48 protein-coding genes and 1 pseudogene (1 of these 49 only partly in view) are annotated in these 56468 nt (G+C 70.6%); 21 read left to right on the forward strand and 28 right to left on the reverse strand.

Annotated elements, in window-relative coordinates; genetic code table 11:
• Positions 1-211: 211 nt before the first annotated feature.
• Entirely contained in the window at positions 212-1126 is a 915-nt protein-coding gene (locus A6B37_RS05315) for an EAL domain-containing protein (RefSeq protein WP_102771207.1), read from the forward strand.
• Between the two features lie 150 nt (positions 1127-1276).
• On the forward strand, positions 1277-1444 hold the full coding sequence (locus tag A6B37_RS26030) for a hypothetical protein (protein WP_168202118.1): 168 nt from the start codon (positions 1277-1279) through the stop codon (positions 1442-1444).
• A 78-nt stretch (positions 1445-1522) separates the two neighbouring features.
• On the opposite strand, the gene treY is transcribed toward A6B37_RS26030, so the two are convergent.
• The 8 genes from treY to glgA are packed head-to-tail and all read right to left on the reverse strand — an operon-like array spanning position 1523 to position 20455.
• Positions 1523-4147, reverse strand: coding sequence for a malto-oligosyltrehalose synthase (treY, locus tag A6B37_RS05320; protein ID WP_111825118.1), 2625 nt, complete (start codon positions 4145-4147; stop codon positions 1523-1525).
• The gene (gene malQ / locus A6B37_RS05325; protein ID WP_111825120.1) at positions 4144-6201 is read right to left on the reverse strand and encodes a 4-alpha-glucanotransferase; all 2058 of its coding nucleotides are present in this window, start codon (positions 6199-6201) and stop codon (positions 4144-4146) included. The genes treY and malQ overlap by 4 nt, the downstream gene beginning before the upstream one ends.
• The gene (gene treZ, locus A6B37_RS05330; protein ID WP_111825121.1) at positions 6198-7985 is read right to left on the reverse strand and encodes a malto-oligosyltrehalose trehalohydrolase; all 1788 of its coding nucleotides are present in this window, start codon (positions 7983-7985) and stop codon (positions 6198-6200) included. The genes malQ and treZ overlap by 4 nt, the downstream gene beginning before the upstream one ends.
• Positions 7982-10093: a glycogen debranching protein GlgX gene (glgX, locus tag A6B37_RS05335; RefSeq protein WP_111825123.1), complete on the reverse strand. Its 2112-nt coding sequence runs from the start codon at positions 10091-10093 to the stop codon at positions 7982-7984. The genes treZ and glgX overlap by 4 nt, the downstream gene beginning before the upstream one ends.
• 38 nt (positions 10094-10131) lie before the next feature.
• Positions 10132-12318 carry a 1,4-alpha-glucan branching protein GlgB gene (glgB, locus tag A6B37_RS05340; protein ID WP_111825124.1) on the reverse strand — a complete coding sequence of 729 codons (2187 nt, stop codon included), beginning with the start codon at positions 12316-12318 and terminating at the stop codon, positions 10132-10134.
• A complete protein-coding gene (gene treS / locus A6B37_RS05345) occupies positions 12315-15674 on the reverse strand; it encodes a maltose alpha-D-glucosyltransferase (protein ID WP_111825125.1) in 3360 nt (1119 codons plus the stop codon). Before treS ends, glgB begins: the two co-directional genes overlap by 4 nt.
• Before the next feature lie 14 nt (positions 15675-15688).
• The gene (locus A6B37_RS05350; RefSeq protein ID WP_246842372.1) at positions 15689-18877 is read right to left on the reverse strand and encodes an alpha-1,4-glucan--maltose-1-phosphate maltosyltransferase; all 3189 of its coding nucleotides are present in this window, start codon (positions 18875-18877) and stop codon (positions 15689-15691) included.
• Positions 18878-18889: 12 nt separating this feature from the next.
• The gene (gene glgA, locus A6B37_RS05355) at positions 18890-20455 is read right to left on the reverse strand and encodes a glycogen synthase GlgA (protein WP_111825126.1); all 1566 of its coding nucleotides are present in this window, start codon (positions 20453-20455) and stop codon (positions 18890-18892) included.
• Positions 20456-20649: 194 nt separating this feature from the next.
• Here glgA and A6B37_RS05360 point away from each other — a divergent pair, with 194 nt between their 5' ends.
• From A6B37_RS05360 to A6B37_RS05375, 4 genes are all read left to right on the forward strand, one after another.
• Positions 20650-22422: a thiamine pyrophosphate-requiring protein gene (locus A6B37_RS05360; RefSeq protein WP_111825127.1), complete on the forward strand. Its 1773-nt coding sequence runs from the start codon at positions 20650-20652 to the stop codon at positions 22420-22422.
• Positions 22423-22476: 54 nt separating this feature from the next.
• Positions 22477-22764 (forward strand): hypothetical protein, encoded by a 288-nt coding sequence (locus A6B37_RS05365; RefSeq protein ID WP_246842373.1) that lies wholly within the window; start codon positions 22477-22479, stop codon positions 22762-22764.
• Complete coding sequence (locus A6B37_RS05370; protein ID WP_102771198.1) at positions 22751-23089, forward strand: DUF883 family protein; 339 nt, start codon at positions 22751-22753, stop codon at positions 23087-23089. Before A6B37_RS05365 ends, A6B37_RS05370 begins: the two co-directional genes overlap by 14 nt.
• Before the next feature lie 132 nt (positions 23090-23221).
• Positions 23222-24331 carry a DUF748 domain-containing protein gene (locus A6B37_RS05375; RefSeq protein WP_111825128.1) on the forward strand — a complete coding sequence of 370 codons (1110 nt, stop codon included), beginning with the start codon at positions 23222-23224 and terminating at the stop codon, positions 24329-24331.
• Here the strand turns inward: A6B37_RS05375 and A6B37_RS05380 are convergent.
• The 4 genes from A6B37_RS05380 to A6B37_RS05395 form a co-directional block, all read right to left on the reverse strand.
• Positions 24328-25305 (reverse strand): lysylphosphatidylglycerol synthase domain-containing protein, encoded by a 978-nt coding sequence (locus A6B37_RS05380; RefSeq protein WP_111825129.1) that lies wholly within the window; start codon positions 25303-25305, stop codon positions 24328-24330. The genes A6B37_RS05375 and A6B37_RS05380 overlap by 4 nt on opposite strands.
• Complete coding sequence (clsB, locus tag A6B37_RS05385) at positions 25302-26495, reverse strand: cardiolipin synthase ClsB (RefSeq protein WP_111825130.1); 1194 nt, start codon at positions 26493-26495, stop codon at positions 25302-25304. Before clsB ends, A6B37_RS05380 begins: the two co-directional genes overlap by 4 nt.
• A complete protein-coding gene (locus tag A6B37_RS05390; protein WP_111825132.1) occupies positions 26492-27259 on the reverse strand; it encodes an endonuclease/exonuclease/phosphatase family protein in 768 nt (255 codons plus the stop codon). Before A6B37_RS05390 ends, clsB begins: the two co-directional genes overlap by 4 nt.
• 84 nt (positions 27260-27343) lie before the next feature.
• Positions 27344-28057 (reverse strand): MgtC/SapB family protein, encoded by a 714-nt coding sequence (locus A6B37_RS05395; protein ID WP_111825546.1) that lies wholly within the window; start codon positions 28055-28057, stop codon positions 27344-27346.
• A gap of 370 nt (positions 28058-28427) precedes the next feature.
• Between A6B37_RS05395 and A6B37_RS05400 the strand changes: the two genes are divergently transcribed.
• From A6B37_RS05400 to A6B37_RS05410, 3 genes are all read left to right on the forward strand, one after another.
• A complete protein-coding gene (locus A6B37_RS05400) occupies positions 28428-30002 on the forward strand; it encodes a TerC family protein (protein ID WP_111825134.1) in 1575 nt (524 codons plus the stop codon).
• Between the two features lie 160 nt (positions 30003-30162).
• Positions 30163-31137, forward strand: coding sequence for a transporter (locus tag A6B37_RS05405; RefSeq protein WP_111825136.1), 975 nt, complete (start codon positions 30163-30165; stop codon positions 31135-31137).
• Positions 31138-31214: 77 nt separating this feature from the next.
• Complete coding sequence (locus A6B37_RS05410; RefSeq protein WP_111825137.1) at positions 31215-32825, forward strand: arylsulfatase; 1611 nt, start codon at positions 31215-31217, stop codon at positions 32823-32825.
• An 11-nt stretch (positions 32826-32836) separates the two neighbouring features.
• Here A6B37_RS05410 and A6B37_RS05415 read toward each other — a convergent pair whose 3' ends face one another.
• The 3 genes from A6B37_RS05415 to A6B37_RS05425 form a co-directional block, all read right to left on the reverse strand.
• Positions 32837-33277, reverse strand: a complete 441-nt coding sequence (locus tag A6B37_RS05415) for a hypothetical protein (protein WP_111825138.1) — start codon at positions 33275-33277, stop codon at positions 32837-32839.
• Between the two features lie 154 nt (positions 33278-33431).
• Positions 33432-34055, reverse strand: a complete 624-nt coding sequence (locus A6B37_RS05420; protein WP_111825139.1) for an NAD(P)H-dependent oxidoreductase — start codon at positions 34053-34055, stop codon at positions 33432-33434.
• On the reverse strand, positions 34052-34519 hold the full coding sequence (locus A6B37_RS05425) for a GNAT family N-acetyltransferase (protein ID WP_102771188.1): 468 nt from the start codon (positions 34517-34519) through the stop codon (positions 34052-34054). The genes A6B37_RS05420 and A6B37_RS05425 overlap by 4 nt, the downstream gene beginning before the upstream one ends.
• Positions 34520-34584: 65 nt before the next feature.
• Here A6B37_RS05425 and A6B37_RS05430 point away from each other — a divergent pair, with 65 nt between their 5' ends.
• Complete coding sequence (locus tag A6B37_RS05430; protein ID WP_111825140.1) at positions 34585-35988, forward strand: PLP-dependent aminotransferase family protein; 1404 nt, start codon at positions 34585-34587, stop codon at positions 35986-35988.
• A gap of 1 nt (position 35989) precedes the next feature.
• Here A6B37_RS05430 and A6B37_RS05435 read toward each other — a convergent pair whose 3' ends face one another.
• Positions 35990-36469: a carboxymuconolactone decarboxylase family protein gene (locus tag A6B37_RS05435; RefSeq protein WP_102771186.1), complete on the reverse strand. Its 480-nt coding sequence runs from the start codon at positions 36467-36469 to the stop codon at positions 35990-35992.
• Between the two features lie 199 nt (positions 36470-36668).
• On the opposite strand from A6B37_RS05435, the gene chrA reads away from it, so the two are divergent.
• The gene (chrA, locus tag A6B37_RS05440; RefSeq protein ID WP_111825142.1) at positions 36669-37925 is read left to right on the forward strand and encodes a chromate efflux transporter; all 1257 of its coding nucleotides are present in this window, start codon (positions 36669-36671) and stop codon (positions 37923-37925) included.
• Here chrA and A6B37_RS05445 read toward each other — a convergent pair.
• Together A6B37_RS05445 and A6B37_RS05450 are read right to left on the reverse strand one after the other, a co-directional pair.
• Positions 37850-38701, reverse strand: a complete 852-nt coding sequence (locus A6B37_RS05445; RefSeq protein WP_246842374.1) for an enoyl-CoA hydratase — start codon at positions 38699-38701, stop codon at positions 37850-37852. The genes chrA and A6B37_RS05445 overlap by 76 nt on opposite strands.
• A 66-nt stretch (positions 38702-38767) precedes the next feature.
• Complete coding sequence (locus tag A6B37_RS05450; RefSeq protein ID WP_111825143.1) at positions 38768-39967, reverse strand: multidrug effflux MFS transporter; 1200 nt, start codon at positions 39965-39967, stop codon at positions 38768-38770.
• Between the two features lie 70 nt (positions 39968-40037).
• Between A6B37_RS05450 and A6B37_RS05455 the strand changes: the two genes are divergently transcribed.
• On the forward strand, positions 40038-40379 hold the full coding sequence (locus tag A6B37_RS05455; protein WP_102771184.1) for a SelT/SelW/SelH family protein: 342 nt from the start codon (positions 40038-40040) through the stop codon (positions 40377-40379).
• A 15-nt stretch (positions 40380-40394) separates the two neighbouring features.
• On the opposite strand, the gene A6B37_RS05460 is transcribed toward A6B37_RS05455, so the two are convergent.
• Positions 40395-40907, reverse strand: coding sequence for a GFA family protein (locus A6B37_RS05460; protein WP_102771183.1), 513 nt, complete (start codon positions 40905-40907; stop codon positions 40395-40397).
• A 340-nt stretch (positions 40908-41247) separates the two neighbouring features.
• Here A6B37_RS05460 and A6B37_RS26035 point away from each other — a divergent pair, with 340 nt between their 5' ends.
• Together A6B37_RS26035 and A6B37_RS05465 are read left to right on the forward strand one after the other, a co-directional pair.
• Positions 41248-41400, forward strand: a complete 153-nt coding sequence (locus A6B37_RS26035) for a hypothetical protein (protein WP_168202119.1) — start codon at positions 41248-41250, stop codon at positions 41398-41400.
• A 191-nt stretch (positions 41401-41591) separates the two neighbouring features.
• Positions 41592-42326 carry a transferase gene (locus A6B37_RS05465; protein ID WP_111825144.1) on the forward strand — a complete coding sequence of 245 codons (735 nt, stop codon included), beginning with the start codon at positions 41592-41594 and terminating at the stop codon, positions 42324-42326.
• Positions 42327-42334: 8 nt separating this feature from the next.
• Here the strand turns inward: A6B37_RS05465 and A6B37_RS05470 are convergent, their stop codons facing one another.
• On the reverse strand, positions 42335-43831 hold the full coding sequence (locus A6B37_RS05470) for a sensor domain-containing diguanylate cyclase (protein ID WP_348639085.1): 1497 nt from the start codon (positions 43829-43831) through the stop codon (positions 42335-42337).
• A gap of 96 nt (positions 43832-43927) precedes the next feature.
• The gene (locus tag A6B37_RS05475) at positions 43928-45010 is read right to left on the reverse strand and encodes a site-specific integrase (RefSeq protein ID WP_111825147.1); all 1083 of its coding nucleotides are present in this window, start codon (positions 45008-45010) and stop codon (positions 43928-43930) included.
• A gap of 113 nt (positions 45011-45123) precedes the next feature.
• Between A6B37_RS05475 and A6B37_RS05480 the strand changes: the two genes are divergently transcribed.
• Positions 45124-46146, forward strand: a complete 1023-nt coding sequence (locus tag A6B37_RS05480) for a DNA-binding protein (RefSeq protein ID WP_111825148.1) — start codon at positions 45124-45126, stop codon at positions 46144-46146.
• Between the two features lie 24 nt (positions 46147-46170).
• Here A6B37_RS05480 and A6B37_RS05485 read toward each other — a convergent pair whose 3' ends face one another.
• Positions 46171-46365 carry a hypothetical protein gene (locus A6B37_RS05485; protein WP_102771178.1) on the reverse strand — a complete coding sequence of 65 codons (195 nt, stop codon included), beginning with the start codon at positions 46363-46365 and terminating at the stop codon, positions 46171-46173.
• 204 nt (positions 46366-46569) lie between these two features.
• On the opposite strand from A6B37_RS05485, the gene ydiK reads away from it, so the two are divergent.
• From ydiK to A6B37_RS05510, 5 genes are all read left to right on the forward strand, one after another.
• Positions 46570-47664 carry an AI-2E family transporter YdiK gene (ydiK, locus tag A6B37_RS05490; protein WP_246842375.1) on the forward strand — a complete coding sequence of 365 codons (1095 nt, stop codon included), beginning with the start codon at positions 46570-46572 and terminating at the stop codon, positions 47662-47664.
• A 61-nt stretch (positions 47665-47725) separates the two neighbouring features.
• Entirely contained in the window at positions 47726-48559 is an 834-nt protein-coding gene (locus tag A6B37_RS05495; protein ID WP_102771174.1) for an RNA pseudouridine synthase, read from the forward strand.
• Between the two features lie 202 nt (positions 48560-48761).
• Complete coding sequence (locus A6B37_RS05500; protein ID WP_111825547.1) at positions 48762-49706, forward strand: LD-carboxypeptidase; 945 nt, start codon at positions 48762-48764, stop codon at positions 49704-49706.
• 119 nt (positions 49707-49825) lie between these two features.
• On the forward strand, positions 49826-50170 hold the full coding sequence (locus A6B37_RS05505; protein WP_111825150.1) for a helix-turn-helix domain-containing protein: 345 nt from the start codon (positions 49826-49828) through the stop codon (positions 50168-50170).
• A 15-nt stretch (positions 50171-50185) separates the two neighbouring features.
• Positions 50186-51493 (forward strand): HipA domain-containing protein, encoded by a 1308-nt coding sequence (locus A6B37_RS05510; RefSeq protein WP_111825151.1) that lies wholly within the window; start codon positions 50186-50188, stop codon positions 51491-51493.
• Here A6B37_RS05510 and A6B37_RS05515 read toward each other — a convergent pair.
• Both A6B37_RS05515 and A6B37_RS05520 read right to left on the reverse strand, forming a co-directional pair.
• The gene (locus A6B37_RS05515; RefSeq protein WP_102771171.1) at positions 51490-52329 is read right to left on the reverse strand and encodes a class I SAM-dependent methyltransferase; all 840 of its coding nucleotides are present in this window, start codon (positions 52327-52329) and stop codon (positions 51490-51492) included. The genes A6B37_RS05510 and A6B37_RS05515 overlap by 4 nt on opposite strands.
• Before the next feature lie 51 nt (positions 52330-52380).
• Positions 52381-53745 carry an APC family permease gene (locus A6B37_RS05520; RefSeq protein ID WP_111825153.1) on the reverse strand — a complete coding sequence of 455 codons (1365 nt, stop codon included), beginning with the start codon at positions 53743-53745 and terminating at the stop codon, positions 52381-52383.
• Between the two features lie 391 nt (positions 53746-54136).
• On the opposite strand from A6B37_RS05520, the pseudogene A6B37_RS05525 reads away from it, so the two are divergent.
• Positions 54137-54226 (forward strand): annotated as a pseudogene (locus tag A6B37_RS05525) (nucleotidyltransferase); the annotation flags it as partial.
• Positions 54227-54282: 56 nt separating this feature from the next.
• Here A6B37_RS05525 and A6B37_RS05530 read toward each other — a convergent pair.
• The 4 genes in view from A6B37_RS05530 to A6B37_RS05545 are tightly spaced (at most 28 nt apart) and all read right to left on the reverse strand, a layout consistent with a single transcriptional unit that may run on beyond the window.
• A complete protein-coding gene (locus A6B37_RS05530) occupies positions 54283-55440 on the reverse strand; it encodes an acetyl-CoA acetyltransferase (RefSeq protein WP_111825154.1) in 1158 nt (385 codons plus the stop codon).
• Entirely contained in the window at positions 55440-55838 is a 399-nt protein-coding gene (locus A6B37_RS05535; RefSeq protein WP_168202120.1) for an OB-fold domain-containing protein, read from the reverse strand. Before A6B37_RS05535 ends, A6B37_RS05530 begins: the two co-directional genes overlap by 1 nt.
• Positions 55835-56299 (reverse strand): MaoC family dehydratase, encoded by a 465-nt coding sequence (locus tag A6B37_RS05540; RefSeq protein ID WP_102771168.1) that lies wholly within the window; start codon positions 56297-56299, stop codon positions 55835-55837. The genes A6B37_RS05535 and A6B37_RS05540 overlap by 4 nt, the downstream gene beginning before the upstream one ends.
• Before the next feature lie 28 nt (positions 56300-56327).
• Positions 56328-56468, reverse strand: the 3' end of a protein-coding gene (locus A6B37_RS05545; RefSeq protein ID WP_111825155.1) for a nitronate monooxygenase family protein. 825 nt of this gene lie beyond the right edge of the window; the window shows 141 of its 966 coding nt (coding positions 826-966); the start codon falls outside the window, past its right edge; the stop codon is at positions 56328-56330.

Here is a 56468-nt window from a genome sequence, read left to right on the forward strand (position 1 = left end):
ACCAAAAGTGTCGGCCATCGCGTTAAAGACCGCCGGAGTACATATGGACACACTTCTGTATCTTTGCCGCGTCAAATATGAAAATTTGCCTGGAACAAACATAGGAAATCGCATAAAAAACGCTGTAGCTGGGAATACTCATGTCCAAATGTGCCGCTTTCTGCGCCCGGACAGCGCAGGCTCTGCCCGGTGGCACGCAAGGAGCGTCGGCATGACGTCGAATCACGAGGCTTCCACAGGCTCGGTGGCGAGCGACGACGAGATCGCCGCATTGGTAAATGGCAAGGATGGGCTGCGCGTGCTGCTGCAGCCGCAGGTGGACCTGTTGACGGGCCGTATCGTGTCGGCCGAGGCGCTGGCGCGCTGGCATCATCCGAGACTGGGCATCGTCATGCCCGGCGAATTCATTCCCGCAATCAACCGGCTGGGCCTGGACAGGGCCTTCTTCGAGCGCGTGTCCCTGCGCGCGATCGACATGCTGCTCACCCTCAGGCGGGCCGGCATCGCGGTGCCCCTCGCGGTCAATGCGCCCGCGTCCACGCTGTCGGACGAGCGCGCGGTGGACTTCCTGCTGGGCCGCATCCACGCCGCCGAACTGCCGGCTTCGCTGCTGCGCGTGGAGCTCACCGAAGACCAGCCGATCCGCGAACTCGACGTGCTGCGCGCGGCGCTGCTCAAGCTGGAGAACGCGGGCTGCGAGGTCAGCCTGGATGATTTCGGCACCGGCCACGCGTCGCTGAAACTGCTCTCGGCCATTCCGCTGTCCGAAGTCAAGATCGACCAGTATTTCGTCACCCGCATGCGGCGCAGCGCCGTGGCGTTCGAGGTACTGCGGGCGGCGGCCGAGCTGGCCAACCGGCTGGGCCGGCGGGTGGTCGCCGAAGGGGTGGAGAACGTGGCCGACATCCCCGCGCTGCGCGCCGCGGGCTGCCGCTACGGGCAGGGCTTCGCGCTGGGCCGGCCCATGCCGCTGGACGAACTGATGATGCGTCTGCGCACGCAGCGCGAGCGCGGCGAGGCGCTGGCCGCGCCCATCCCGTACGCCTCGACCTGGCTGGACGCCTATGACGACGCCCGCCAGGACGCGCCGCCGGCGCGTCGCACGCGCCACGTCACCACGCAATAGCGGCGCGCCCGCGCAGAATTTACCGGGCCGGCGCGCGGTCCTTGGCGTTTTTTCCCTCTTGCATGTCGGGTTGCCCGGCCGTCGGCCTTGGGCACGCGGGTTGCTCTGCATAGTCCGGCGGAGTGTGTCCGCTTCATCAGGAGACGTGCAATGTCGACTCAGAACCAGCCCGACCAGCAGAAGCAGCCCCAGAAACAGCAGAGCCAGGAAGACCAGCGGGACCGTCGCCAGCCGGGGCAGCAATCCGGCCAGCAGGCCGACAAGGGCCGCCAGCAGCAAGGCCATGCGCCGGGGCAGCAAAGCAAGATGCCGCGCTGACGCCCCAAGGCCGCGCGCCGCGCCGCAAGGCGCGACGCCGGCGCAGGCCCTGTCCGGGTTGCCGGGCAGGGCCTTTATCTATTCATCGCCAGGCGGCCCCGACAGGCAGAGCGCCACCGGCAGGTCGCGCAGCGCTTCGGCCAGCGGCAGGCTGCCGTCGGCCAGCGGCGCGATGCGCCGGCCGTCCAGCGCGTTGCGCCAGCGGGCGGCAGGCAGGCGCAGCACCGTATCGGCCCAGTAGCCTCGCGCGGCGTCGGCGCGGCCGCGCGCATAGTCCGCCAGCGCCAGCGCGCACAGATGCGGCGCGACGATGAGCGCGTCGCCGTCGGCGTGGCGGCGCAACCAGGCCAGCACCTGGCCGGACCGGGGGCCGTGCACGGGCACCGCCTCGCAATCGGCCCCGGCGTACAGCGCGGGCGTGCGCGCGCGCGCCGCCAGCAGCCGCTGGATCAGCGCCAGCTTGACCGCGCCGCTGCGCCAGGCCGCGTCCGACAGATCTGGGGCCGAAGTCGCACGCGCCTGCGCCAGCAGCGCCTCGCGGCGGGCGTAGTCCACCGGGCGGCGGTTGTCGGGATCGACCAGGCTGAAGTCCCACAGCTCCGTGCCCTGATACAGGTCCGGCACGCCCGGCAGCGTATTGCGCAGCAGGGTCTGGACCAGGCTGTTGACCATGCCGGCGGGCGCCAGTCCGGCGGCGAACGCGGCTATCTCTTCGAGCAATCCGCGGCCCGCGGGATCGGCGCGCAGGAAGTCCAGCAAGCCCTGGGCGGCGTCCTCGTAGGCCGGGTCCGGATCGGTCCAGCTGGTGTGCAGCTTGGCTTCGCGCAACGCCTTGGTCTGCCATTGCCCGATGCGCCCGAACCAGTCCGCCAGCGCCGCGTCGTCCGGCATGTCGTCGCCCGCGCCCCAATCGGCCGGCCACGCGCCCACCAGGGTCTGCACCAGCAGATAGCGGTCGGCCAGCGTCGGCGCGTCGTTCGCCGCGGGCAGCGCCTGTATCCAGCGCAGCGCGGTATCGCGCCAGCGCTGCGGCATTTCGCTCAGCGCGGCCAGGCGGGCGCGCGCGTCTTCGCCGCGCTTGTGGTCGTGCGTGGCGGTGGCCAGCATGGCGCGCGGATGCGCCTGGGCGCGCGCCCGCGTGCGCGCCAGGAACTCGGCCGGCGCCAGCGCAAAGCAGTCGGGCGCGGCGCCGACCTCGTTGCGCGACAGCAGCGGTCCGTAACGGTAGAACAGCGTGTCTTCCAGCGCCTTGGCGGCCAACGGCGGAGTCAGTTGCTGGAAGCGGCGCAAGGCCAGCGCGCGGGCCTCGGGGTCCGGCCCCGGCGAGCCGTCCAGCCACCCGTCCAGCAATTCCAGCAAGGCCGCGTCGGCGCCGCCGGCCGGGGCCGGCAGCAGTTGCGCCGCGCGCGCGAAGGCGGCGCGGCATACGCGGCGGTCGGCCTCGCCGCGCCCGCCGTCTTCGGCATAGCTGCGGTAGACGGGAAATGCCGTCAGCACGGCCGACAGCGCGCGGTCGATGGCCTGCGCGCTCCAGTCGCGGGTGCGCAGGTCCTGGCGGGCGATGCGCGCCAGGCAGCGCGCCAGCGCCAGCCGTTCCGACGGAAAGTGGCGCGCCAGCATGCGGCGGCGCGCGGCTTCCAGCTGCTCGCGCGGGGCGCGCACGTCGCCCGTCAGGGCCTGCCAGAATACGCGCAGCGGCGCTTCGGCGTCCGGGGCGTGCAGCAGCGCGCCGACCTGGTCCATGAAGTCGTAGCCGGTGGTGCCGTCCGTCCGCCAGCGCGGGTCCGGGCTTTCTTCGGGGGCCAGGATTTTTTCCACCACCACATAGGGCTCGCCGGCGCGGGCCAGGCGCTGGCCCAGGCGGCGCAGATAGGCCCCCGGCGCGGCCAGCCCGTCGATGTGGTCGATGCGCAGGCCGTCCAGGATGCCCTCGGCGTATAGCCGCAGCACCATCGCGTGGACCGCCTCGAACACCGCTTCGTCCTCGACGCGCACGCCCACCAGTTCGCTGATTTCGAAAAAGCGGCGCCAGTTGATCTGGTCGGGCGCGGTGCGCCACCACGCCAGCCGGTAATGCTGGCGTTCCAGCAGTTCGTGCAGGCGCCGGCGGCCCGCGTCCCGCGCGGGGTCGTACATGTCCTCCAGCGACGCGCCGGACAGGCCGCGCGGAATCGAGGGCGCGGCCACGGGATACAGCGCGCCGGCGGCCTCCAGCGCGGGCGCGCCGCCGTCCGGATCGTGGCGCAGCCGGATCGCGCCGCGCGCCAGCGCCTCGCCATAGGGCTCGGCCAGCACCGGCAGCAGCACCTTGCCGCGCAGCGCGGCGTCCGGCGGGTCCCAGTCGATGTCGAAACAGCGCGCGTGCGCGCTGGCGGCGCCGTGCGCCAGCACGTCGCGCCACCAGCGGTTGTCCGGGTGGGCGGCCATGTGGTTGGGCACGATGTCGGCGATCAGCCCGAGCCCGCGGCCGCGGGCCGCCTGCGCCAGGCGCCGCAGCGCCGGCTCGCCGCCCAGCTCGGGATTGACGCAGCCGTGGTCGATCACGTCATAGCCGTGGGTGGAGCCGGCGCGCGCGCGGGTGATGGGCGACAGGTACAGGTGGCTGACGCCCAGGTCCGCGTAATAGCCCACGCGCGCGCAGGCGTCGTCCAGCGTGAAGCCGGCGTGCAATTGCAGGCGGATGGTGGCGCGTGGGGCGGTCATGGCGGGCCTCGCTCGCGGCCGGCGCGCAGCGCGTCCAGCCGCAGCCGCGCGCCGGACTCTTCGAAGCAGGCGCGGTTGTCCAGCGGCAGGCGCTGGCGCCAGTTCGGATGCTGGTCTATGGTGCCGGGCAGGTTGGGCTGGTCCAGCGCCCCGGCCAGGTCCTCCATCGGCGCCAGCAGCAGCGGGCAGGGCGCGGAAGACACGAAGCGCAGCAGCGCGGGCACGGGCGGCGCGGCGGGCGCCGTGCGCTCGTCGGCGCCAATGGCCTGCGCCAGCAGCGCGCGGTCGGCGGCGCGTTCGCGGCGCAGCGTGTCGGCGCTTTCTCCCGGGCCGAGCAGGCCGAGGCGGGCGCGCCAGTCTATGTCGTGGCCGGCCCACCAGCCGCGCAGCGTGGGCAGGTCGTGCGTGGTCGTCATGGCCGCGGCGGCCGGCGGCCACGCGCTCGCGGGCAGGAACGGGGCGGATTCGCCGGGCCGGCGCATGAACCACAGCACGTCCATGCCCAGCACCCCGTGCGCGGCCAGCGTGTCGTCGAAGCCCGCGGGCACGGTGCCCAGGTTCTCGCCTATCACCAGCGCGCGGTGCCGCCACGCTTCCAGCGCCGTCAGCGCCAGCAGCGTGCCGAGCGGATAGCGCAGATAGGCGCCGCCGCCGGCCGGCGCGCCATCGGGCACCAGCCACAGCCGGGCCATGCCCAGGATATGGTCGATGCGCACGCCGCCGGCGTGCGCCAGGGTGGCGCGCAGCATGTCGATGAAGGCGGCGTAGCCGGAAGCCGCCAGCGCGCGCGGCGAGAATGCGGTCAGGCCCCAGTTCTGCCCCTGCGGGTTATGGATATCGGGCGGTGCGCCGATGGCCATGCGCGGCATCAGGTCGGCCTGGCGCGACCAGGCGTGGCTGCCGTCCGGGCTGTCGCCCACCGCCAGGTCGGCCACCAGGCCGATCCGCATGCCGGCCTCGCGGCCCGCGGCGTGCGCCTGCGCCAGGCTTTCGGCCGCCAGCCATTGCGCGAAACAATGGAAATCCACCTCCTGGGCATGGAGGCGGGCAAAGCGGCGCACGCAGGGCGACTCGGGGTCGCGCCATTGCGCCGGCCATTGCGGCCAGGACGTATCCTCGCCGCCGCGCGCCGCGTGCAGCGCTTCGAACACCGCGTGGTCCCGCAGCGCCTGGCCCTGCGCGGCGCAGAAGCGCGCGTATTGCTGGCGCAGGTCGGTCGCGGCCACCGCCTGGAACTGGCGGTGCAGGGCGCGCAGCAGGCGCTGGCGCCGCGCGCCCGCGTGGGGCCAGTCTATCCAGGGCGCCGCGCCGTATCCGCCGGGTTCCTCGACCTGGGCGCGGCGCAGCGCCGCGGCGCCCAGCACCGCCACCGGATTGGCGTACAGCGTGTTCAGGAACAAGCGGCTGGACGGCGCGTAGGGGCTGCAACGCGCCGGTTGCGCCGCAAACATGGCGTGCACCGGGCTGATGGCCAGCGCGTCGGCGCCCTGGGCGCCGGCCAGCCGCGCCAGTTCGCGCAGCGCGCCGAAGTCGCCGAAGTCGTCCTCCGGCTGCGGCCCGCCCGGGACCGGCGCGCGCCGCAGGCTGTAGACCTGCGCGCACAGGCCCCAGCTGCGCGGACGGGCCTGTCCGGTCAGCGCCGCCATGCCCGGCGCGCGGCGCGGCGCGACCGCCAGCACCGCGTCCTGTCCCGAAGCAAAGGACAACGCGTGATAGCCCGGCTCGTCGGGCGCGGTCAGCAAGGGGCCGGCCGCGCCCTCGATCAAACGGCCGGACTCGCAGCGGATCTGATACGCGCCGCGCGCGTCGCGCGGCAGTTTCAGCGGATCGCCGGCGCGCGCCGCGAGCAGCGGCGGCAGCCGCGCCGCTTCCTCGTCCAGCCGGTCCGCGCTTTCGCGTATGTCTCGGGCGCTGGCCGCGGGCAGGCCCAGGGCGGCCAATAGCGCCCGCAAGGCGTCGGGCGAGACGCGCTGCGGGCGCTGGCGCGCGTCGGTCCAGTGTTCCGCGATGCCGGCCCTGGCGGCCAGCGCCGACAAAGCGTCGTCCGCGCTCATGCCGGCTCCTCCAGCAGCCACACGGTGGTGTCGCCGCAAAGTTCGCCGTGCGCCAGGCCGTCGCGTCCGCCGGCCTGGGATTCGAACAGCAGCGTGGCGTACAGGTCCGCGCCCGGCAGCAGCGCCTGCGGCAGCGGCAGGCGGCGCGGCCCCAGGTTGGCGTAGACCTCCAGCCGCGCGCCGTCGGCCAGCCGCCAGCGCGCGAACACGCCGTGGCGGCCCACGGCGCTGGCGCCCAGGCTGACCGCGCCGGCCAGCCTGGGCGCGATCAGGCGGGCGCGCAGCTGCAGCAGGGCGGTATAGGTCTCCAGCCATTGCCGCGCGTCGTCGCCGGGTTCGGCGTGGCTGGCCAGCCAGGTCGCGGGGTCGTTCGGGTCGGGCAGGCGCCGCGCCGCGTCGGCCCCCGCAAATTGCGCGAAGCGCGCGAACTCGCGCCGCCGGCCGTCGCGCACGGCCTGCGCCAGCGCCGGATCGGCATGGCTGGTGAAATAAAGAAAAGGCGTGCGCGAGCCGTGTTCCTCGCCCATGAAGATCAAGGGAATCTGCGGCGCCAGCAGCTGCAGCGCGACCGCGGCGCGCAGCCGCGCCGGCTCGTCGACCAGGCTGGTCAGGCGTTCGCCGAAGGCGCGGTTGCCGGTCTGGTCGTGGTTTTGCAGGAACAGCACGAAGGCGGTGGGCGGCAGGTCGGCGCTGGGCTCGCCGCGCGGCTCGCCGCCGCGGTAGGGCGAGGGCTGCCCCTGGTAGAGCCAGCCCTCGGACAGGCAGCGCGCCAGCGCCTCGGCCGGGCGATCGGCGTAGTCGGCGTAGTAGCCCTGGGTTTCGCCGGTCAGCAGATGGTGCAGCACGTGGTGCGCGTCGTCGTTCCATTGGGCGTCATAGTCGCCGCAAAGCAGGCTGGCGCGGTTGTCGTCGTTTTCCAGCACCAGATGCACGCGGCGTTCGGCCGGGACGCGGCGGCGCACCTCGGCCGCCAGCTCGTGCAGCCACCGGTGGCCGACGATGGCGTGCACGGCGTCCAGCCGCAGGCCGTCGAAGCGGTACTCGGTCAGCCAGTACACCGCGTTGTCCTTGAAGAACTGGCTGACCGCCGGCTGGCGGAAGTCGATGGCGTCGCCCCAGGGCGTGTGCGCGTCCTTGCGGAAGAAGGGCGCGGCGTAGCGCGCCAGATAGTTGCCGTCCGGCCCGAAGTGGTTGTAGACCACATCCAGCATCACGCCCATGCCCAGGCCGTGAGCGGTGTCGATCAGCCGCTTCAGCTCCTCGGGCGTGCCGTAGGCGGTGTCGGGCGCATAGGGCAGGACGCCGTCATAGCCCCAATTGCGCGGGCCGGGAAAATCGGCGATGGGCATCAGTTCCAGCAGCGTGACGCCCAGCGCGGCCAGCGCGGGCAGGCGCGCCTCCAGCTGCGCGTAGCCGCCTTCCAGGCCGGCGTGCGTTTCGTAAAGCACGCTCTGTTCCCAGGGCAGGCCGCGCCAGTCCGGGTGGCGCCAGGGATAGCCGTCGGGCGCGACCACGATGCTGTCGCCGTGCACGTCGCCGTCCTGCAGGCGCGAGGCCGGATCGGGCATGACGGTATCGGCGTCCAGCCGGTAGTGGTAGCGCGCGCCGGGCGGGCAATCGACGTCCGCCTGCACGAAGCCGTCGGCGCCCGGGCGCAGCGCGATGGGGGCATGGCCTTCGACCTCCAGCGCCAGGCCCGCCGGCGCGGTCGGGGCCCACAGCCGGAAGCGCGTCACGCCGCTGTCGAGCAGCGTGGCGCCGAAACCGCCGCCGGCCGCCGTCATGATGCGTCTCCGTTCAGCTGCGCGGCCGCCAGCAGCACCACGCTGTGCGCCGCCACCGTGACCGCGGCGTCGGCCAGCGGCGCGGCCGGGGCCAACGTGGCCGAATCCAGTTCGCGTATCCAGGCCGCGGCCGGCGCGGGCAGCGTGAACACCGCGGCCTCGTCGCCCGGGTTGAGCAGCAGCAGGGTGAGGTCGACGCCGCCGTCTTCGCGCGAGGCGGCGCGGCGCAGCGCCAGCACGCGCTCCTGTTCGGCGTCCCACGCCGCCTGGTCCAGCGGCGCGCCGGCGGCGTCGAACCAGGCGATGGCGGCCACGCCCGGGCTGGGCTCGCGGGCGGCGTCGCTGTAGCGGGCGGCGCGCACGCTGGGATGGGCGCGGCGCAGCGCGACCAGGCGCGCGACGTAACGCGTCAGTTCGCGCCCCGCGTCGCTCTGCGCCTGGGTCCAGTCCAGCCACGACACCGCGTTGTCCTGGCAGTACGCATTATTGTTGCCGTCCTGGCTGTTGCCGAATTCGTCGCCGGCCAGCAGCATGGGGGTGCCGTCCGACAGCAACACGCAGGCCAGCATGGCGCGCGCCGCCAGCGCCCGGGTTTCCAGGATGGCGGCGTCCTGGGTCGGGCCTTCCTCGCCCCAGTTGCGGCTGTAGTTCTCGCCGTGCCCGTCGTTGCCGTTCTCGCCGTTGGCCTCGTTATGGCTGTTGTCGTAGGACACGATATCGGCCAGCGTGAAGCCGTCGTGCGAGGCCGCGTAGTTGACCGTGGCCCAGGGCCGGCGGTGGCGGCGGTCGAACAGCTCGCGCGAGCCGCAAAGACGGGCGGCGATCTCGCCGCGCATGCCGTCGTCGCCGCGCCAGTAGCGCCGCACGCCGTCGCGGAACTTGTCGTTCCATTCCGCGAAACCGGGCGGGTGGTTGCCGAGCTGGTAGCCGTCCGGGCCCACGTCCCAGGGTTCGGAAATCAGTTTGAGCCGGGCCAGCGCCGGGTCCTGCAGCACGGCGTCGAAGAATCCGGAGCCGGGATCGTAGCCCGTGCCTTCGCGGCCCAGCGTGACGCCCAGGTCGAAGCGGAATCCGTCCACGCCGTAGGAACTGGCCCAGTAGCGCAGCGAGTCGGTCACCATCTGCAGCACGCGCGGGTGCGACAGGTTGACAGTGTTGCCGCAGCCGGTGTCGTTGATGTAGTAGCGCTCGTCGCCCGGCACCAGGCGGTAGTAGCTGGCGTTGTCCAGCCCGCGCCAGGACAGGGTGGGGCCCATTTCGTTGCCTTCGCAGGTGTGGTTGTAGACCACGTCCAGTATCACCTCGATGCCGGCGGCGTGCAGCCGGCGGATGGCCTGGCGCAGTTCGTTCGGGTTGTGCTGCAGGTAGGCCGGCTCGGGCGCGAAGTAGGACAGCGTGCTGTAGCCCCAGTAGTTGCGCAGCCCGCGTTCGGTCAGGAAGCGGTCCTGCAGGAAGGCGTGCACCGGCAGCAGCTCCACCGCGGTCACGCCCAGCCGCTGCAAGTGCTCGATAAAGCGCGGATCGGCCAGCGCGGCGCAGGTGCCGCGCAGCGGCGGGCGCAGGTCTTCGCGCAGCATGGAGGCGCCGCGCACGTGCACTTCATAGATGATGGTGTCCTGCCACGGCGTGGCCGGCGGGCGGCTGTTGCCCCAGATGAAAGGGGCTTCCTCGGGCACGATGGCCTTGGGCATGGCGGGTGCGCTGTCGCGGCGGTCGATGCTGAGGTCGCCGCGCGCGTGGTTCATGCGGTAGCCGAACAGCGCATCGCTCCACCGCAGCGGGCCGGTCAGCTGGCGCGCGTAGGGGTCGAGCAGCAGCTTGTGCGGATTGAAGCGGTGGCCATTGCGCGGATCGTGCGGCCCATGCGCGCGATAACCGTAGACCAGGCCGGGATGGGCGTCGGGCAGATAGCCGTGCCAGACTTCGTCGGTGCATTCCGGCAGGTCGAAGCGGCGCAGTTCCTTGCGCGCCTTGGCGTCGAACAGGCACAGCTCGATGCGCGTGGCGTTGGCCGAGAACACGGCGAAGTTGACGCCCAGTCCGTCGCTGGTCGCGCCCAGCGGGTAGGGCTGGCCGCCCTGGATGCGGGTCAGTTGCGTGGGGTCCATAGCGGTCGGTCCATAGAAGCAGGGGGGTCCTTGGCCATTCAGCCTTCGTGCAGCAGAAACAGCGTGGACAGCGGCGGCAGCGTCAGCGACAGCGCCTGGGGCTGGCCGTGGGCGGGCGTGTCGCCGGTGCTGGCCCCGCCCAGGTTGCCCTGGCCGCTGCCGCCGTAGTCGGCGGCGTCGGTGTTCAGCGCCTCGGCCCAGCGGCCGGCGCGCGGCACGCCGATGCGGTAGCCGTGGCGGGCCACGGGCGTGAAGTTCGACACCGCCAGCAGGTGGCTGCGGCCGTCGCCGCGCACGAAGGCCACCACGCTGTTGTCAGCGTCGTCCAGCACGGCCCAGGCGAAGCCGGCCGGATCGGCGTCGGTGGCGTGCAGCGCCGGCAGCGCCTGGTACAGGCGGTTCAGGTCGGCCACCAGCCGCTGCACGCCGCGGTGGCCGGGCTGGTCGAGCAGATTCCAGTCCAGCGCGGCGTCGTGGTTCCATTCGGCCGGCTGCGCCAGTTCGCCGCCCATGAAAAGCAGCTTCTTGCCCGGATGCGCCCACATGAAGCCCAGGTAGGCGCGCAGGGTCGCCAGGCGCGCGGTCAGGTCGCCGGGCATCTTGGCCAGCAACGATCCCTTGCCGTGCACCACCTCGTCGTGCGAGAGCGGCAGGATGAAGCGCTCGCTATAGGCGTACACCATGCCGAAGGTGATGTCGTGGTGATGGTGCTTGCGGTGCACCGGGTCGTGCGCCAGGTAGCGCAGCGTGTCGTGCATCCAGCCCATGTTCCATTTGTAGTGAAAGCCCAGCCCGCCCTCGGCCACCGGCGCGGTCACGCCGGGCCAGGCGGTGGACTCCTCGGCCACCATGATGGCGTCGGGATGGTCCTGGCGCACGGCGCCGTTGAGGTCCTGCAGGAACTGCACGGCTTCCAGGTTCTCGCGTCCGCCGTAGCGGTTGGGTATCCACTGGCCCGGCTGGCGGCTGTAGTCGCGATACAGCATGGAGGCCACCGCGTCGACCCGCAAGCCGTCCACGTGGAAGCGCCCCAGCCAGTGCAGCGCGCTGGCGATCATGAAGGCCTTCACCTCGGTGCGGCCGAGGTTGTAGACCAGCGTGTGCCAGTCGGGGTGATAGCCTTCGCGCGGGTCTTCGTACTCGTACAGCGCGGAGCCGTCGAAACGCGCCAGCCCGTGCGCGTCATCGGGGAAGTGCGCCGGCACCCAGTCCAGGATCACGCCGACGCCGGCCTGGTGGCAGCGGTCGACGAAGCGCGCGAAGGCCTCGGGCGGGCCGTGGCGGGCGGTGGGCGCGTACATGCCCAGCGGCTGGTAGCCCCACGAGCCGCCGAAGGGATGCTCCATGACCGGCATCAGCTCGATATGGGTAAAGCCCATGGCGCGGGCGTAGGCGGGCAGCTTGTCGGCCAGCTGGTCCCACAGGCAGGCGCCGCCGGCCGGCGCGGCCCAGGACCCCGCATGCACTTCGTAGATCGACAACGGGGCGCCGGGCGACTGGCGCGCGCCGCGCTGCCGCATCCAGTCCTCGTCGTTCCAGGCGTAGGGCGCGGGGTCGTCCACCACGGAGGCGGTGTCCGGCGGCGCCTCGCTGCGCCGCGCATGGGGGTCGGCCTTCAGCCGCTGAAGGCCGCCGGCGTCGGTGATGGCGTATTTGTAGCGCTCGCCGGGCCGCACGCCGGGAATGAAAATCTCCCAGACGCCGGCGCGGTGGCGCAGGCGCATGCCGTGGCGGCGCGCGTCCCAGCCGTTGAAGTCGCCGACCACCGCCACGCGCCGCGCGTTCGGCGCCCATACCGCGCAGCGCAGGCCGGACACGCCGTCGATGTCGACCAGCCGGGCGCCCAGCGCTTCGCCGGCGGCGTGCCAGCTGCCTTGCGCCAGCGCCTCCAGCGTGGCCTCGTCCAGCAGCAGGCCGAAGGCGTAGGGATCGGCGGTGATCTGCTCGGCGTCCGGCCAGCGGATGGCGAGCCGGTACGAGGCGCCGTCGCCGGGGCGGGCGTGATCCACGCGGCCCGCGTACAGCCCTTGCGCCTGTTCGCGCAGCGGCGTGCGCATGCCGTCGCCGTCCAGCGCTTCGACCGCCAGCGCGCCGGGCGCGTAGACCCGCAGCCAGCCTTGCTGCGGCCCCAGGATGGCGAAGGGGTCCTGGCAGCGGCCGGCGGCCAGCGCGGCCAGTTGCGCGGCGTCCACGGCGCCGGTGTCGGTCGGGGCGTCCTGGCTCATGAGGGTTTTCCTTCGGCGTCGATGGCGGCCGACATCAGTTGGCCGCGCGCCAGTTCGGCCAGCGCGCACAGCGGGATCGAGATCCAGTCCGGGCGGTGGGCGGCTTCGTAGCTGACTTCGTAGGCTGCTTTCTCCAGCTGGGCCAGCGCCAGCAGCGAGTCTTCGCGGTCATCGGACGGTATCAGGTCGGAGGGACGGGCCTCGCGGTATCCCTGCAGGAAGGCTTCGGCCGCGCGCAGGCGGAAGCGCGCCAGCAGCGCGTCGCGCAATTCGGCGGCGGCCGCGGCCGGGTCCCCCGGGGTTTCGCCCGCGCCGGCATTGGCGTCGGCCGCGGGGCCGCCCAGGGCGTCGGCGCGCGCCATCGTCGCCGCCGCGTAGTCGAAGGAGCGCAGCATGCCGGCCACGTCGCGGTAGGGCGAGGCCAGCGCGCGCCGCGCCTTCAGGTTGCTGGCCGGTTCGCCCTCGAAGTCGATCAGGTAGGCGTCGGCCTGCGCCACCAGCACCTGGCCCAGGTGGAAGTCGCCGTGGATGCGCAGGTGCAGGGTGCCGGCCTCGGCCTGCGCCATCGCGGCCACGTGTTCGGCCAGCCGGGCATGGTGCTCGAAGAACCATTCGGCGCAGGCGCGCGACGGCGCTTCGAGCTTGTCGTACTGCGCGCGCAGGTCGCGTTCGGCGCGGTCCAGCAGACGCTGGATCTGGCGCGCGCGGGCCTCGGCGTCGGCCTGACTGCAGCGGCGCGGCCGGAAGGCCGGGTCGTCGCAGGGCTGGGCCAGGACGGCGTGCATCTGCGCCAGGCGCTCGCCGATGGTGGCCGCCATCACGGCAAAGCCTTGCAGGCCCTGCTCGAATTCCCCGGGGTCCTGGCCGACCAGCAGCGCGTTGGCCAGCGTGCGCTTGAGCGTGTCCAGCGTCCAGTTCCAGGCGTCGCCCTCATTGATGACGTAGCGGTGGGCGATGGCCAGCGTATGGATCACGCCGTCGGCGTCCTCGCGCTGCACCTCGCCCAGCAGCGCCGGCACGTTGGCGTAGCCGGCGCGGGTCAGGTAGCGGGTCATCTCGGCCTCGGGCGAGCCGCCGGGCTGCACCGCGCGGATCAGCTTCAGGATCAGTTCGCCGCCGACGATGACCGAGCTGTTCGATTGCTCGGCGGTGAGCCAGCGCAGCTCGGCGTCGTCGGGAATCTCGATATCGGCCAGGCCGGACTCGGGCAGGAATCGGATGACGCCCGGCTTGTCGCCGGGCTTGCCGCCGCTGCGTCCGTCCAGTTCCTTGCCGGCCCGCAGCGCCGCGATCACGGCGCGCACGAAGCCCGGCTGCAGGAAGGCGTCGGCCAGCAGCCCGACCTCGGCGCCGCGGCGCACGCGCGCGATGGCGTACTGGATGAAGGCGCTTTCGTCCCAGGACAGCACGAAGGGCGCCTGCGCGCGCAGGCCGCTGACGCCGTCCTCGGGTTCGACCTCGGCCCAGTAGTACTCGCCCTCGGCCGCGCCGAACGGCGTGGCGTAGGCCAGGCGCGCGCGGGCCGGGGGCTGGCTGGCCGGATACCAGCGCTGGCGCGCCAGGTACTGCGGCAGGATTTCGCGCTCCAGCGTCTCGCGCGAGGCGTCGGTCAATGCCGCGCCGCCGCGCGCGCGCAGCACCAGCGTGATCAGCTCGGGCATCTGGGCCGGCGCCGTGGCGTGCCAGTCCGGCGGGGCGGCGTCCACGCTCAGGTCCATCCAGTAAAAGCCGTAGGGCGGCAGCGTCAGCAGATAGGGCAGTTCTCCGATGGCGGGAAAAGGCGTGCCGCCCAGCATCTCGACCGGCACGCGGCCGGAGAATTCCTGCAGCGGCAGCTCGACCGGCTGGGCCGCGTTGGACAGATTGGCCACGCACAGTATGGTGGTGTCCTGCCATTGCCGCAGATAGGCCAGGATCTTGCGGTTGCCGGCGAAGATGAAGCGCAGCGCGCCGCGGCCGAAGGCATGGCTCTGGCGGCGCTGCGCCAGCAGGCGGCGGGTCCAGTTCAGGAGCGAATGCGGGTCGCGCTGCTGCGCCTCGACGTTGACCGCCTCATAGCCGTAGAGCGGCCCCATCAGCACCGGCAGCGGCAGCCGCTCGGGGTCAGCGCGCGAAAATCCGCCGTTGCGGTCCGGCGACCATTGCATGGGGGTGCGCACGCCGTCGCGGTCGCCCAGGTGCACGTTGTCGCCCATGCCGAGTTCGTCGCCGTAGTACAGCACCGGCGTGCCGGGCATGGACAGCAGCAGACTGTTCATCAGTTCCACGCGCCGCCGGTCGCGTTCCAGCAGCGGGGCCAGCCGGCGCCGGATGCCCAGGTTGATGCGGGCGCGCGGCTCGGCCGCGTAGACGTTCCACAGGTAGTCGCGCTCGCGGCTGGTGACCATCTCCAGCGTCAGTTCGTCGTGGTTGCGCAGGAAGATGGCCCACTGGCAGGTGGCGGGGATATCCGGCGTCTGGCGGATGATGTCGGTGATCGGGAAGCGGTCCTCCTGGGCGATGGCCATGTACATGCGCGGCATCAGCGGAAAATGGAAAGACATGTGGCATTCGTCGCCCGCGCCGAAGTACTCCTGCGCGTCTTCCGGCCACTGGTTGGCCTCGGCCAGCAGCAGGGCGTGCGGATATTCGGCGTCGATCACCGCGCGGATCTGCTTGAGCACGGCGTGGGTCTCGGGCAGGTTCTCGTTGTTGGTGCCTTCGCGCTCGACCAGGTAGGGCACCGCGTCCAGCCGCAGCCCGTCCACGCCCATGTCCAGCCAGTAGCGCATGACGGCCAGCACTTCCTTGAGCACCTGCGGATTGTCGTAGTTCAGGTCCGGCTGGTGCGAATAGAAGCGGTGCCAGAAGTACGCGTTGGCCACCGGGTCCCAGGTCCAGTTGGATTTTTCCGTGTCGCAGAAAATGATGCGCGTGTCGGCGTAGGCCTTGTCGTTGTCGGACCAGACATAGAAGTTGCGGGCCGCGGAGCCGGGCTTGGCGGCGCGGGCGCGCTGGAACCAGGGATGCTGGTCCGAAGTGTGGTTGACCACCAGTTCCGTGATCACGCGCAGCCCGCGGGCGTGGGCCGCGCGGATCAGCTTGCGCACGTCGGCCACGGTGCCGTAGTCGGGATGCACGCCGCGGTAGTCGGCGATGTCGTAGCCGTCGTCGCGCCGCGGCGACGGATAGAAGGGCAGCAGCCAGATGGTGTTCACGCCCAGGTTGGCGATGTAGTCCAGCTTCGATATCAGCCCGGGCAGGTCGCCCACCCCGTCGTCGTTGGAGTCGAAGAAGGACTTGACGTGAAGCTGGTAGATGACCGCGTCCTTGTACCAGAGGCCGTCGTCGTGCTGAGGCGGGGTTTCGCTAGTCATGGCAAGAGTAGCCTTTATCCGTGCAGCGACAGGCGCCACACGCGATAGGGTTGGTCGGGAGTCAGCGTCACGGCGCGGATCTTGCCCTGCCAGGACTCCTGCGTTTCGGCCAGCAGGTCCTCGGCGGCGAGCGCGCCCGCGTCGGGCTGGCCGAACAGCCACAGCGGCGCCTCGACGCGCGCGGCCTGCGGCTGGAACGGGTCCAGGCTGATGGCGGCCAGCACCACGTTGCCGTGGCCCGGCGTGCTCTTGTAGAAGGCCAGCACCCGGTCGTTGCCGCTGTCGGCCAGGGTCAGGCCGCGATGGCTTTGCAGCGCCGGGTTGGAGCGCCGGATCTGGTTCAGGCGCGCGATCTCGGCGCGGATATTGCCCGGCGCGTGCCAGTCGCGCTGGCGCAGCTCGTATTTCTCGGAATCCAGGTATTCCTCTTTGCCGGGCAGGGCCGCGCCCTCGCACAATTCGAATCCGCTGTACACGCCCCACAGCCCGGAACCCAGCGCCGCCAGGGCCGCGCGGATCAGGAAGCCGGGCCGGCCCGAGGTCTGCAGGAAATACGGGTTGATGTCGGGCGTGTTGACGAAGAAATGCGGGCGGAAGAAGTCCGCGGCCGGCGGGCTGGACACTTCCTCGAGGTAGGCCGCCAGTTCCGTCTTTTCGTTGCGCCACGTGAAGTAGGTGTACGACTGGGTGAAGCCGATCTTGGCCAGCCGGTACATCATCTTCGGGCGGGTGAAGGCCTCGGACAGGAAGATCACGTCCGGATACTGCGCGTGCACGTCGGCGATCATCCATTGCCAGAACGGCAGCGGCTTGGTGTGCGGATTGTCGACGCGGAAGATGCGCACGCCGTGGCGCACCCAGAACAGCACCACGTCGCGCAGCGCCCGCCACAGCGCGAGCCGGCGCGCGCGCCGCGGCGGCGCGCCGTAGAACGACACGTTGACGATGTCTTCGTACTTCTTGGGCGGGTTCTCGGCGTAGCGCAGCGTGCCGTCGGGGCGCCAGGAGAACCAGTCCGGGTGCTGCGCCAGCCACGGATGGTCCGGCGAGCACTGGATCGCGAAGTCCAGCGCCAGCTCCATGTCCTGCTCGCGCGCGGCCGCCACCAGCCGCAGGAAATCCTCCAGGCTGCCCAGCTGCGGCTCGATCGCGTCGTGCCCGCCCTGGGGCGCGCCGATGGCGTAGGGGCTGCCGACGTCGCCCGGCTCGGCGCGCAGACTGTTGTTGCGGCCCTTGCGGTTGCGCTGGCCGATGGGGTGGATGGGTGGCATGTACAGCACGTCGAAGCCCATGGCGCGCACGTCCGGCAGGCGCGCGATGACGTCGTCGAAGGTGCCGTGGCGGCCCGGATGGGGCGACTGCGAGCGCGGGAACAGCTCGTACCAGCTGGAAAAACCCGCCTGGCAGCGGTCCACCCAGAGCGGATAGGGCGTGGGGCTGACGGTCTCGAACGGCCGATCGTCCAGCGCCCGCATGGCCCGCGCCAGTCCTTCGTCCAGCAGCACGGCGACCGGATCGGCGGCCAGCGGCTGCGCGCCCAGCTGCTCGATCGCGTCGCGCACCGCGTCGGCGTCGGCCGCGGAACCGGCGCGCGCCAGCGCGTCGCGCAAAAGCTGCATGCCTTCCTGCACCTCCAGCCGCAGGTCCAGGCCGGCCCGGTGCTTCAGTTCCAGGTCATGGCGGAAGGTCTGCCAGGCGTCCAGCCAGGCGCTGATGACGAATTCGTGCGCGCCCACGCGGCGCGGCCGGAACACGGCCTCCCAGCGGTCGTTGGGGCCGCGCGCCAGCGGGGTGGCGCGCCAGCGCGTTTCGTCGGCCGCGCGCCAGCGCAGTTCGGCCGCCAGCTGTTCGTGGCCGTCCATGTAGATGTCGGCATGGACGGCGATGCGCTCGTGCGGAATGCATTTGACCGCGAACGCGCCGTCGTCGACCGCCGGGCTGACCCGTTCGACCGCGATGCGCGGATTGCCGCTGCCGTCGGCGCGCGAACGGTGGCGGCGCGACGGCTCGCGCACCGGCAGCGTCGGCTCCAGCAGGAACAGCGCGCAGTCGCCCGGCGGCAGCATGGCGGCCGGCGCGCTGTCCGGCGCGGCCGCGCCCACGGGCGGCGACAGCGGAACGATGTCGGCCGGCGGCAGCATCGGCGCCAGCGCGTCCCAGTCCAGCAGGGCCTGCGCGTCGGTGGAGGGATTGAGCGCCAATGCCGCCGTGGCGCCTTCGGCCGTGCCGCGCAACAGCACGGTGCAGCGGCCGTCGCGCCCGCCGGCCACGCGCAGCGGCCCTTGCAGGCGGGCGTCCGCGAACCACTGGTTCACGGCCTCCACATCGGGGAGTTCGCGTTCGTCGCGGTCGTCCAGCATCAGGCCGTCGGCGCACAGCGCGGCCGACCAGATGGCGCGCCGCCCGCGCGCCGGCGGCGGGGTGTCTGCGGGGTGGGGCGGCGCGGCGATGACCGGGGCCAGCGCGCGCAGCCGCGCGTCTTCTTCGGCCAGCCATTCGGCCTTGAAGTTCCACCACGGCAGCGAGGAAAACAGCCCGTCGAACTCGGCCTCGCGCAGTCCGGCCAACATCGCCGGAGTGAGGCCCGGCGCCCAGGCCAGCAGCTGCAGACCGGCGTGATGCCGCCGCAGTTGAGCGGCCAGCCTGGCCCAGTCCGCGCCGGCCAAGCGTTGCGGCGCGTGGAAGGCCAGGCCGGTGACGCCGTGGCTGGCCCAGCGTTCCAGCCGTTCGGTCCAGGCCGCGAGGAAGCCGGGCGGCAGCGGACCGTCGCGCAGATAGCGCAGCCGGCGTGCCTGCGCGGGCTGGCGCGGATCGCGCGCGGGGTCGCCCGCCGGCGGCAGATACCAGTCGGGGCCGACGGTGGCGGCCACCGCGTCGTGCGTGGAGCGGTCCAGCACCACATCCACGTACAGCGCCAGGCCGTGGTCCGCCAGCTCGGCGGACACGCGCCGATACCACTCGGTGATGGGAACTTCGGTGCCGTCGAGCAGGGCGCGGTCGGCGTCGCGCGGGGCCTGCGTGCCGCCTTCTTCATCCAGCAGCCAGGGCGCCGGCAGCAGCACGGCGTTGAAGCCGCGCTGGCGCAGGCGCTCGTAAAGCCGCGGGCCGAGCGCGGCCGCGGGCTCCCGCTCGCGCGCGCCGCCGCGGGCGTGATAGAGGCGCAGTGGCGACTGGGTGGCGATGGCGGCGGTCGTGGGCGGCACCTGGCGGTCTCCTTACACGGCCGCCGGCACGGCGCCGCCGGCCGGCTGGCGCACGCCCAGCGCGGCCGCGCCCGCGGCGCGGTCGGCGCGCGCCGGCATGGCTTCCAGGGTTTCGGGTTCGGCCAGCGAGCGGTACAGGCTGGCGTACAGGCCGATGGCCGAGCGCCAGCTGAAGTCGGCGCTCATGGCGTTGCGCTGCATGGTGCGCCAGAGCATGGCGTGCTCGCGCAGGGCCATGGCGCGCGCGATCGCCTCGGACATGGCCGCCGGGCTGTCGCCGTCGAACAGCAGGCCGTTGGCCGAGGCCATCGCCGACAGCGGCGCGCGCGGCCCCGGATCTTCGATGGTGTCGGCCATGCCGCCCACGCGCGAGCCGATGGGCAGCGCGCCGTAGCGCATGGCGTACAGCGGCGTCAGGCCGAAGGGCTCGAAACGGCTCGCGTGCAGCAGGATGTCGGCGCCGGCATGCAGGCGGTGCGCGGCCGCCTCGTCATAACCGATATGGGCCGCACAGCGTCCGGGATAGCGCTGCGCCAGCGCCTGCAGCGCCTGTTCCAGACGGTGGTCGCCCTGGCCCAGGATCGCGACCTGCAGGCCGGGATGGCGTTCCAGCGCCTCGGGCACGGCGGCCGCGGCCACGTCGGCCATCTTCTGTTCGGTCAGGCGGCTGCCCATGGCCATCAGCGTGGTCCCGGCGTCCACGTCCAGGCCGAACTCATGCTGCAGCGCGGCCTTGCAGCGCGCCTTGTTGGACAGGTCGCGCGCCGAATAGCGCAGCGCGCCCAGGTGCGGGTCGCGGGCGGGGTTCCACAGAATGTTGTCGATGCCGTTCGGAATCGGCAGCAGGTCGTCGGCGCGGCGGCGCAGCAGTTCGTCCAGGCCGCAGCCGAAGGCCGGCGTCATGATTTCGCGCGCATAGTTGTGGCTGACCGTGGTCACGCGGTCGGCATAGCGGATGCCGGCCTTCAGGAAATTCAGCTGTCCCCAGGCGCCTATGCTTTCGCCGTTGCGGTAGCGTTCGGGAATGCCCAGTTCGGCCGCGCACTCCATCGGGAAGCGGCCCTGGAACGCCAGGTTGTGGATGGTCATGATGCTGCGGGTCGCGTGCAGGCCCTGCGCATGCAACAGCAATGGCACCAGGCCGGCGTGCCAATCGTGCGCATGCACCAGATTGGGGCGCGCGACGCCGGGCAGGCCGCCGGCCACGCGCGCGGCGGCATGGGCCAGCGCCGCGTAGCGCAGCGCGCTGTCGGCGTATTCGACGCCCTGTTCGTCCAGGTAGATGCCGGCGCGGTCGTACAGCCCGTCGTTCTCCAGCAGCAGGAAATCCAGGCCCGACTGCGGGCAGCGGCCGGCCAGCAGGCGCGCATCGCCGCCCGGCAGGTTGTGCAGCGGCGCCACCACGCGGACGCGCTCCAGGCGGGCGCGCACGCCGCGGTAGGCGGGCAGCAGCACCATGAGCGGCGTGCCTGCCTGGGCCAGCGCGCGGGCCATGCCCGTGATGGCGTCCCCGAGGCCGCCCGTTTTGGCCAGGGGAAATGCCTCGCCGGCCACGATCAGGGTTCTAGTCTTCGCCATGCCTGCTCCCGGTGTATCGGGCCGCGCCGGATAAAAAAGTGCGACGCGGCCGCGGAAAACCTGGACAGCCGCAAGCGCCGTGCCCAAATCGCCGCCGCATTGTTTTCTTTTGTATCCGAGCGCCCCGCGGCAGGAATGGGGCTTGCTGCCGCTGGCGTCGTGTCCACGGACCGCGACCATGACAGGAGCTGGGTATGAAAACTGTGTCGGACTTCGTCCTCGAAAGGCTGTCCCAATGGGGCGTCAGAAGGGTGTTCGGGTATCCCGGCGACGGGATAAACGGCCTGATCGGCGCCTTCGGCCGCACGCAGGAACCGCTGGAGTTCGTCCAGGTCCGGCATGAGGAAAGCGCCGCTTTCATGGCCTGCGCGCATGCCAAGTTCACCGGACAGGTGGGCATGTGCATGGCGACCTCGGGGCCGGGCGCGATCCATCTGCTCAACGGCCTGTACGACGCCAAGCTGGATCACCAGCCCGTGGTGGCGCTGGTGGGGCAGCAGGCCCGCAGCGCGCTGGGCGGCGACTACCAGCAGGAAGTCGATCTGGTCAGCCTGTTCAAGGACGTGGCGCACGACTACGTGCAGATGGCCGCCACCGCCGGGCAGGCGCGCCACGTGATCGACCGCGCCATGCGCATCGCGATGGAGCGGCGCGCGGTGACCTGCGTCATTTTTCCAAACGACGTGCAGGATTTGCCGGCAGTGGAGAGCCCGCCGCGCGAACATGGCGCCGTGTACACCGGCATCGGCGTGACTTCGCATGCCGCGGTGCCGAACGAGGCGGCCTTGCGCAATGCGGCCGAGATCCTCAACCGCGGCGAGCGCGTCGCCATGCTGGTGGGCGCGGGCGCGCTGGACGCGGGCGCCGAGGTCCGCCAGGCCGCCGAGCTGCTGGGCGCGGGCGTGGCCAAGGCCTTGCTGGGCAAGGCCGCGGTGCCCGACGACCTGCCTTACGTGACGGGCAGCATCGGCCTGCTGGGCACCCAGCCGAGCTGGGACATGATGAACGAGTGCGACACGCTGCTGATGGTGGGCACCTCGTTTCCCTACGCCGAGTTCCTGCCCGAGGAAGGGCAGGCGCGCGCGGTGCAGATCGACCGCGACGGCCGCAAGCTGAGCCTGCGCTATCCGGTCGAACTGGGCCTGGTGGGCGACAGCCGGCTGACCCTGCAGGCCCTGATGCCGATGCTGGAACGCAAGACGGCGCGCCGCTGGCGCGAACGCATCGAGAAGCAGGTGGCGCGCTGGCGCGACACGGTGCGCGAGCGCGCCATGGTCGACGCCCGTCCGCTCAATCCCCAGCGCCCGTTCCTGGAGCTGTCGCAGCGCCTGCCCGAGCAGTGCATCGTCACCTGCGACTCGGGCTCGGCGGCGAACTGGTACGCGCGCGACCTGGACCTGCGCGAGGGCATGATGGGCTCGCTGTCGGGCGGGCTGGCCACCATGGGCTGCGGCGTGCCTTACGCGGTGGCGGCCAAGCTGGCCTATCCCGAGCGTCCCGTGGTGGCGCTGGTGGGCGACGGCGCCATGCAGATGCTGGGCATCAACGAACTGATCACCATCTCGCACCGCTGGAAGGACTGGGCCGATCCGCGCCTGATCGTCATGGTGCTGAACAACGGCGACCTGAACCTGGTGACCTGGGAGCAGCGCGTGATGGGCGGCGACCCGCGTTTCGCGGACTCGCAATGGCTGCCGGCGTTTTCCTACGCGGACTACGGCCGGCTGCTGGGCCTGGAAGGCATACGGGTCGAGAACCCGCAGGACGTGGGTCCCGCCTGGGACCGCGCGCTGGCCGCCGCCCGGCCCGTGGTGCTGGAGATGGTGACCGATCCCGAGATGCCGCCCTTGCCGCCGCACATCCCGGCCAAGCAGGTCGCCGCCTACGTGCGCGCGCTGCGCAAGGAAGACGCGGCCGCGGGCGGCGCGGCGCTGCGCGCCACGATCAAGCAGTGGTGGGCGGGCTGACGCCGCGCCCGCCGGCTCCGCATATTGCGTTTGCGCACAGTTCAGGAGGCCATCATGGCAGAACCCAAATCGCCCGGTTCCCCCAACAACACCGAAGGCGGCAAGTCCCCGCCGGACCAGAGCCCGGCCGAGCAGCCGGCGCCCGATCCGGGCGGCCGCAAGACCGACAAGAACGGACGCTGGCCGCCGGACAGCCTGCCCAATCCCATGCCGGGCCTGGACCCGCAGCAGACGCCGGGCATAGACCGGCTGGCGGGCACGCCGCTTGCGGAATGCGTGCGCATCCGCGCCGCACAGGGCGGGCGGCGGAGTTTTTCAAGGAGACCCTATGAGCAAGCATGAAGGATTGCGCGGCATATTCCATCCGGCCGACAGTTCGGCGCGCACGGTGCGCGACCTCATCTCCGGAACGGAGGCGCTGTTGCGCAGCACGGCCAGCTACGGCGGGTCCGAAATCGAAGCGGCCCGCGACCGCCTCAAGCAGCAGCTGGAGGCCGCGCGCGAACAGGCCAGCGGCTGGGAGCGCCTCGCCTGGGACCGGGCCCGCCACGCCTCGCACGCGGCCGACGAGTACGTGCACGAGAACGCGTGGAAAAGCATCGCGGCGGCGGTGCTGGTCGGCGTGCTGGCCGGCGTCTGCATGATGTCCGACCACCGCCGCCGTTGAGCGGGCCTCATCCATTTAACCCATTGATGATCGGCGAGGTATCCAGGAGGATGCACAGGTTGTGCCGGGTGCGGGGCCGCGCGCGAGCGAGACCCCACGGCCCGGTTCCTTTCCTTGTTTCGGGAACGCACGATGAGCACGAACGCAGTCGCGCCGAGCGGCCGGTCACCGTGGGGCAACGCCCTGGCGGTGCTGGTGCTGTTTGCGGCGGTGGCTGCGGTGCTGGCGTTCGCGGCGCTGCGCATCGCGCAGCAGCGCATCGCCAATCTGCTGGGGCCGCGCAGCGAAGTGGCCGACGTGGAGGTGGGATACCGCCAGGTGGTGTTGACCGACGTGATCGTGCGCGGCGCGGCCGGCCAGGCCGACGTGCGGGCGCGCCGCGTGGTGCTGGAGCCGGACTGGCCGGCGCTGCTGCGCCATGAAACCGTGTTCACGCGCGTGTCGGTCGAAGGCTTCGACTTCGCGGTGCTGCGCCAGCCGGACGGCAGCCTACACATCGCGCCGGCCCTGCAGGCGGCGCTGCGCACCGGCGATGCCGGCGACGGCCGCGGGCGGGACCGCCAGCCGATACGGGTGGCCGATCTGCGGCTGCAGGACGGCCGCCTGACTTTCGAAGACGCCGCGATATCGCGCCCGCCGCACCGCATCGCCTTCACCGGCGTGCAGGCGCGGCTGCGCCCGCTGGTCATGCCCGACGACGGCGCGCGCAGCGAAATGGAGTTCAACGGACGGATCGACCAGCAGGGCGGGGCCAATGCCACGGTCAGCGCGCAAGGCTGGCTGGTGGTGGGCGGCACGGACGCCGACATCAAGGTCAGCGTGCGCAACATGGGCGTGCGCCATGCCGCGCCTTACCTGGCCGACAACGGCGCCGGCTCGCTGGCCGCCGGCGCGATGGACCTGGACATGAACACCGTGATCGAACGCCGCCAGTTGCGGGCCGCGGGCACGGTGGCGCTGCGCGGCCTGAAGTTCAGCGGCGAGGGTTCGCTGTTTTCGCTGCCGCGCAAGGCGGTGCTGGCCGCGCTCAAGGACGAGGCCGGCGCGGTGCGCTTCGAGTTCGCGCTGTCGGGCGACCTGGACAGCCCCAGGTTCTCGGTCACGCGCGGCTTCGCCGCCCAGGTGGCGCAAGGCTTCGGGCATGCGATAGGGGTGGGCGCGGAGGGCGCCGCCGAAGGCGTGGCGGGCGCGGTCAAGAGCCTGGGCAACGCCTTGTCGGACCTGCTCGATCCTACTCCCTAGGCCGCCGGCGTGGAGGCGTGCGGCCCGTGTCGCAGCCGCCATTCGGCCAGCCCGAAGGCCAGCAGGGCCAGGCACAGCGGCGCGAAGGCGTAGAGCGCGCGGTACACCAGCGCCGCGCCCAGCACCTCGGGCGCGGGAATCCCCGGCGCCAGCGCCGCGACGAAGATGGCTTCGGTGGTGCCCAGCCCGCCCGGCACCCGGATGAGCACGGCCGCGAAGCTGGTGCACATCAGCACGCCCAGCACCGCCGGATAGCCGACCTTGCCTTGCAGCAGCACGTACATGATGGCGCCCATGATGGCCCACGAGCTTGCCGCCACCAGGCTTTGCGCGACCGCCATGCCCAAGTGCGGCAAGCTGGCATGCTGGCCCATCCAGGTCCAGCTGCGGCGGCGCGCCAGCGCGCAGAAGCCCACGTAGGCGGCGGCCAGCGCCAGCAGCGCCGCGCCCGGCAGGCGCAGCACGTCCGGGCGCAGGCCCCAGCCCTGCGGCAACGGCACCGCGCCCGCCACGAACAGCGCGCCGGCCAGCCAGCCGAAGCCGATCCAGTTGGTCGCGGCCGAGAACAGCGCCACGCGGGTGGCGACCGACTTGCGGCATCCCAGGCGCGCATACAGGCGCAGCCGCGCGCCCAGCCCGCCCAGCAGGACCCCGAGATTGAGGTTCAGCGCATAGCTGGTCATCGCCACGCCCAGCACCTTGGGCCAGGGCAGGGTGTGGCGGGTGTAGCGCTTGGCCAGCAGATCCATGGCGCCGTAGGCCAGGTAGCCGGCGGCCACCAGCGCACAGGCCAGCATGATCGTGCGCCCCGGAATCGCGCGCATCGAAACCCAGACCTGGGGCCAGTCCACGGCGCGGCCGAAATGGATGAGCAGGGCGGCCACGACCGCCAGCACCAGCGCCGGCAGAATCCGCTTCAGGCGCGGCCAGCGATGGCGCAGCGCCCGCGTCAGGGTGGAGCGGAAGACTCTCATGCCGTCTCTCTTTCCGTGGGCAGGGGCAGGGACTGCAGCCTGGGCTTGTGCGCCGGCAGGCTGCCGGCCCAGGCCGGAAAGCGCCGCAGGAAGTGGAACACCACCACGCCTATCCACAGCCGCCGCAGGCGCCGCCTGGAGCCCACCGACATTTCGATCTGGCGGCAGTCCTGCTCGATCAGCCGCTCCAGGCTGCGGCGCAGCTCGGCGTTGAGCGCGCGGTCTCGCGCCATCACGTTGGCCTCCAGGTTCAGCGCCAGGCTCAGCGGGTCCAGGTTGCTGGACCCCACGGTCGCCCAGTCGCCGTCCACGCAGGCCACTTTGCCGTGCAGCGGCCGCTTGCAGTATTCGTAGATCTCCACGCCGGCGTCGATCAGGTAGTCGTACAGCATGGAGGCGGCCAGCCGCGCGACCAGCACGTCGGGCTCGCCCTGCAGCAGCAGCCTGACCCGCACGCCGCGCCGCGCCGCGTCGGCCAGGTCGTGCAGCAGCTGGTAGCCGGGAAAGAAATAGGCGTTGGCGATCAGCACGTCGTGGCGCGCCGCCCGCACGCCGGCGCGGTAATGGCGCTCGATGTCGTTGCGGTGATCGACGTTGTCGCGCACCACCAGGCGGCCGCCGCCGTCGCCGGCCGGCATCTGCTCCAGGATGGCGGCCCGCCGGCCGCGCCGCCGCGGCCGCTCGCCGCCCAGCTGCGCGCGCGCATAGTCGGCGATATCCGCGGCCAGCGGCCCCTCGACGCGCAAGGCGTAGTCCTGCTTGGCCTGCGGGCCGAAGTCGGGCAGGTGGTCGGCCGAGAAATTGATGCCGCCCACGAAGGCGCAGCGTCGGTCGACGGCCACGATCTTGCGGTGCATGCGCCGGAATACGTTGGTGCGCACGCCCAGCAGCCGCGGGCGCGGGTCGAAGATGTGGACGCGGATGCCGCTGTCGGTCATGCCGCCCAGGAATTCCTCGCTCAGTTCGTCCGAACCGTAGCCGTCGATGGTCAGGTCCACGCTCACGCCGCGGCGCGCCGCGTCGATCAGGGCCTGGCGGATCTCCCGCCCCACGGTGTCGTCGAACAGGATGAAGGTCTCGACCAGCACTTCGCTGCGGGCCTGTGCGATGGCGTCGAGCACCGCGGGGAAATAGCCGGTGCCGTTTTCCAGCAGCGTGTAGCGGTTGTTCCCGCGCCAGCTCAGGTTCATAGGGCGATCTCCGCGCTGATCGGCACGTGGTCGGACAGGCGCGACCAGACGCGCGACGCCATGGGCAGCGGCCGCCAGTCGCGCACGCCGCGCACGTAGATGCGGTCCAGCCGCAGCAGCGGCCAGCGCGCCGGAAAGGTGCGCGCCGGCCGGCCCAGCCGCGAGCTGTAGACTTCGCTGGTGCCGCAGTCGCGCATCGGGCCGTCGGCGCGCAGCCGCCAGTCGTTGAAATCGCCGGCGATCAGCAGGGGTTCGGCGGCCGGCACGCCGTCGGCCGCCAGTTCGCACAATTGCGCCAGCTGGCGACCCCGGTGGCGCTCCAGTAGCCCCAGGTGCACGCAGACCGCATGCACCGGCGTCGGCGTCCCGGGCACGCGCAGCACGCAGTGCAGCATGCCGCGGCGTTCGTGGCCGCTGACGCTGACGTCGTGGTTTTCATAGCGTTCGATGGGGTAGCGCGACAGCACCGCGTTGCCGTGGTGGCCCGCCGGATAGACCGCGTTGCGACCGTAGGCGTAGTCGGTCCACAGCGTGTCGGCCAGGAACTCGTACTGCGACAGCGCGGGCCAGGAGCGGTGGCGCTCGGCATGGCCCTGGTGTTCGCCCAGCACCTCCTGCAGGAACACGATGTCCGGGCCCGCCGCCCGCAGCGCGTCGCGCAGTTCGTGCAGCATGAAACGGCGGTTGAAACTGGTGAAACCCTTGTGCGTGTTGACGGTCAGCACCGTCAGCGTGGTGGCGTCGATATAGTGCGAGGCGGGCATGCGGGCTCCGGAATGGGCGATCCCCGCCTGCCGAGCAAGCCGCGTGCCCGGAAGGTAAGCGGGCGTAACCCCGCGTCGCCGCGTTTACACCGTCCTGGCCGCCCAGAACGCGGTGCGCACGGCCGGCGAGGCCGCGATGCTGGCGACCACCCGGTCCAGGTCCAGCTCGTCGACCGAGGCTTCGCTGAGCGCGGCCTCGATCTCGACCTCGTCTTCGCCGAACTGGTCGATCTTCAGCTCGGACAGCGGCAGCTGCTCGGCCTCGAGCACGTCTTCCAGCACCATCATGGCGGCCTGGCGCTGCGCCGTGGTGGCGATCAGGTGTATGACGGTAGTCACTTCCGTGGTCTGCGCATCGACCGGCTGGCGGTTGACGTAGCTGACCACCGGGCGCAGCAGGGTGTTGGCGGCCAGCACGAACACGGTGGCGGCCACCGCCTCCAGCATCAGCGAGGCGCCGGCGCACGCCCCGATCGCCGCCGAGCCCCACAGCGTGGCCGCGGTGTTCAGGCCGCGGATGCTGCCGCCTTCGCGCATGATGGCGCCGGCGCCCAGAAAGCCCACGCCCGACACCACGTAGGAAATCACGCGCGCGCCGCCGTCGTCGCCGCCCACCAGGAAGGCCATGTCCACGAAGATCGCCGCGCCCACCGCGACCAGCACGTTGGTGCGCAGCCCGGCCGTGCGCTGGCGGAACTGGCGCTCGAAACCGACCACCGCGCCCAGCACGAAAGCGGTGAGCAGGCTGACCAGGGTATTGGCCAGGGTGAGCAGCTGGATGTTGTCGAAATTCTTCATGGTGTCCTCGGTACGGCGGCGCGCCATGATCGGGCATGCATGCGGTTTGTTTGATGACACCGGGCGATGGGCCAGATTCAGGTAATATTCAGGTTCCAGTAAGAAAGAGAGCAAGGTGGACGGCAGGCAGTCCCGGCCGTCCGCCATTTATGAACGAAGAGCCTCCCTCTAGGCCGGCGCCGCGCCGGCGCCCGACCCCTTCCTCCGGCCGCATGCCGCGGCCGTTCCACGATACCCGTCTGGCCCGGTCCCGGGCCGCCACGCCGCGCCTGGGCTGCCGCGCGCCGCCGCGCGCGCGTCCGTTGCGCCATTCCCCTGACGATTCCGGGAGCGCGCTGGCGCGCTCCATCACGCTATACGTGGAACTTCGATGATTTTCGATTGGATGACCGACCCCACCGCCTGGCTGGGCCTGGCGACCCTGGTCGTGCTTGAAATTGTGCTGGGCATCGACAACCTGGTGTTCATCGCCATCCTGGCCGACAAGCTGCCGCCGGCGCAGCGCAACCGCGCCCGCCTGATCGGCCTGACGCTGGCGATGGTGATGCGCCTGGGCCTGCTGGCCAGCATCGCCTGGGTGGTGACGCTGACCGAGCCGCTGTTCACGCTGCTGGGCGCGGAGATTTCCGGGCGCGACCTGATATTGATCCTGGGCGGCCTGTTCCTGCTCTTCAAGGGCACGATGGAGCTGCACGAGCGCGTCGAAGGCGGCGCCGCCCACGACGCCGGCCAGCGGCCGCAGCACGCCGTGTTCTGGCAGGTGATCCTGCAGATCGTGGTGCTGGACGCGGTGTTCTCGCTGGACTCGGTGATTACCGCGGTGGGCATGGTGCAGGACCTGAGCATCATGATGATCGCCGTGATCGTGGCGATGGCGGTGATGATGCTGGCCAGCCGTCCGCTGATGGCCTTCGTGGCGCGCCACCCGACGGTGGTGATCCTGTGCCTGGGCCTGTTGCTGATGATCGGCTTCAGCCTGGTGGCCGAAGGGCTGGGCTTTCACGTGCCCAAGGGGTATCTGTACGCCGCCATCGGCTTCTCGATCCTGATCGAGCTGTGCAACCAGCTGGCGCGGCGCAACCGCGCCCGCGGCGCGCATGCGCTGGGCCGGCGCCAGCGCACGGCGCAGGCCGTGCTGCGGCTGCTGCGCGCCAGCCCCGCCGGCCAGGCCGGCGCGCAGGTCGACGAGGTGGTCGCGCTGGTCGACGGCGCGGGCGAAGAGCCGGCCTTCGCGCCCGAGGAGAGCACCATGATCGAACGGGTGCTGTCCATCGGCGCGCGCGACGTGCGTTCCATCATGGTGCCGCGCGGCGACATCACCTGGCTGGACGTGGCCGACACGCCCGAGGACGTGGTCCGCAAGTTTGGCGGTGGCCATTCGCGCCTGCCGCTGTGCGCGGGCGACCCGGCCAACGTGCTGGGCGTGCTGCACTTCAAGGACGTGCTGCCCAGGCTGCAGACCCCCGGCCCGATCGACCTGGTCGAGCTGGCGCGCGAACCGCGCTACGTACTGGAGACCATGCCGGTGCTCAAGGTGCTGGACGAACTGCGCGCCAGCCGCGATCACATGCTGATCGTGGTGGACGAGCACGGCGTCTGCGAGGGGCTGGTCACGCCCATGGACGTGCTGACCGCGGTGGCGGGCGATCTGCCCGAGCACCAGGCCGACCTGTCGGAGTCGCTGCGCCTGTCCGACGGCTCCTGGCTGCTGGACGGCCGGCTGGCGGTGGGCGAGGCCGCGCGCCTGCTGGAGGCCCCGGCGCTGGCCGACGATTACCCGGACGCCACGCTGGCGGGCTGCCTGCTGCGCGCCGCCGGCCGCATTCCCGAGCCGGGCGACACGATCGCCTGGCGCGACTGGCGCTTCGAGGTGACGCGGCGCGGCGGCCTGCGCATCGACCAGGTGCGGGCCAGCCGCGGCGAGGAGGGCGCCGGCGAGGATTGAAATCGGCGCGCCCGGATGCCTGGAAAATCTGTCGCTCTCGTGCGATTATCTGACCCGGTATTGGGGATTTGACTGGTCTTATCCGCAGCCCGGGCAGCGCGTCCGCCCCAGGCTCAGTTAGTGTCTTTGCTTTTGGTTATCGCTACAGGTGGTACATCGCATGGGCAACACGAGGTCTGGATTCAAAGGCACGGCCGCGCTCTGCGCGGCGCTGGCCGCGCTGGCGACCCCGGGCGCCGCGCACGCCACGGAAGGCGCGCTGGGACGGCAGATCACCGGCACCAATGTCCAGCCCAACGCCGGCATCGTCTCGCCGCAACCCATCTGGGCGGTCAATCTTTCACAGATCTACCTGGACGGCGGCATCGGCGGCAGCCGCGAGGTGCCGGTCGCGGGCCGGACTTCGCTGGGCCTGGACGCCGAAGCCTCGTTCACGCTGGCGACCCTGCTCAAGACCTGGGACACCGGGCCGGGACGCTGGAACTTCGCTTCCAGCATCACCGTTCCCTACGTGTGGAACAAGGTGACCTCCACCCTGGCCGGCGCGGGCGGGCGCAGCGTCAGCCAGGACGACACCGCGTCGAACCTGTTCGACCTGTATTTCTCGCCCATCATCGCCGGCTACCACTTCTCCGAGACCTCGCACCTGGCGCTCAGCCTGAACGTGTGGGCGCCCACCGGCAAGTACAACGCCAACGACATGGCCAACCCCAGCCTGAACAACTGGACCTTCATCCCGCAGGTGGCCTACACGGGGATCTATCCGGAGTCCGGCTTCCAGATCGACACGGTCGCCGGCTTCCAGTTCTATACGCGCAACAGCGCCACCGATTACCGCAACGCGCCGCTGTTCAGCATGGACATGATGGGCCGCAAGGTCTTCAGCAACGGCTTCAGCGCCGGCCTGATCCTGGGCACCATCCAGCAGCTGGGCAGCGACAAGGGCCCCACGGCCGACCGGCTCAACGGGTTCAAGGGCAGGGACTGGGCGCTGGGCCCCATCGTGACCTACGACAGAAAGCTGGCTGACCAGCGTTCGCTGTCGCTGTCGCTGCGATGGGTGCCCACGATCAGCAGCACCAACCGCCTGGACAGCACCAGCACGGTCATGGCGACCGCCACGCTGGTGTTCTGAGGCGTAGCGGGCGGGGCGGTTTCCCGCCTGGCGGCACGGCCGGCCGCTGAACTGGCCTGATCTTCCGAGGAAATGCGATGAACGCAAGACAGCTGTTGAGTGCGGCGCTTGTCGCCGCGGCAGGCCTGGCGACCGCGGCCGGCACGCAGGCGCAGAGCCAGGACGCGCCGGGCAAGAAGCCGAACATCCTGGTGATTTTCGGCGACGACATCGGGCAGACCAACATCAGCGCCTTTGGCGAAGGCGTGGTGGGCTACGAGACGCCCAACATCGACCGTATCGCCAAGGAGGGCGTGAAGTTCACCGATTACTACGGTGAAAACAGCTGTACCGCCGGCCGTTCGTCCTTCATCACCGGGCAGTCGCCGCTGCGCACGGGGCTGACCAAGGTCGGCGCGCCGGGCGCCTCGGTCGGCCTGCAGAAAGGCGACATCACCATCGCCGAAGCGCTGAAGGCGCAAGGCTACGTCACAGCCCAGTTCGGCAAGAACCACCTGGGCGACAAGGACGAATACCTGCCGACCCGGCACGGCTTTGATGAATTCTTCGGCAACCTGTATCACCTGAACGCCGAAGAAGAGCCTGAGCGCCCGTACTGGCCCAAGGATTCCAACGATCCGTTCGTGAAGAATTTCTCGCCACGCGGAGTGATCAAGGCCTCGGCCGACGGCAAGGTGGAAGACACCGGGGCGCTGAGCAGGAAGCGCATGGAAACCATCGACGACGAGACCGTGGGCGCGGCGCTCGATTACATCGACAAGCACGGCAAGGGCGACAAGCCGTTCTTTGTGTGGATGAACACCACGCGCATGCACATCTATACCCATATACGACCGGAGAACAAGGGTAAGAGCGGCATGCCGGGCAACGACTATGCCGACGGCATGCTCGAACACGACGAGGACGTGGGCAAGCTGCTGAAAAAGCTCGATGACCTGGGCATCGCCGACAACACCATCGTGGTGTACACCACCGACAACGGCCCCAACCAGTGGAGCTGGCCGGATGCCGCGACCACGCCGTTCCGCAGCGAGAAGGATTCCAACTGGGAAGGCGCTTTCCGGGTGCCGGCCATGGTCCGCTGGCCCGGGAAAATCCCGGCGGGACAAGTCAAGCGCGGCATCGTGTCCGGCATGGACTGGTTCCCGACGCTGCTGGCGGCCGCTGGCGATACGTCCATCAAGGACCGCTTGCTCAAGGGCTGGACGCCGCCTGGAAACCCCACCAACTTCAAGGTGCACCTGGACGGCTACAACCAGCTCGACTACCTGACCGGCAAGTCGGACAAGAGCGCGCGCAACGATTTCTACTACTTCAACGATGACGGCATCCTGGTCGGCATGCGCTACGACGACTGGAAGATCGTGTTCTGCGAACAGCGCGCGCCGGGCAATCTCAACATTTGGCAGGAACCGTTCGTCTGCCTGCGGGTGCCCAAGGTCTTCAACCTGAGAATGGATCCGTACGAACGCGCGGACATCACGTCCGACCAATACAACGACTGGCTCGGCAAAAACTCCTACCTGACCGAGATCGGCACGATGAAGGCCACCGCGTTCATGGAAACCTTCGTGACCTATCCGCCGAGCCAGCGGCCCGCCAGCTTCAGCATCGACCAGGTGCAGGAGCGCGTGCACAAGTCCATTGCCGATCACTTCAAGGCGCAGGACAAGAAAGAGGCGAAGTAGGGCCGGCTGCGTCAGCTGCAGACCCGCCGCCACGGCGCGATGCCGCGCGGCGGGCAGTAACCGGGACACGGCGCGGTGATGGACATGCCGCTCTGGCAGCGGCTTTCCGGGGCCTTCTCGCCGGCGGGCATCCAGCCCTGGCAATCGCAGCGCGCCAGGGCGCTGCCGGCGGGCAGCTTGCCGGCAGCCGGGTCCGGCTCCGGGACCTGGACCGGCTTGGCCGGTTCCACGGGCAGCGCCTTGACCACCGCGCCGGCTTCGATGCCTTCGATCACGCCGCGCACCTTGGCGTTGGACATGCCGCAGGCGCGCGCGATGGAACGGGTCGAGCGGCCGTCCTCGGCCATGGCCTGGATTTTCTCCTCGCTGCACGCCGCCTCGGCGCTCGGCGCCGCCCAGCCGTTCAAGGCCAGGACGGCGGCCGCGCACAACACCGCTCGATGCAAAATCATGGTCCGCTCCTGCACGTAAGCCCCGCCATCCTTAGGTGGAGAGCGTGTTGCAAAAAGCGTAGTGCCCGCCATTCGGCAGTGTCAATGCGCCGCGCATGGACCCTGCTTGCGGCGGTAGCCGCAAGCATGAGAGGGGGTATCCCTAAGGTTGAGGCTAGGCCGCGATGGCGCGCGCCTCGAACGGATGCGCGGCGATCGCCGCCTCGGCGCGGCCGCGCGCCGCCTCGAGTTCCACCGGGCTGCGCACCGATCCCTGCACCGAGAAAAACGTCACGTCCGTCAGGCCGACGGTGCCCAGCACATAGCGCAGATAGGGCGTGAGGAAGTCCTGCTGGCGCCGCGGATCGCTGCTGGAGAAGTCGCCGCCCGACGCGATCGCCACGTACACCGGCCGCCCGGGCAGGCTGCCGACCTTGCCCTCGGGCGTGATGCTGAAGGTATGGCGCACCCGCACCACGTGGTCGATCCAGGCCTTCAGCGAGGACGGCACCGTGAAGTTGTGCATGGGCGTGGCGATCACGATGTGGCTGGCCTCGCGCAACAGGCGTATCTGTTCGGCCGAGCGCCTGAGCGCGCCGCGCTCCAGCGCGGGGCCGCCGGGGTCCTGGCGCGCGCTGAGCGCGGCGGCATAGTCCGGGTCCACGTGCGGCAGGGTATTGGCGTCGACGTCGACGATGGCCGGGGCCGCGCCGGCGATGCGCTCGACGATGCGCTGCGACAGGCGGTAGCTTTCGGAGGCGCGGCCGCGCGGGCTGCAGATAATGCGCAGAATGCTCATGGGGCGGGGGTCTCCACGGGTACGTGCAGGGATTTGCCGAAACGGATGGCGCTGGTCAAAAGGCCCTGGCGGAAATAGAAACGCTGGGCCAGCGCGTTGCCCAGGCCGGTATCGAGCACCAGCCGGGCGCAGCCGGCGCCGCGGGCGAGTTCGTCCAGCGCCTGCAGCAGCCGCGCGCCGTGGCGGCCGCCGCGCAGCGCAGGCGAGACGACCAGGTCGTCCACGTACAGAAAACGGCCGTACACCAGGTTTTCCTGGAAGCGGTAGCCGGCCAGCGCCACGGCCTGGCCGTCGCGCATGACGGCCAGCAGCCGGTAGCGTTCGTGGCGCATGCGGGCGACGCGTTCCAGAAAGTCTTCGGCATCGTCCAGGTGGGGCCGCAGCTCGCGCATCAGCGGCAGGCAGGCGCGCACCTCGTCGGGCGTTTCGAGGTGGCGCAGGGGGAGGTCGGGATCAGGTGTCATGGCTGCCATGGTAGGCGGCGCATGCCATAATTCCCAGGGCCATATTTTGATTTTTGGACTATGCCATGAGTCGTGCATCTCCCCAGGACCGCGAGGCCGGCCCCCTGTACCGGCAGGTCTACGAGCGTTTTCGCGGCGCGATCGCCCAGGGCACGCTCAAGCCGGGCGACCGCATTCCGTCGGCGCGTTCGCTGGCCAAGGAGATGGGCGTGGCGCGCGGCACGGTGGAGGTGGCGTATTCGCTGCTGGCCTCCGAGGGTTATATCCAGGCGCGCGGCCAGGCGGGCACGGTGGTCTCGCCCGATCTGCAGCCGCAGGCCGGCGCGCCGGCGCCGCCCGCGCCCGAGCCGCCGGCGCACGACGTGCCGGCCTGGCCGCGCTGGTCCGGCATCCTGCCGTTCCAGATGGGGCTGCCGGCGCTGGACGCCTTTCCGCGCAAGCTGTGGGCGCGACTGGGGGCCAGGCAGCTGCGCGGGCTGCAGGCCGCGGAACTGGCCTATCCGCCCAGCAGCGGCCTGCCGGCCTTGCGCGCCGCCACCGCCGCCTATCTGCAGGTGGCGCGCGGCATCCATTGCCAGCCTGCGCAGGTGTTCATCACCTCCGGCTACAACCACACGCTGCGCCTGGTGCTGCAGGCCCTGTTCGAACCGGGCGACGAAGTCTGGATGGAAGATCCCGGCTATCCGCCGACGCGGCTGCTGCTGGAGCAGGCGCGGCTGCGCCCGGCGCCGGTGCCGGTGGATCAGGACGGCCTGATGGTCGATGCCGGCATCGAACGCGCGCCGGGCGCGCGCGGCGCGGTGGTGACGCCCGCGCACCAAAGCCCCCTGTGCATGTCGCTGTCGCTGCCGCGCCGCCAGGCGCTGCTGGACTGGGCGCAGCGCAGCGGCGCGTGGATCGTGGAGGACGATTACGACGGCGAATACCGTTACGTGGGCCGGCCCTTGCCGGCCTTGAAAAGCCTGGACGGGCAGGGCCGCGTGCTGTACGCGGGCACCTTCAGCAAAGTGCTGTTTCCCGGGCTCAGGCTGGCTTATCTGGTGGTGCCCGAAACCTTGAGCGCGCGTTTCGAGCAGTTGTGCTGGCTGGGCGGCGGCGCGCCGGGCCTGACCCAGGCCATCCTGGCGGCATTCATGGCCGAAGGCCATTTCGGCCGCCATATCCAGCGCATGCGCAGGCTGTACGCGCAGCGCCGCGAGGCCGCGGCCGCCGGGCTGGCCGAGGCGCTGGGCACGCGCCTGCGGATCGAGCCGCAACCGGGCGGCATGCACATGGTGGCGCGCCTGCGGGCCGGCCAGGGGGACCGGCGCCTGGCGCAGCGCATGGTCGAGCAAGGCCTCTTCGCCGAAGCCGTGTCGCGCTGGTATGCCGGACCGGGCGGGCAGCCGGGGCTGCTGCTCAGCTTCACCAACATCGCGTCGGCGGCGCAGGCCCGCGAACTCGGCCTGCGCATCCGCGCGTTGATGTGAGTTAATTCAGCCCGGCCTTGTCCAGGCCATAGGCCGCGTCGGCCGAGCCGGGCGCCGTGCGAAACGCCACGTTCAGGCGGTTCCAGCCGTTGATGCCGACGATCAGCAGCGTCAGTTCCGACAATTCGGCCTCGTTGAACTCGGCGCGCGCGGCGCGGTAGGCTTCGTCGGACACGCCGGTCGGCGCCAGCGTGGTCACGGCCTCGGTCCAGGCCAGCGCGGCGCGCTCGCGCGCCGAGAACAGGGTGGATTCGCGCCAGATCGCGACGTGGTGCAGCCGCAGTTCGCGTTCGCCTTCGATCCTGGCCTGCTTGACGTGCATGTCCAGGCAGAAGCCGCAGCCGTTGATCTGCGAGGCGCGGATATCGACCAGATGGCCGAATTCCCGGACCACCGCCGACTTCTTGAGCGCGGTGCTGAATTCCAGGTATTTCTTCGAAAGTTCGGGCGTGGTCTCGAAGTAATTCAATCGCTGAGTCATATTGCTTCCTGTCGATGTCTCGGGAGAAATCCAGAGCCCGTAGCATGCGGCCGGCGCGCCCGGCGCAGAAGTGCCATGAACGGTATTTCGCTATGGGCCATATTCGGGCGGGCGCCGGTTGAATCCGCCGCGGCGCCCGGCTATAAGCTTGAAGCGAGGGCAGGATACTCATGCCCCGTAGCCGATGAAGCCCCGTCCCATGCCGCAGCCGCCTTCCCACGACGAACACGTCGCCAGCCAGTCCACCGCGCCCGCCCGAGTCCAGCCCGGTCCGGGTTCCGTCTTCGAGGTATTCCTGGTTTTCCTGCGCCTGGGCCTGACCTCTTTCGGCGGACCGGTGGCGCACCTGGCGTACTTCCATGCCGAATTCGTGGAGCGCCGCCGCTGGCTGGACGAATACGCCTATTCCGATCTGGTGGCGCTGTGCCAGTTCCTGCCCGGGCCGGCCAGCAGCCAGGTCGGCATGGCCATCGGCCTGAAGCGCGCCGGCTGGGCCGGCATGCTGGCCGCGTGGGTGGCGTTCACGCTGCCCACGGCCGTGGCGCTGGGGCTGTTCGCGGCGGGGCTGGCGCAGTTCGGCTGGCTGTCCGGGTCGGCCGCCATCCACGGCCTGAAGGTCGCGGCGGTCGCCGTCATCGCGCAGGCGATATGGGGCATGGGCCGCTCGCTCTGTCCCGACCGCACGCGCGCCGCGCTGGCGGTGGCGGCCGCGCTCGTCACGCTGGCCGTGCCCGGCGCGCTGGGGCAGGTGGCCGCCATCCTGCTGGGCGCCGTCATCGGCGCGGCCACGCTGCAAGTGCCGGCGCGCCCGGCGCTGGCGGTCGAACGCCAGGCCGTGTCGCGCCGCGCCGGCTACGCCGCGCTGGCCCTGTTCGTGCTGTTGCTGGCCGCCTTGCCGGCCTGGGCGGCGTTGACCGGCCAGCCGCTGGCGCGCCAGCTCGATGGCTTCTACCGCGCCGGCGCCCTGGTGTTCGGCGGCGGGCACGTGGTGCTGCCCCTGCTGGAATCGGCCGCGGTCGGCGGCGGCATGGTGTCCGACGCCGAGTTCCTGGCCGGCTATGGCGCGGCCCAGGCCATGCCGGGGCCGCTGTTCGGTTTCGCCGGCTTCCTGGGCGCGATGTCGCCGGGGCCGCTGTCGGGCTGGGCCGGCGCGCTGGCCATGCTGGTCGCCATCTTCCTGCCCGGGGCGCTTCTGGTGGCGGCCGCGCTGCCTTTCTGGGAAAGCCTGCGGCTGCGGCCCGGCGTGCGCAACCTGATCGCGGGCGTCAACGCCAGCGTCGTCGGCATCCTGCTGTCGGCCCTGTACGATCCGGTCTGGGCCAGCGCCATCCGCGGGCGCACCGACTTCGCGCTGGCGCTGCTGCTGTTCGCGCTGCTGGTCTACGCCCGATGGTCGCCGGTCTGGGTGGTGCTGATCGCCGCCGCGGGCGGCTGGGCGCTGGGCTGGCTGGGCTGAACGTCCTGCCAGCGCGGCGCCCGTTTCTGCAGGAAAGCGTCGATGCCTTCGCAGGCGTCGGCCTCCATCATGTTGCGGGCCATCACGTCGCCGGCGTAATCGTACGCGTCGGCCAGCGCCATCTGCCGCTGCTTGTAGAACATGCGCTTGCCGTAGCGGATCGCGGTGGGGCTCTTGCCCAGGATGTCGTTCACCAGGGCCTGCACGCGCGCGTCCAGTTCCGCTTCGGGCACGGCGTCGTTGATCAGGCCCCAGTCGCGCGCCTGCGCCGCGTCGATGAAGCGGGCGGTCACCAGCATCTCGAAGGCGCGCTTGGCCGACACGTTGCGGCTGAGCGCCACCGCCGGCGTCGAGCAGAACAGCCCCACGTTGATGCCCGACACCGCGAACGTGGCGCTATCTGCCGCCACCGCCAGGTCGCAGCTGGCCACCAGCTGGCAGCCGGCCGCCGTGGCGACGCCGCGCACCTTGGCGATGACGGGCACGGGCAGGGCCTGCAGTCCCTGCATGACGCTGCCGCACTTCCTGAACAGCTCGCGATAATAGTCCAGGGACGGCTGGCTGCGCATCTCGCGCAGGTCGTGGCCGGCGCAGAACGCCCGGCCGGCGGATTCCAGCACCACGCAGCGCGCGCCGGCGTCGCGGGCCAGGGCATCGATCTGCGCCTGCAACGCGGCCAGCATGGCTTCGGACAGCGCGTTGAACTGGCCCGGGCGGTTCAGCCGCAGGGTCACCACGCCGCCTTCGTCCGTGCGCTCGAGAATCGGGCTCTCCATGTCTCCTCCAGGTTGTGATTTCCCGGAAGATACTAAGCCCTGCGTGGTGGAAAGAAAACCGGCGGCTCAGCCGGCCGCGAGGCGGCGCGCCATGCCGCCCGACAGCAACAGCAGCGGCGCCACGATGGCCGCGCCGATCGAGGCCATGGCGGCCTGCGGCGGCATGCCGCTGTCGACCAGCAGCGTGGCGATGAGGGCCGAGCCGCTCATCTGGAACAGGCCGTAGACCGCGGCCGCGGTGCCGGCGCGTTCGGCGAAGGGTTCGAGCGCCAGGCTCAGGCCCGAGCCCAGCGCCAGCGAAAAGCCCACGGTCAGCACCGCGACCGGCAGCATGAAGGCCCAGGCCGACAGCGGCAGCCACAGCCAGGCCGCCAGATGCATGGCCGCGGCCGCCAGCAGCGCGGCCATGCCGACCCGCACCATGGCGTGGCGGCCGAAGCGCGCGATGAAGGCCGGCGCCAGGAAGAACGCGCCGATATTGATGGCCGCGTTGCCGCCGAACCAGGCCGAGAATCCCAGTTCGGAATAGCCCAGTTCCTGCACCAGCACCACGGGCGCGGCCGCCACGAACACCAGGATCATGGCCATGCCGGCCATGCCGAACGCCGCGAAGTACAGAAAGCGGCCGCTGGCCACGATGGGCGCGTAGCGCCGCAGGCTGTAGAGCGGGCCTTGCGGCCGGCCGGGCGCGGCCCGCGTCTCTTCGAACCGCAGCGCCAGCAGCGCCGCCAGCCCCAGCGCGAACAGCACCATGAACCCGAACGTGCTGCGCCAGCCCGCATGCACCGCCAGCGCGCCGCCCACCAGCGGCGCCAGCGCGGGCACGGTGCACAACGCCCCGTTCAGATAGCTGTAGACGCGCGCGCCCACCGCGGGGCTGAAGCAGTCGCGCACCGCCGCGAAGGCCACCAGCGAGGCCGAGCACGCGCCCAGCCCCTGGATCACGCGGGCCGCGTAGAACACTTCCAGCGAGCCGGCCGCCGCCCCCAGCGCCGATCCCAGCAGATAGGCGAGCACCCCGCCTACCGCCACCGGGCGGCGGCCGTAGCGGTCGGCCAGCGGGCCGATCAGCACCTGGCCCACGCCCACGGCGAAGATGAACAGCGTGATGCTGGCCTGCAGCGCGGTGACGGGCCGGCCGAAATCCTGCGCCATGGCCGGCAGGGAAGGGAGGTAGATGTCGATGCCCATCGGCGTGAGCGTGACCAGCCCCATCAGGAGGCCGATCAGCCAGCGTTGGCCACGGGGAGATAATGCAGACTTCATGGACAGGCTCGGGGTTCGTTGCGAACCCGGGAAAACCCGATATTATCCATGAACGAAGGAGAATCGCCTCATGAACGCGCCCGCCCTGCGACCCCGTATCGTGATCCTCTATTGCACCCAGTGCCAGTGGCTGCTGCGCGCGGCCTGGATGGCCCAGGAGCTGCTGTCCACCTTCTCGACCGACCTGGGCGAGGTGGTGCTGCAGCCGGGCACGGGCGGGATTTTCCAGGTCACCTACAACGGCGACCTGATCTGGGACCGCAAGAGCGACGGCGGATTTCCCGAAGCCAAGATCCTCAAGCAGCGCGTGCGCGACCGGCTCGACCCGGGCCGTCCGCTGGGCCATATCGACGGCCACGAGCGCGACGACGGCGCGGCCGCCGCCATTGCCCGCAAGCAGCCCGACGCCTGACGCCGGACCCCGCGTTCACGCCTTGGGCGTCCACGGCCGCCGCCGACTGGCGGCCAGCGCCGCTTCTAGGCGCCGTTTGCTGGCCTCGGGCCAGCAGGCTTCCTGGTCGTAGAACTCGTCGGCCGCCGGCACGTCCTCGGGCAGGCGCAGCCAGGGCTGCCTGGAGCGCACGAAACAATGCGCGCCCGGCGGAAAGTCGGCGGGGCGGTCCAGGGTGCCCGCGTAGATCAGGGCCACCGCCTCGCCGAACGCCGGGTGGTGGCTCCACAGATAGCCGGCGCAGGCGGCGCAGCGCACCACCACCGCCGTTTCGCCGTCGTCGGCCGTCTTGCCGGCCGGGTAGCGGCGTAACTCGCCGCTCAACCGCGTGACGCGGTCGGTCTCGATGGGTGCGTTCATGCCGAAGGCGCTGCCCGAATGGCGCTGGCATACGGTGCAGTGGCAGCAATGCACGAACATGGGCGGGCTGGCCAGGCGGTAGCGGACCGCGCCGCAGTCGCAGCCGCCTTCGATGGGAGCGTCGGACATCGCGGATCTCCAGGAGCAGGAATCGACGCGGCCAGTGTATCGGCGCGTCATGGGCGAGGGCAGTGGCAATCGCGACAAGGTAGCGGGGCGATTGCGTCAGGGGCTTCTATTTCGCGCAAAATGATGCTAAAATTCTTTATCTGGCAGCCAACGAACAATATCAACAACGCAAGCCAGAACTTTCCAGCGATGGCCGGGCGCGTTCCGGCCGTTGCTTCGCCAGCGCCGCCCGCCTAGCATGCGCCCGCATCCCGCCAGGGAGCCGCATCCCGGGCGCGCTTGAATCCTGCGTATCGCGCTTGTGCCGGGCAAGCCATACGCCCTGAACAGGAGAACGCCCATGTCTCATCAACTGGCCAGCAAGAAGTCGCGCTTCGAGATTCCGCCGCTGAACTGGAAGGCGCCCGAGACCAAGCAGGACACCGACGCCAAGACCGCCGCGGCCAAGGCCGACGCCCACCAGGACCGCGAGGCCTCGCGCTCGACGGCCTAAGCCCCAAGCCTGTGTCGGCCGGCCCGTCCGGGCCGGCCCTCTCCACGTATCCGCCTGCGATGGCGCGCCGCGCCGCCGCAGGCGGTGCTGCATTCACGCACCGCAGTTCCCGCCGTTGCGGCCCACGCGCCGCGCGGCGGCCTGCGCCTGCGCCGCCGTTGGCGCGACTTTTCCGATAGCGAGCACCCGGTATGCCTGAAAGCCCCTCCAGCCGCCCGATGGTCAGGCCCTTCATCTATGTCACGCCGACCTCGCGTTCCCTGATGTTCTCGCGCGGAGAGATACAGAGCCGCATGTGGACCGGCGATCCCTACGCGCTGAACCTGGAGTACACGCGCCTGATGATGGGGTTTCTGCTGCTCAATCCCGAGCCGCGCCGCATCGCCATGGTGGGCCTGGGCGGCGGGTCGCTCGCGAAGTTCTGCTACCGCTATCTGCCGTCGGCGCGCATCGACGTCTACGAGATCAATCCGCAGGTCATCGCGTTGCGCGATTCGTTCCTGGTGCCCGACGACGACGAGCGTTTCACGGTGCTGCAAGGCGACGGCGCCGAGCTGATCCGGAACTACCGGGACGAGTATGACGCCGTGCTGGTCGACGGTTTCCAGATCGGCGGCATCGCGCCGCAACTGGCGAGCGCGGACTTTTACGAAGCGTGCTGGCGCGCCCTGGCCGCCGAGGGGCTGATGGTGTGCAACTTCCATGCGTCGGACTTCAATACCCAACGCTATCTGGGCCGCATCCGGCAGCGCTTTGCCGGATCGGTGGTGGAGGTCAGCGACACCTCGCTGGCGCATCGCATCGTGTTCGCCTGCAAGGGCGGCCGCCTCAAGCGCCGCACCCGCTTGCCCGCGCACAAACCCGAGGCCATGAGCGCCGAGCTGTGGACGCGCATCGCGCCCGGGTTGTGGCCCATCGTGGACTGAAAGGCGGGTCAGGGCGCGTGCGTCACCACGCGGTTGCGGCCCTGCTGCTTGGCGTCGTACAGCGCCTCGTCGGCCTCGCGGAACGCCGCGCCCACGTCCGCGCCGCCCCCCGGCCATTGCGCCACGCCGGCGGAAATCGTGATGGCGCCCACGCCGGGCAGCTGCTGCGCTTGCACGCGCCGGCGCAGGCGCTCGGCCACGTTGCCGGCTTCGCGGGCGCCGGCGGCGGGGAGGAGCATCAGGAACTCCTCGCCGCCGTTGCGACAGAGCACGTCCGACGGGCGTGAACCGTCGCGCATCAATTGCGCCAGGCTGCGGATCACTTCATCGCCCACCGCGTGGCCGTGGGTATCGTTGACCCGCTTGAAGTGGTCGATGTCCAGCGCCACCACGGCGAACGGCGCCTCGGCCGCCTGCAGCCGCTGCACGGCGGCCTGCAGCCCGCGCCGGTTGTACAGGCTGGTCAGCGGATCGGTGATGCTGGCCTGGTTGAGCTTGCCGATTTCGTCCTGCAGGTTGGTGAAGCTCCGGATCACGGCGAGCTTGAGCCGGCGCGCCTCGAAATACCAGGCGCGCACCGAACGCACGCGCTGCATCGCCACCGCCATGTCCTGGTGTTCCACATTGGTGGCCAGCTGCGACAGCGGCTGCGAGATCTTGCGCGCGCACCACCAGATGGCCAGCAGGAACAGCAGCGCGAACGGCGTGGCGTAGCCGACCAGAATCCAGATCAGCCGGTCCAGCGGCTCCAGCGTCGCCCCGGTGGGCCGCTGCGCGATCACGCCCCAGCCGCTGGCGGGCACGCTGGCGTAGCCGGCCAGCATGTCCACGCCCTGCGTATTGACCAGGCGCTGCGCGCCTGCCTGTCCGCGCATCACGGCGGCCACCACCGGATTGCGGCTGACGTTGTCGCCCACGCGGCCGGGGTCCTCGTGGTAGAGCAGCCGGCCCTCGGCGTCGACCACGTAGAGATAGGAGCCGTCCTGGTACGGATGCCTGCCCAGCAGCGTGTGCAGCGCGCCTTCGTCGCTGAGATAGATGGTGCCCGCGATGTAGCCCAGGTAGCGGCCGTTCTCGGCCAGGATGGGATGGGAGACGGTGAGCAGCAGCACGCCGGTCAGCGAGACGTACGGCTTGCTGATGAGCGGCTGGCGCGCCTGCAGCGCGGCGCGGCTGCCGGGCGTGTCGACCCGCACGCCCAGGTATCCGCGCAGGGTCTGCGAGGTGGCCAGCAGGGTGCCGTCGGCCCGGACGATCGCCACCGTATTGAAGCTGTCGTCCTGTTCCTGCAGCCGCATGGCCTCGGCCGCGAGCAGGTCCGGCGCGTCGATGCGCGCGGCCAGGTGGCGGGCGCTGTATTCCAGCCGGCGCTGGGCCGACTTCAGGAACACGCCCGTGCTTTCCGCCAGCTTGGCGGCGTAAACGCGGTTGGCTTCCAGCGTATTGGCGATGAGCTGTTCGCGCTGGACGCGGTAGCTGGCATAAAGCGCATTCACGGTGGACACGAGCGCGCTGAATATGGTGAGCGCAAGCACGAGCCCGCGTAGGTGGATTCGCATGAGGGGGAGGGCCGGGTCGAGGCAGGGGAGCTGCCCGGAATTCTACCGTGGGCCGCCCTCGGGCTCGTCCAGCAGCCGGGCGGCCGGCGACCGGGCGGCCGAGCCGGCGCGGAAATAGCCCATGACCGTGGCCACGCTGCTGTGGCCGGTCAGCGCCATGGTGTCGCCCAGCGGCACGTTCTGCCGGCCCGCCTCGGTCACGAAGCCCGAGCGCAGGCTGTGCGCCGAGAAGTCGCCCTCCAGCCCGGCCAGCCGGCAGCGCTGCTGCACGATGTCGCGCAGCGCCGCGGGCGCCAGCGGCTCGCCCAGCACACCGCCGCGGCGCACGCGGCGAAACAGCGGGCCCGCGGTGATGCCGCTCATACGCAGCCAGTCGTCCAGCGCGCGCGCCGCCGGGCCGACGATGGGCTTCTGGTCGTCGGCGCGCCGCGCGCCGGACTGGTTGGTCTTGGATTGCGCCAGGGTGTAGAGGAAACCGTCGGCCGTGCGCCGGGTGTTCTCGACCGTGGCGCGCGCCACCTCGGAACGGCGCCGCCCGCCGCTGGCCCAGGCGAACAGCAGCAGGGCGCGGTCGCGCACCCCGCGCAGGGAATCGTCGCAAGTCGCCAGCAGCGCCTGCAGCGGCTCGCGCGTCAGCGCCGCCTTGCGGGCGGGCGCCGCGCCGCGGCCGGCATAGGCGCGGCGGGTCCGCGCCAGCAATTCGCGCACGCGCGCGGCGCGGCAGGGGTTGGGATGGCCGTGCAGCTCGTGGGCCTTGGACAGCACCGCCAGGCGCTGCTGCAGCGTATTGAGGCTGGGCGGGCCGAGCCGGCTCTTGGCCTTCAGGCGCACCAGCTCGCGGTCCAGCGCCGCCGGCAGCTCCCATTTCAGGCCTTGCGGGGTGTCGCGCTGCGCGTGGTCGACCACGAACTGGATGACCGCGGCCTCGGGCAGGGGCAGGGCGAAGGGCTGGCCGTAGCGCAGCCCGTACCAGGCCGTCCAGTAACGGATCGCGGCGCGGTAGGCGGCCGCGGTGTTGGCCGAACTGCCTTCGCGCATCAGCTCGCGCATGGCGGCGTGGGCCTGGGCGTCCAGCGCGGCGGGATTCAGGATTGGCAGGGCGGTTTTTGGGATCAGCGGCGGCATTTTATTAAAATACATACATATGCAGTATGATATCTAACATATTCTATAGATTACTCGCGATAAGGTTCACTTATCGAGGGTAATTATCCCGAAAATCTGACGGAAAACCAGCCATGGCCACCGGAATTACTGAGACCGACGTCTGGAGCGCCGCCGACGCCCTGTTGCTGGAAGGCGCGCGGCCCACCATCGAACGCGTGCGCCAGAAGATCGGGCGCGGGTCGCCCAATACCGTCAGCCCGTATCTGGAGACCTGGTTCCGCGCCCTGGGCGCGCGCATCAAGGACCCCGGCGCCTTCGCCGCCGCGCCGGCGGTGCCCGACCCGGTGGCCCAGGCCGCCGCGCATTTCTGGGAAGCCGCCCAGGCCGAAGCCCGCGCGCAGCAGGCCCAGGCCTATCGTGAACGCTGGGAAGAACTGGCGCAGGAGGGCGGCCGGCTGGCGGCCGACGCCGAGCAACTGCAGCGGCGCGAGGCCGGCCTGGCCCAGCGCGAGCGCGACCTGCAGGAAGCGCTGCGCGTGGCCACCTCGCAACTGGCGGCGGCCGAAGACCGGCTGCTGGCGGCCGAAGACCAGCTGCGCCTGCGCGACGACAGGCTGGCACAGCTGCAGGAGGAACTGGCCGAGTCGCGCGCGGCCGCCCAGGCCTTGCTGGCCGATGCCGAACAGTCCCGCAGCCGCCACGCCCAGGCGCTGGAAGCGCTGCAATCCCGCCACTCGGCGCATGAACGCCGCTGGCTCAATGAACTGGACGCCGAACGCGGCGCGGTCAAGCGCCTGCAGGCCCGGCTGGATGACGCCCAGGCCGCCGCGCAACAGCAACAGGCGCGGTCGGACAAGGCCCTGGCCGATGAACAGGCGCAGCGGCGCCAGGCGGAGCAGGGCGCGCAAGCCGCGCGCGCCGAGGCGCAGGAGCAACGCCAGCGCCTCGAGGCCGATCTGGCCGCGGTGCGCGCCGACGCGGCGCTGGCGCGCGAACGCGAACGCGCGTTGCAGGCCGCGCTGGCCGCCGCCACCACCCGGGCCGACGACAGCGCCGAACAGCTCAAGGCCAAGGACGCGCAACTGGGCGAGATGGCGCGCCACCTTGTGGCGCTGAGCGCGGGCGCGCCGCCCGCCGACGGCTCGCGCCCCTGACGCCGCGGCGGGCCGGGCGTAACGTCAATGGCCCGGATACACGCCCTGGAACGGCTCGTTGTTGGGCTCGCCGAAGCTGGACGAGTGGTAGTTGGCCGGATTGGCCGCCGTCGAGCCGGACGGGCGCGACGAAGTGGAGCTGTAGGAACTGGTTCCGGTGCCGGAGCAGCCGGCCAGCATGACGGCCAGCACCAGGCCGGCGGTGGTCAGGGTCCTCATGGCGTACCTCGCTAAAGATGGCCGCCGCAAGCGCGGCAGGCCCGGCGTTGCCGGCAAGTCGCGTGCCCGCCTTCGGCCCTGTCCCCGAACCGGGGAATTTCGGATACATTGCAGCGAAACGCTATGGCGCGAGGCACCCGGGCGGGCGCCACACGGCCGCCATGCGCAACCATCCAGGGCCGCGGGCCCTGTCAGGAGCCGCCGGTGCAGCCACGTCAACCGGTCGATATCGCCCGTGTCCTGCTCGTCATCGCCATACTTGCCGGGCTGACGATAGGCAGTCTTTACATCCTGCGGCCGTTTTTGCCGGGCCTGGTCTGGGCCACCACCATTGTCGTGGCGACCTGGCCGGTGCTGCTGGCGATCCAGCGCCGCTGCGGCGGACGCCGCTGGATCGCCACCATCGTCATGCTGTTGCTGCTGCTGTTCGTGATCGTGCTGCCGCTGTACCAGGTGATCGCCACCCTGGCGCTGCATGGCGGCGCCATCATGGCGGCCATCAAGAGCCTGCCGGACTACGCGCTGCTGGCGCCGCCGGCGTGGGTGGGCAGCATTCCGCTGGCCGGCCCGCGCATCGCCCACGAATGGCAGGCGCTGTCGGATGCCGGCGCGGGCGGGCTGCTGGCCCGGCTGGAACCGTATCTCACCATCGCCGCGCGCTGGCTGCTCGGCCATGCCGCCATCGTCGGCGTGTTCGCCATGCACATGCTGATCACGGTCGTGATCGCCGGCATTCTGTACAGCCGCGGCGACGTGGCCGCCCAGTTCGTGCTGCGCTTTTTCAACCGGCTGGCCGGGCAGCGCGGCATGTCCGCCGTCAGGCTGGCCGCGCTGGCGATCCGCGCCGTGGCGCTGGGCATCGTGGTGACGGCGGTGGTGCAGTCGGTGCTGGGCGGCATCGGCCTGTGGATCGCCGGCGTGCCGGCCGCCGGCATCCTGACCGCGCTGATGGTCATGCTGTGCCTGGCCCAGCTGGGCCCGTTTTTGCCCATGCTGGGCGGCGTGGTGTGGCTGTTCCAGAACGACATGAAGCTGGCCGCCGGCATTCTGCTGGCCTGGGCGCTGGTGGTGGCCATGCTGGACAACCTGCTGCGGCCCATGCTGATCAAGCGCGGCGTGAACCTGTCGCTGCTGCTGATACTGGCCGGCGTGCTGGGCGGGATGTTCGCCTTCGGCATCGTGGGCCTGTTCATCGGCCCGGTCATCCTGGCCGTGACGCAGACGCTGCTGCACGCCTGGGTCGACGAAACGCCCGCGCCGCAGGCCGTGCAAGCGCCCGGGTCCGGGCCAAGGGCGTAACATTCGCCTCTCGACGCGGGCGTGCGCGCCCGCGGTTTCAGTCACGCCATCCGCCAGTTCCATGTCGAAGCCTCCCCACACGCGCGCCGCCGGCACGCTGACTCTTCCACGCCGCGCCGCGGCGTCCAGAAACGCCCCCCGCAATACCGCCCGCCAGGACAGCAAGCCGGCCGACGGCAGCGAGCGCCTGGCCAAGCGCGTGGCCGCGCTACAGCAGTGCTCGCGCGGCGACGCCGAACGCTATATCGAGGGCGGCTGGGTCGCGGTGGACGGCAAGACCGTGGAAGAGCCGGGCTTCCGGGTCGCCCCGCAACAGGCTGTCGCGCTGCTGCCCGGCGCCCGGCTGGAACCCGCGCAGCCCGTCACCATCCTGCTGCACAAGCCCGCCGGCCTGTACGCCAACGACGAACCCGGCTCGGCGCGCGACCTGATCCTGCCCGAGAACCTGATGCCCGGCGACCGCTCCGGCCTGCGCTTCCTCAAGCGCATGCTCAATGGCCTGAAGCTGGCCACGCCGCTGGAGCGCGCCGCCAGCGGGCTGCTGGTCTATACGCAGGAATATCCGGTGATGCGCAAGCTGGTCGAAGACGCGCGCCACGTCGAGCACGAATACATCGCCGAAGTCGCGGGTGCGCTGGGCGAGGGCGATCTGGCGCGGCTTCAGCGCGGCCTGGCCTGGCAGGGCCGTCCGGCCACGCCCATGAAGGTCAGCTGGCAGAACGAAACCCATCTGCGCTTCGCCTTGAAGACGCCGGCGCCGGGATTCATCGAGTACGTCTGCGACACGGCCGGCCTGCGGCTGCTGGCGCTGCGCCGCATCCGCATCGGCCGCCTGCCCATGGCGGGGCTGGCGCCGGGGCTGTGGCGCTACCGACTGGGCTATGAGCGGTTCTGATCAAAGGAAGGACATGAGCAGCAAAGCAGCAAACCACGGCCAGCCGTCCCCGCGCCGCAGTTTTCTCATCCAGGCGGGGGCCCTGGGCCTGTCCGCCGCCGTCCTGGGCGGCTGTGCGTCGCGCGCGCCGGTCGCGCCGCGGCGGCCGGCCACGCTGGCGCCCGCCGCGCCTCCGGTTTCGCCGGGCACGGCCGCCTCGCCGGTGCCGGCGCTGCGGCCCGGCGCGAAAGTGGCGATCGTGGCGCCGGCCTCGGCCGCGCCCGACGCCAGCGACCAGGCCGCCGAATGGCTGCAGGAGCGCGGCTACGCGCCGCAGGTCATGCCGGCTTCGCGCGTCCGGCTGCAGCCGCCGTACGACTACCTGGCCGGCAGCGACGCCGAGCGGCTGGCCGATCTGCACGCCGCCTTCGCCGCGCCCGACGTCAGTGCGGTGTGGTGCCTGCAAGGCGGCTTCGGCTCGTGGCGCCTGCTGGACGGGCTGGACTACGAGCTGCTGCGCCGCCATCCCAAGCCCTTCATCGGCTACAGCGACATCACGGCCCTGCATCTGGCCCTGCAGCGGCGCGCCGGCTTCGTGACCTTCCACGGCCCGATGCTGGCGCAGGACATGCTGGCCGGCAAACGCGAGCCGACCGAATCGCATCTGCTGGCCATGCTGAGCGGGCAGTTCGGGCAGGGCGCCTGGATCGACCCGCCGCTGGACGCCCCCGCCACCACGCTGGTGCCGGGAACGGCCACCGGGCGGCTGGTGGGCGGCAACCTCGCTCTGATCGCGGCGCTGATCGGCTCGCCCTACGAGATCGACACGCGCGACGCGATTCTTTTCATCGAGGACGTCAACGAGGCGCTGCCGCGCGTGGACCGGCTGCTGAACCAGCTGGCCGCCGCCGGCAAGTTCGACGGCGTCAAGGGCGTGCTGGTCGGCAGCTTCACGCGCATCCTGGGCGTGCAGATGGACGACGCGCAGGCCCAGGGCATGCTGTATCCGCTGATCCTGGACCAGTTCCGCGGCCGCGGCATCCCGGTGCTGGGCGGCTGGCCCAGCGGCCACGGCAATCCCAACCTGACCCTGCCGCTGGGCGCGCGCGTGACGCTGGACACCGGGCGCGGCGCGCTGCGCCTGGAACAGGCCGTAGTGATCCGATAGCTGGAAATGCATCATTAATAATGCAAAACTAGCCTCAATGCGCTATTAATGACTCGGTTTACTTTTCAACATGCCTCATTTATGGTGCATTCCAATAGATTAAGCACTATTATTGAGTCATGAAAAAGAAGATCGAACCCAGCTTCGAGGCCGCCGAGGCGCTGGCCCGGATCGGCGCCAATATCCGCACCGCCCGGCTGCGACGCGCCGAAACCGAGTCCACGCTGGCCAGCCGCATGGGCGTGTCGCGCGCCACCATCGCCCGTCTCGAACGCGGCGACGGCGGCGTGTCGCTGGCGCTGGCCGTGGAAGCCTTGCTCCAGTACGGCTACGCGGACCAGCTCTACGCGCTCGGCGATCCCGAGCAGGACGGCGTCGGCAAGCGGCTCGACGCAATGCGCCGGCCCAGCCGCGGCGGCGCGGGCGCGCTGCACTCGCACCGGGCCGATCCCACCCGGCTGTAAGAAGCGTCTGCGCACATGGCTACCGGCAAGAAGCACAAATCGGTCGAAAGCGAGCTGTACGTCTACGTCGATATCCGCGGCGAGGCCGTATTGGCCGGCCTGTTGACGCTGGACGACACGGACGAGAACCGCTTTTTCGCCGAATTCACCTACGTGCAGTCCTACGTGGATGACCCGCGCGCCTTCGCGCTGGACCCGCTGAACCTGCCGCTGGTCGACGCCCGCAGCACGTTCCGCACCGAAAGCCGCTACGAAAAACTCGGCGCCATATTCGACGCCGCGCCCGACGCCTGGGGCCGCAACGTCATGCGCATCGACAACGCCGGCGCGCGCGTGACCGAAGACGAGGTGTTGCTCAAGGGCCGCGGAATGGGCGTGGGGGCGCTGTTCTTCAGCGCGCGCCAGCTCACGCCCAATATGCGCAAGACCTACCGCCTGCCCGAAGTCAGCCAGCTGGAATCGCTGGCCGGGCTGCTCACCGACATCGACCAGGGCGTCAAGCCCAAGGGCCTGTACCGCGACATCCTGGGCAGTTCATGGGACATCGGCGGGGCGCGCCCCAAGACCATCGTGCGCGACGACCAGGGCGAGATGTGGATCGCCAAATTCCCGCGCAAGGGCGATTCCTACGACCGCCAGCGGGTCGAGTACGCCAACCTGCAGATGGCCAGGGCCATCGGCCTGACCGTTCCCGAGATCCGGCTGGCCGAAACGCGGCTGGGCGCGGTGCTGCTGACCCATCGCTTCGACCGCGAACTGCTGCCGGCGGGCAAGGGCGCGGACCCCATCGTCGCGCGCCGCCATTTTCTGAGCGGGGCCTCGCTCATCAGCCCGTCCGTCCAGATCGGCAAGCGCGAACTGGACGGGCCGCGCGGCAAGGCCACGTATTCCTACGCCCGGCTGGCCGACGTGGCCCGCCGCGTGTCGTCCAACCCGGTGCAGGACCTGAAGGAGCTCTACGCCCGCATGGTGCTGAACGTGGCCGTGCACAACACCGACGACCACCTGAAGAACGTCGGCTTTCTCAAGGACGAAAACGCCCACAGCTACCGGTTGTCGCCGCTGTTCGACGTGGTGACGCAGGAAGGCTCTGCCAGGCACTATCTGCATATCGGCGCGGCCGGGCGCGAAAGCTCGTTCCAGAACTGTCTGAGCGAATACCGCCGCTTCGGCCTGCGCTCCGAAACCGCCGCGCGCCAGATCCTGGACCACGTGCGCGGCGTGGTGGCCGAACGCCGGCGCTACTACGACATGGCCGGCATGAGCGCCCAGGAAGTCGGCCACGTCGAGGCCTCGCTGATGGCCTGGCGCAACGATTCCTAGGCGCGCCTGGCCGACCAGCTCCCGCGGCCCGCGGCCTTGCCGCTCATGGTCTTGCCATTGACCACGCCCGTATAACGCACGCCGTCCACCGTGAAGGCGATTTCGGCGCCGTTGAGCCGCGCATCGGAGATCGGGACCGAACCCAGCTTGCCGGACAGCTTCTGGTAGTGCTGCTCCAGGTGCAGCGTCTGGCCGTCCACGTCCCACTTGCCCTGGACCTTGGCCGGCACGATCCACAGCAGCGCGGTGCAATAGCTGCTGCAGTTCTCGGTCACGGTTTCCTCGGCGTCCGGCTCCCAGTCGCCCATGCGGAACGTGTTCGACACCACGCGCGTGCCCGGCGCCAGCTCCAGCAGCCTGGGCCGCAGTTTTTCGTTGATGGTCGACAGCAGGAACATGGTGATGACGTCGGCCTTGGACAGGTCGGTGGCGAACAGGTCGGCCGCCACGAACGTGGCCCGGTCGCCCACGCCGGCGCGCTCGGCGTTGCGGCGCGACAGCGCCACCAGGTCCGGGTTGTACTCGATGCCCTGGGCCGTCAGGCCGCGCTGGGCGGCGGTGATCACGGTACGGCCGTCGCCCGAGCCCAGGTCCATCAGCCGGTCGCGCGGCGTGACCTTGGCCATGTCCAGCATCTTGTCGACCAGGGTCTGGGGCGTGGGCACCCAGATGACGTCCTTGCCGTCCTGGCCGACGCTGGGCTCGTAGTCCTGCTGTTGTTCGGTGGCCGCCGCGGGCGCGGCCTGCGCGGCGGCGCCCAGAACGCAGGCCAGGGCCAGCGCCGCGGCCGAAGCCGCCCGGACGCCGGGCCGTTGGAACGGAATCGCGATTTGCATGATGCAGGCTCCTTGCGTGGGGTTGCGTAAAGCCGTCTGCAAGCGCCGCGCCTAATCTGGCGGCGGCTGCGGGCGGGCCAGGCGCAGCATGGGCAGGCCCGCCGCCAGGACGGCCAATCCGATCAGGGCGCCGGCTCCCGCGTAGACGGCGCTCGAATACACCAGGCCGGCGCACACCAGCGCCAGCAGTAAGGGGGGCAGGGGATACAGCGGCACCCGGAACGGGCGCGGACGGTCGGGGTCCAGCCGCCGCAGCCGCCACACCGAGGCCGCCACCAGCAGCATGAACAGCCAGAACACCGGCGCGGTATAGGCCACCAGGGTCTGCACGCTGTTCTTGCTGAACGCGCCCAGCCCGATCAGCGCCAGCGTGATCGCGCCCTGCGCCAGCAGCGCGGCGGCCGGGGTTTCGTTGCGCGCGTTCCAGGCCGCCAGCGCGCCCAGGCGCGGCACGTCACGGCCCAGCGCGCAGTACACGCGGGCGCCGGTGATGATGGTGCCGTTGATGGTGCTGAGCGCCGTGGCGCAGATCGTCAGGCTGAGCAGGGCCGCGGCATACGGGCCGGCCGCCAGCTGCATGACGTCGGCGCCCAGCGCGGGCGTGTCGCGCAGCCCCTGCAGCCCGAAGATCTCCAGCAGGGCCAGGTTGGTCAGCACATAGGCGGCGGTGACCACCACGGTGCCCAGCAGCAGCACGCGGCTCATGTTGCGGCCCGGCTCGCGCAGTTCGCCGCTCAGATAGGCGGCCTCGTTCCAGCCGCCGTACGTCAGCAGCACGAACACCATGCCCATGCCCAGCAGGCCGGCCGGATGCCCGGCAAGCGGCATCGGCGCCACGTCGCGCAGCGGGCCTTGCGCGGTGGCCGACAGGCTGGCCACCAGCACCGCGGCCAGCGCCACCAGCGTCAGCAGCGTGAACACCCATTGCAGGCGCTTGGAATAGCGCGTGCCCGCCACGTTCAGCGCGGTCAGCGCCACCACCGACAGCGCCGCGTGCAGGGCCGGGCCGTAATCGCCCAGCGGCGCCAGGCGCTGCGCATAATCGCCATAGATATAGGCCACCACCGCGATCGCGCCGGTCTGGATCACCGTGCAGCGCGCCCACGCGAACATCACGCCCACGCGCTGGCCCCAGGCCCGCGTCAGGTACAGGTATTCGCCGCCGGCGCCCGGATAGGCCGAGCCCAGCTCCGCATAGCACAGCGCCCCCACCAGCATCACGCAGCCGCCCGCCACCCACAGCGCCACATAGGCGGCTTCGGAAGCGGCGTGCTGGGCCACCAGCGGAGGAAAACCGAATATGCCGATGCCGATGACCACGCCCACCAGCACCATCGTCGCATCCAGCACCGACAGGCCGGCGGCAGGGGGCGCATGCTGGAGACTCGCGGACGAACGCGCGGCGGACCTTGTCATCGGGGCTCTCGGGTCGGCGGGAAAGGGCAGGCGCGGATGCCGCCGGGCGGCAGCATCTGACAATAACCTGAACAATTATCGACTCGGATATGTCCTGGAAAGTTTCTTCGGGTTTACCCGAAAAAAATGCAGGAAGCGTCTGGCCCATTGCGACACTTCCTGCATCAAACAACTTTAATTTATCGTTTTAAATAATTGATTATTTGAGATTTTTCGTAGTTATATAAAGTGAATTAGTTAAAGTGATTTCTCTGAAGCTGCTTCATGCTCGCGCCCCGGCGTGAGCATTAGATACCGCTGGCGCTCGGCTGGGAATCACTGAAATTGGGTATTTGCCGGCGAATTGCCGCTGCTCGGGAAAGTCGGGCCAGGGCGATTCTCCGAAACGGTTCTTGAGGGCATCCACGTCGATTTGCGAACGCCCGGCGACCTGCCGCCAAAGGTCCGGGCCAAGGTGCTCGCGCAGGCGCAGCCGGTATAAACGCGGCCAGCATCGCCTCAGTTCTAACACCGAATCAAGGCGACACCCGAGAACACCTAAACCGTCGAAGCCCCGCCCAGAATCACCGTGTACTGCGACGACAGCACGCCGCCGTTGCCATGCGCCAGGGCGACTTCGGCGCCCTCGACCTGGCGCCGGCCGCATTCGCCGCGCAACTGGCGGACGGCTTCGATCAGCAGGAAGATCCCGTACATGCCGGGGTGGCAATACGACAACCCGCCGCCGTTGGTGTTGACGGGCAACTGGCCGCCTGGCGCGATGCGGCCGTTGGCGACGAAGGCGCCGCCTTCACCCTTGGCGCAAAAGCCCAGATCCTCCAGGAACAGCACGGTGTTGATGGTGAAGGCGTCGTACAGGCCCACCACGTCCATGTCGGAGGCGGTCAGGCCGGCCTGTGCATACGCGATCTCGCCGGACACGCGCGCGCCGGTATTGACCAGGTCGGGCATGTTGCTGATGGTCAGGTGGGTGCTGCAATGGCCCGAGCCCAGCAGGTAGACCGGGGCGGTGCGCAGCCCGCGCGCCCGCGCCGGCGTGGTCAGCACCAGCGCACCGCCGCCGTCGGAGACCAGGCAGCAGTCGCGGATGGTGAGCGGATGGCTGACCATCCGCGAAGACAGCACGCCTTCGACCGTCAGGGGTTCGCGCTCCCAGGCCACGGGATTCAGCAGCGCCCACTGGCGCGCCGCCACCGCGACTTCGGCCAGCTGCTCGCGGGTGGTGCCGAATTCATGCATGTGGCGGGCGGCCGCCATGGCGTAGGCCGTGGCCGGCAGGAAGGGCTTGTAGGGCGATTCGTAGGGGTTCCATTCCGGCCGGCTGGTGTTTTTGCGGCCCAGGGAGCGCTGGGTGCTGCCGTAGGCCACCACGGCGACCTCGCACAGGCCGGCGGCGATCGCCGCCTCGGCCCGCGCCAGGTGCCCCATGAACGACGAGCCGCCGGTGGAGGTGGAGTCGATGTAGGCTTCCGGCAGCTGCAGGTATTCGGCCAGCGCCAGGCCCGCCAGGCGGCTCTGGGTGGTGGCGCAGAACAGGCCGTCCACGTCCTTGATGGACAGTCCGCAGTCGTCCAGGGCGCGGTAGACGCCCTGGGCCATCAGGTCCAGCGCCGTATAGGCCTCGCCCACGGCGCCCAGGTCGGATTCGGCCGCGCCCGCCACCACGGCGCGGCCGGGTCGGAAATCGTCGTTCATCATGCGGACTCCAGCGGCGTGAACACGGCGACGGGATCGTCCAGGCCTTCCTCGGCCGCGGCGCGAAAGCGCACGCGCTGGCCGATGGCGACCTGCAGGGGGTCGGCCGCCTCGACCCGGCTCATCATCCGGAACCCTTCGTCCAGGTCGATCAGCGCCACGTTGTAGGGCTCGCCCTTGCGCGGGTAGACCACCGAGGTGCTGTACACGGTGCCGATGCCGGCGCTGATGCGCCATTGCAGGCTGTCCTGGCCGGTGTAGGGGCAGCGCACCCGCGGAAAGAACACGGCGCGCCCGGCCGCCGGGCTGAATTGATAGGCCAGTTCGCCGGCCTTCAGATGCCGCACGTAACGCGCATAGGGCGCGCCCGTGCCGGCTGCGTCGTCGACTCTCATCATTTGCCCTTTTCGTACATCAGGTTCAGCGTTTCGGCCACCATGACCGGGCGTTCCTGGCCTTCGCGGTACATGGTGTTGCCGTAGGTCAGGCGCACCGCGCCTTCCAGGCGTTCGAAGGCCACCAGGCTGCGCTCCAGGCAGATGCGCGAGCCCACCTGCACCGGCGCGGTGAAGCGGACCTTGTTGGAGCCGTAGTTGATGCCGCGCCCGCGCTGGCGCACCTGCACGATCTCGCCGCCCATGCCGGACATCAGCGAGAACGTCAGCATGCCGTGGGCGATGGTCTTGCCGTCCGGCAGTTCGCGCCGGGCCCGCTCCACGTCCACGTGGATCCAGTTGTCGTCGCCCGACAGGCGGGCGAATTCGTCGATCATGGGCTGGGTGACTTCGATCCAGCCGGTCCGTCCCAGGACTTTGCCGACGTGGGCTTCGAGTTCGTAAGGGGTTTCCAAAGTCAGCATGGGCTGCCTCCAGGTAAGAAAGAATGGGTCAGAGCAGGGCGGCCAGGCGTCCGGACACCAGGCCGTGGGCCTGGTCCATGATGCGGCGCACCAGGTCGCCGCAGGCCGGAATGTCGTCGATCAGGCCCTGGATCATGCCCACGGTCCAGATGCCGCTTTCGACGTCGCC

The organism is Achromobacter sp. HZ01, from assembly GCF_003267925.1.
In the GTDB taxonomy this organism is placed as follows: Bacteria; Pseudomonadota; Gammaproteobacteria; order Burkholderiales; family Burkholderiaceae_B; genus Achromobacter; species Achromobacter pulmonis_A.

Bases quoted from the DNA above. Each gene is read 5' to 3' on its own strand.
- A6B37_RS05455 (WP_102771184.1), top strand. From the start codon at position 40,038: ATGAACGCGCCCGCCCTGCGACCCCGTATCGTGATCCTCTATTGCACC.
- A6B37_RS05435 (WP_102771186.1), bottom strand. From the start codon at position 36,469: ATGACTCAGCGATTGAATTACTTCGAGACCACGCCCGAACTTTCGAAG.
- A6B37_RS05535 (WP_168202120.1), bottom strand. From the start codon at position 55,838: ATGATGAGAGTCGACGACGCAGCCGGCACGGGCGCGCCCTATGCGCGT.
- A6B37_RS05480 (WP_111825148.1), top strand. From the start codon at position 45,124: ATGGCCACCGGAATTACTGAGACCGACGTCTGGAGCGCCGCCGACGCC.
- A6B37_RS05465 (WP_111825144.1), top strand. From the start codon at position 41,592: ATGCCTGAAAGCCCCTCCAGCCGCCCGATGGTCAGGCCCTTCATCTAT.
- A6B37_RS05410 (WP_111825137.1), top strand. From the start codon at position 31,215: ATGAACGCAAGACAGCTGTTGAGTGCGGCGCTTGTCGCCGCGGCAGGC.
- chrA (WP_111825142.1), top strand. From the start codon at position 36,669: ATGCCGCAGCCGCCTTCCCACGACGAACACGTCGCCAGCCAGTCCACC.
- A6B37_RS05360 (WP_111825127.1), top strand. From the start codon at position 20,650: ATGAAAACTGTGTCGGACTTCGTCCTCGAAAGGCTGTCCCAATGGGGC.
- A6B37_RS05505 (WP_111825150.1), top strand. From the start codon at position 49,826: ATGAAAAAGAAGATCGAACCCAGCTTCGAGGCCGCCGAGGCGCTGGCC.
- treS (WP_111825125.1), bottom strand. From the start codon at position 15,674: ATGACTAGCGAAACCCCGCCTCAGCACGACGACGGCCTCTGGTACAAG.
- A6B37_RS05460 (WP_102771183.1), bottom strand. From the start codon at position 40,907: ATGTCCGACGCTCCCATCGAAGGCGGCTGCGACTGCGGCGCGGTCCGC.
- A6B37_RS05520 (WP_111825153.1), bottom strand. From the start codon at position 53,745: ATGACAAGGTCCGCCGCGCGTTCGTCCGCGAGTCTCCAGCATGCGCCC.
- A6B37_RS05445 (WP_246842374.1), bottom strand. From the start codon at position 38,701: ATGGAGAGCCCGATTCTCGAGCGCACGGACGAAGGCGGCGTGGTGACC.
- A6B37_RS05315 (WP_102771207.1), top strand. From the start codon at position 212: ATGACGTCGAATCACGAGGCTTCCACAGGCTCGGTGGCGAGCGACGAC.
- A6B37_RS05365 (WP_246842373.1), top strand. From the start codon at position 22,477: ATGGCAGAACCCAAATCGCCCGGTTCCCCCAACAACACCGAAGGCGGC.
- A6B37_RS05450 (WP_111825143.1), bottom strand. From the start codon at position 39,967: ATGAAGTCTGCATTATCTCCCCGTGGCCAACGCTGGCTGATCGGCCTC.
- A6B37_RS05475 (WP_111825147.1), bottom strand. From the start codon at position 45,010: ATGCCGCCGCTGATCCCAAAAACCGCCCTGCCAATCCTGAATCCCGCC.
- A6B37_RS05405 (WP_111825136.1), top strand. From the start codon at position 30,163: ATGGGCAACACGAGGTCTGGATTCAAAGGCACGGCCGCGCTCTGCGCG.
- A6B37_RS05515 (WP_102771171.1), bottom strand. From the start codon at position 52,329: ATGCAAATCGCGATTCCGTTCCAACGGCCCGGCGTCCGGGCGGCTTCG.
- A6B37_RS05420 (WP_111825139.1), bottom strand. From the start codon at position 34,055: ATGAGCATTCTGCGCATTATCTGCAGCCCGCGCGGCCGCGCCTCCGAA.
- A6B37_RS05485 (WP_102771178.1), bottom strand. From the start codon at position 46,365: ATGAGGACCCTGACCACCGCCGGCCTGGTGCTGGCCGTCATGCTGGCC.
- treY (WP_111825118.1), bottom strand. From the start codon at position 4,147: ATGACCGCCCCACGCGCCACCATCCGCCTGCAATTGCACGCCGGCTTC.
- A6B37_RS05510 (WP_111825151.1), top strand. From the start codon at position 50,186: ATGGCTACCGGCAAGAAGCACAAATCGGTCGAAAGCGAGCTGTACGTC.
- A6B37_RS05530 (WP_111825154.1), bottom strand. From the start codon at position 55,440: ATGAACGACGATTTCCGACCCGGCCGCGCCGTGGTGGCGGGCGCGGCC.
- A6B37_RS05430 (WP_111825140.1), top strand. From the start codon at position 34,585: ATGAGTCGTGCATCTCCCCAGGACCGCGAGGCCGGCCCCCTGTACCGG.
- A6B37_RS26035 (WP_168202119.1), top strand. From the start codon at position 41,248: ATGTCTCATCAACTGGCCAGCAAGAAGTCGCGCTTCGAGATTCCGCCG.
- A6B37_RS05415 (WP_111825138.1), bottom strand. From the start codon at position 33,277: ATGATTTTGCATCGAGCGGTGTTGTGCGCGGCCGCCGTCCTGGCCTTG.
- A6B37_RS05390 (WP_111825132.1), bottom strand. From the start codon at position 27,259: ATGCCCGCCTCGCACTATATCGACGCCACCACGCTGACGGTGCTGACC.
- A6B37_RS05540 (WP_102771168.1), bottom strand. From the start codon at position 56,299: ATGCTGACTTTGGAAACCCCTTACGAACTCGAAGCCCACGTCGGCAAA.
- clsB (WP_111825130.1), bottom strand. From the start codon at position 26,495: ATGAACCTGAGCTGGCGCGGGAACAACCGCTACACGCTGCTGGAAAAC.
- glgA (WP_111825126.1), bottom strand. From the start codon at position 20,455: ATGGCGAAGACTAGAACCCTGATCGTGGCCGGCGAGGCATTTCCCCTG.
- A6B37_RS05375 (WP_111825128.1), top strand. From the start codon at position 23,222: ATGAGCACGAACGCAGTCGCGCCGAGCGGCCGGTCACCGTGGGGCAAC.
- A6B37_RS05370 (WP_102771198.1), top strand. From the start codon at position 22,751: ATGAGCAAGCATGAAGGATTGCGCGGCATATTCCATCCGGCCGACAGT.
- malQ (WP_111825120.1), bottom strand. From the start codon at position 6,201: ATGAGCGCGGACGACGCTTTGTCGGCGCTGGCCGCCAGGGCCGGCATC.
- A6B37_RS05380 (WP_111825129.1), bottom strand. From the start codon at position 25,305: ATGAGAGTCTTCCGCTCCACCCTGACGCGGGCGCTGCGCCATCGCTGG.
- A6B37_RS26030 (WP_168202118.1), top strand. From the start codon at position 1,277: ATGTCGACTCAGAACCAGCCCGACCAGCAGAAGCAGCCCCAGAAACAG.
- A6B37_RS05400 (WP_111825134.1), top strand. From the start codon at position 28,428: ATGATTTTCGATTGGATGACCGACCCCACCGCCTGGCTGGGCCTGGCG.
- A6B37_RS05425 (WP_102771188.1), bottom strand. From the start codon at position 34,519: ATGACACCTGATCCCGACCTCCCCCTGCGCCACCTCGAAACGCCCGAC.
- A6B37_RS05495 (WP_102771174.1), top strand. From the start codon at position 47,726: ATGTCGAAGCCTCCCCACACGCGCGCCGCCGGCACGCTGACTCTTCCA.
- treZ (WP_111825121.1), bottom strand. From the start codon at position 7,985: ATGACGGCGGCCGGCGGCGGTTTCGGCGCCACGCTGCTCGACAGCGGC.
- glgX (WP_111825123.1), bottom strand. From the start codon at position 10,093: ATGGACCCCACGCAACTGACCCGCATCCAGGGCGGCCAGCCCTACCCG.
- A6B37_RS05395 (WP_111825546.1), bottom strand. From the start codon at position 28,057: ATGAAGAATTTCGACAACATCCAGCTGCTCACCCTGGCCAATACCCTG.
- glgB (WP_111825124.1), bottom strand. From the start codon at position 12,318: ATGAGCCAGGACGCCCCGACCGACACCGGCGCCGTGGACGCCGCGCAA.